The organism is Chitinophaga niastensis, from assembly GCF_003014755.1.
GTDB classification, from domain to species: Bacteria; Bacteroidota; Bacteroidia; order Chitinophagales; family Chitinophagaceae; genus Chitinophaga; species Chitinophaga niastensis.
Window position 1 is genome coordinate 346,029 of the sequence record NZ_PYAW01000003.1, and the last position, 57,671, is coordinate 403,699.

48 protein-coding genes (1 of these 48 only partly in view) are annotated in these 57,671 nt (G+C 41.8%); 16 read left to right on the forward strand and 32 right to left on the reverse strand.

Annotated features, from left to right (window positions below):
* Positions 1 to 173: 173 nt before the first annotated feature.
* Positions 174 to 1,106 carry a class I SAM-dependent methyltransferase gene (locus tag CLV51_RS16080; protein ID WP_106529080.1) on the reverse strand — a complete coding sequence of 311 codons (933 nt, stop codon included), beginning with the start codon at positions 1,104 to 1,106 and terminating at the stop codon, positions 174 to 176.
* 795 nt (positions 1,107 to 1,901) lie between these two features.
* Between CLV51_RS16080 and CLV51_RS16085 the strand changes: the two genes are divergently transcribed.
* Together CLV51_RS16085 and CLV51_RS16090 are read left to right on the forward strand one after the other, a co-directional pair.
* Positions 1,902 to 2,486: a Crp/Fnr family transcriptional regulator gene (locus CLV51_RS16085; RefSeq protein WP_106529613.1), complete on the forward strand. Its 585-nt coding sequence runs from the start codon at positions 1,902 to 1,904 to the stop codon at positions 2,484 to 2,486.
* A gap of 69 nt (positions 2,487 to 2,555) precedes the next feature.
* Entirely contained in the window at positions 2,556 to 3,281 is a 726-nt protein-coding gene (locus tag CLV51_RS16090) for an SDR family oxidoreductase (protein ID WP_106529081.1), read from the forward strand.
* Positions 3,282 to 3,455: 174 nt separating this feature from the next.
* Here the strand turns inward: CLV51_RS16090 and CLV51_RS16095 are convergent, their stop codons facing one another.
* The 5 genes from CLV51_RS16095 to CLV51_RS16115 form a co-directional block, all read right to left on the reverse strand.
* Complete coding sequence (locus CLV51_RS16095; RefSeq protein WP_106529082.1) at positions 3,456 to 3,974, reverse strand: cupin domain-containing protein; 519 nt, start codon at positions 3,972 to 3,974, stop codon at positions 3,456 to 3,458.
* Between the two features lie 77 nt (positions 3,975 to 4,051).
* Positions 4,052 to 4,621 (reverse strand): Crp/Fnr family transcriptional regulator, encoded by a 570-nt coding sequence (locus CLV51_RS16100; RefSeq protein WP_106529083.1) that lies wholly within the window; start codon positions 4,619 to 4,621, stop codon positions 4,052 to 4,054.
* 55 nt (positions 4,622 to 4,676) lie between these two features.
* Complete coding sequence (locus CLV51_RS16105) at positions 4,677 to 5,000, reverse strand: hypothetical protein (RefSeq protein ID WP_106529084.1); 324 nt, start codon at positions 4,998 to 5,000, stop codon at positions 4,677 to 4,679.
* A gap of 63 nt (positions 5,001 to 5,063) precedes the next feature.
* Entirely contained in the window at positions 5,064 to 5,648 is a 585-nt protein-coding gene (locus tag CLV51_RS16110) for a Crp/Fnr family transcriptional regulator (protein ID WP_106529085.1), read from the reverse strand.
* Between the two features lie 130 nt (positions 5,649 to 5,778).
* Complete coding sequence (locus tag CLV51_RS16115; protein ID WP_106529086.1) at positions 5,779 to 6,669, reverse strand: AraC family transcriptional regulator; 891 nt, start codon at positions 6,667 to 6,669, stop codon at positions 5,779 to 5,781.
* A 152-nt stretch (positions 6,670 to 6,821) separates the two neighbouring features.
* Here CLV51_RS16115 and CLV51_RS16120 point away from each other — a divergent pair, with 152 nt between their 5' ends.
* The 5 genes from CLV51_RS16120 to CLV51_RS16140 are packed head-to-tail and all read left to right on the forward strand — an operon-like array spanning position 6,822 to position 12,312.
* The gene (locus CLV51_RS16120) at positions 6,822 to 8,135 is read left to right on the forward strand and encodes an alpha-L-fucosidase (protein ID WP_106529087.1); all 1,314 of its coding nucleotides are present in this window, start codon (positions 6,822 to 6,824) and stop codon (positions 8,133 to 8,135) included.
* A gap of 20 nt (positions 8,136 to 8,155) precedes the next feature.
* Entirely contained in the window at positions 8,156 to 9,385 is a 1,230-nt protein-coding gene (locus CLV51_RS16125; RefSeq protein ID WP_106529088.1) for an enolase C-terminal domain-like protein, read from the forward strand.
* An 18-nt stretch (positions 9,386 to 9,403) separates the two neighbouring features.
* On the forward strand, positions 9,404 to 11,047 hold the full coding sequence (locus CLV51_RS16130; RefSeq protein WP_106529089.1) for a sodium:solute symporter: 1,644 nt from the start codon (positions 9,404 to 9,406) through the stop codon (positions 11,045 to 11,047).
* 47 nt (positions 11,048 to 11,094) lie between these two features.
* Positions 11,095 to 11,511, forward strand: a complete 417-nt coding sequence (locus CLV51_RS16135) for an L-rhamnose mutarotase (protein ID WP_245898793.1) — start codon at positions 11,095 to 11,097, stop codon at positions 11,509 to 11,511.
* A 30-nt stretch (positions 11,512 to 11,541) separates the two neighbouring features.
* A complete protein-coding gene (locus CLV51_RS16140; protein WP_106529090.1) occupies positions 11,542 to 12,312 on the forward strand; it encodes an SDR family NAD(P)-dependent oxidoreductase in 771 nt (256 codons plus the stop codon).
* 40 nt (positions 12,313 to 12,352) lie between these two features.
* Here the strand turns inward: CLV51_RS16140 and CLV51_RS16145 are convergent, their stop codons facing one another.
* Positions 12,353 to 14,830, reverse strand: coding sequence for a bifunctional YncE family protein/alkaline phosphatase family protein (locus CLV51_RS16145; protein ID WP_245898795.1), 2,478 nt, complete (start codon positions 14,828 to 14,830; stop codon positions 12,353 to 12,355).
* A gap of 486 nt (positions 14,831 to 15,316) precedes the next feature.
* On the opposite strand from CLV51_RS16145, the gene CLV51_RS16150 reads away from it, so the two are divergent.
* The 3 genes from CLV51_RS16150 (at position 15,317) to CLV51_RS16160 (ending at position 18,223) form a co-directional block, all read left to right on the forward strand.
* Positions 15,317 to 15,580 carry a hypothetical protein gene (locus CLV51_RS16150; RefSeq protein WP_106529092.1) on the forward strand — a complete coding sequence of 88 codons (264 nt, stop codon included), beginning with the start codon at positions 15,317 to 15,319 and terminating at the stop codon, positions 15,578 to 15,580.
* Positions 15,581 to 15,678: 98 nt separating this feature from the next.
* The gene (locus CLV51_RS16155) at positions 15,679 to 17,040 is read left to right on the forward strand and encodes a radical SAM/SPASM domain-containing protein (protein WP_158267038.1); all 1,362 of its coding nucleotides are present in this window, start codon (positions 15,679 to 15,681) and stop codon (positions 17,038 to 17,040) included.
* Complete coding sequence (locus CLV51_RS16160) at positions 17,030 to 18,223, forward strand: cupin domain-containing protein (RefSeq protein ID WP_106529094.1); 1,194 nt, start codon at positions 17,030 to 17,032, stop codon at positions 18,221 to 18,223. Before CLV51_RS16155 ends, CLV51_RS16160 begins: the two co-directional genes overlap by 11 nt.
* A 66-nt stretch (positions 18,224 to 18,289) precedes the next feature.
* Here CLV51_RS16160 and CLV51_RS16165 read toward each other — a convergent pair whose 3' ends face one another.
* The 3 genes from CLV51_RS16165 to CLV51_RS16175 form a co-directional block, all read right to left on the reverse strand.
* Entirely contained in the window at positions 18,290 to 18,745 is a 456-nt protein-coding gene (locus CLV51_RS16165) for an anthrone oxygenase family protein (RefSeq protein ID WP_106529095.1), read from the reverse strand.
* A 184-nt stretch (positions 18,746 to 18,929) separates the two neighbouring features.
* Complete coding sequence (locus CLV51_RS16170; protein ID WP_106529096.1) at positions 18,930 to 19,748, reverse strand: alpha/beta fold hydrolase; 819 nt, start codon at positions 19,746 to 19,748, stop codon at positions 18,930 to 18,932.
* Between the two features lie 209 nt (positions 19,749 to 19,957).
* Positions 19,958 to 20,542, reverse strand: coding sequence for a PhnA domain-containing protein (locus tag CLV51_RS16175; protein ID WP_106529097.1), 585 nt, complete (start codon positions 20,540 to 20,542; stop codon positions 19,958 to 19,960).
* A 187-nt stretch (positions 20,543 to 20,729) separates the two neighbouring features.
* On the opposite strand from CLV51_RS16175, the gene CLV51_RS16180 reads away from it, so the two are divergent.
* The 3 genes from CLV51_RS16180 to CLV51_RS16190 all read left to right on the forward strand — a co-directional run bounded on the left by CLV51_RS16180 (position 20,730) and on the right by CLV51_RS16190 (position 22,307).
* Entirely contained in the window at positions 20,730 to 21,581 is an 852-nt protein-coding gene (locus CLV51_RS16180; RefSeq protein ID WP_106529098.1) for an NAD(P)-dependent oxidoreductase, read from the forward strand.
* Between the two features lie 70 nt (positions 21,582 to 21,651).
* On the forward strand, positions 21,652 to 22,095 hold the full coding sequence (locus tag CLV51_RS16185) for a hypothetical protein (RefSeq protein WP_146151298.1): 444 nt from the start codon (positions 21,652 to 21,654) through the stop codon (positions 22,093 to 22,095).
* Positions 22,092 to 22,307, forward strand: coding sequence for a helix-turn-helix transcriptional regulator (locus CLV51_RS16190; RefSeq protein WP_106529100.1), 216 nt, complete (start codon positions 22,092 to 22,094; stop codon positions 22,305 to 22,307). The genes CLV51_RS16185 and CLV51_RS16190 overlap by 4 nt, the downstream gene beginning before the upstream one ends.
* Before the next feature lie 33 nt (positions 22,308 to 22,340).
* Here CLV51_RS16190 and CLV51_RS16195 read toward each other — a convergent pair whose 3' ends face one another.
* The 5 genes from CLV51_RS16195 to CLV51_RS16215 form a co-directional block, all read right to left on the reverse strand.
* Positions 22,341 to 23,474, reverse strand: a complete 1,134-nt coding sequence (locus CLV51_RS16195) for an efflux RND transporter periplasmic adaptor subunit (RefSeq protein ID WP_106529101.1) — start codon at positions 23,472 to 23,474, stop codon at positions 22,341 to 22,343.
* A gap of 61 nt (positions 23,475 to 23,535) precedes the next feature.
* A complete protein-coding gene (locus CLV51_RS16200; RefSeq protein ID WP_106529102.1) occupies positions 23,536 to 26,808 on the reverse strand; it encodes an efflux RND transporter permease subunit in 3,273 nt (1,090 codons plus the stop codon).
* A 108-nt stretch (positions 26,809 to 26,916) separates the two neighbouring features.
* Positions 26,917 to 28,311: a TolC family protein gene (locus tag CLV51_RS16205; protein WP_106529103.1), complete on the reverse strand. Its 1,395-nt coding sequence runs from the start codon at positions 28,309 to 28,311 to the stop codon at positions 26,917 to 26,919.
* A 105-nt stretch (positions 28,312 to 28,416) separates the two neighbouring features.
* Positions 28,417 to 29,727 carry a sensor histidine kinase gene (porY, locus tag CLV51_RS16210; protein ID WP_106529104.1) on the reverse strand — a complete coding sequence of 437 codons (1,311 nt, stop codon included), beginning with the start codon at positions 29,725 to 29,727 and terminating at the stop codon, positions 28,417 to 28,419.
* Entirely contained in the window at positions 29,724 to 30,407 is a 684-nt protein-coding gene (locus tag CLV51_RS16215) for a response regulator transcription factor (RefSeq protein ID WP_106529105.1), read from the reverse strand. The genes porY and CLV51_RS16215 overlap by 4 nt, the downstream gene beginning before the upstream one ends.
* A 145-nt stretch (positions 30,408 to 30,552) precedes the next feature.
* Here CLV51_RS16215 and CLV51_RS16220 point away from each other — a divergent pair, with 145 nt between their 5' ends.
* Positions 30,553 to 30,921 (forward strand): VOC family protein, encoded by a 369-nt coding sequence (locus CLV51_RS16220; RefSeq protein WP_211302028.1) that lies wholly within the window; start codon positions 30,553 to 30,555, stop codon positions 30,919 to 30,921.
* Here the strand turns inward: CLV51_RS16220 and CLV51_RS16225 are convergent.
* The gene (locus tag CLV51_RS16225; protein ID WP_106529106.1) at positions 30,913 to 31,347 is read right to left on the reverse strand and encodes an SRPBCC domain-containing protein; all 435 of its coding nucleotides are present in this window, start codon (positions 31,345 to 31,347) and stop codon (positions 30,913 to 30,915) included. The two genes, CLV51_RS16220 and CLV51_RS16225, sit on opposite strands and share 9 nt — an antisense overlap.
* Positions 31,348 to 31,439: 92 nt before the next feature.
* Positions 31,440 to 32,459: an endo alpha-1,4 polygalactosaminidase gene (locus tag CLV51_RS16230; protein WP_106529107.1), complete on the reverse strand. Its 1,020-nt coding sequence runs from the start codon at positions 32,457 to 32,459 to the stop codon at positions 31,440 to 31,442.
* Between the two features lie 113 nt (positions 32,460 to 32,572).
* Here CLV51_RS16230 and CLV51_RS16235 point away from each other — a divergent pair, with 113 nt between their 5' ends.
* Positions 32,573 to 34,462 carry a hypothetical protein gene (locus CLV51_RS16235; RefSeq protein WP_106529108.1) on the forward strand — a complete coding sequence of 630 codons (1,890 nt, stop codon included), beginning with the start codon at positions 32,573 to 32,575 and terminating at the stop codon, positions 34,460 to 34,462.
* A gap of 17 nt (positions 34,463 to 34,479) precedes the next feature.
* On the opposite strand, the gene CLV51_RS16240 is transcribed toward CLV51_RS16235, so the two are convergent.
* The gene (locus CLV51_RS16240) at positions 34,480 to 37,014 is read right to left on the reverse strand and encodes a bifunctional glycoside hydrolase family 9 protein/polysaccharide deacetylase (protein ID WP_245898798.1); all 2,535 of its coding nucleotides are present in this window, start codon (positions 37,012 to 37,014) and stop codon (positions 34,480 to 34,482) included.
* Positions 37,015 to 37,255: 241 nt separating this feature from the next.
* Here CLV51_RS16240 and msrB point away from each other — a divergent pair, with 241 nt between their 5' ends.
* Complete coding sequence (gene msrB / locus CLV51_RS16245; RefSeq protein WP_106529617.1) at positions 37,256 to 37,771, forward strand: peptide-methionine (R)-S-oxide reductase MsrB; 516 nt, start codon at positions 37,256 to 37,258, stop codon at positions 37,769 to 37,771.
* A gap of 16 nt (positions 37,772 to 37,787) precedes the next feature.
* Here the strand turns inward: msrB and CLV51_RS16250 are convergent, their stop codons facing one another.
* From CLV51_RS16250 to CLV51_RS16315, 14 genes are all read right to left on the reverse strand, one after another.
* Entirely contained in the window at positions 37,788 to 39,563 is a 1,776-nt protein-coding gene (locus CLV51_RS16250) for an SGNH/GDSL hydrolase family protein (RefSeq protein WP_106529109.1), read from the reverse strand.
* Between the two features lie 26 nt (positions 39,564 to 39,589).
* The gene (locus tag CLV51_RS16255) at positions 39,590 to 40,507 is read right to left on the reverse strand and encodes a sugar phosphate isomerase/epimerase family protein (RefSeq protein ID WP_106529110.1); all 918 of its coding nucleotides are present in this window, start codon (positions 40,505 to 40,507) and stop codon (positions 39,590 to 39,592) included.
* Between the two features lie 106 nt (positions 40,508 to 40,613).
* A complete protein-coding gene (locus CLV51_RS16260) occupies positions 40,614 to 42,107 on the reverse strand; it encodes a WG repeat-containing protein (protein ID WP_158267039.1) in 1,494 nt (497 codons plus the stop codon).
* Between the two features lie 329 nt (positions 42,108 to 42,436).
* The gene (locus CLV51_RS16265; RefSeq protein WP_106529112.1) at positions 42,437 to 42,967 is read right to left on the reverse strand and encodes a hypothetical protein; all 531 of its coding nucleotides are present in this window, start codon (positions 42,965 to 42,967) and stop codon (positions 42,437 to 42,439) included.
* A 248-nt stretch (positions 42,968 to 43,215) separates the two neighbouring features.
* Positions 43,216 to 43,737, reverse strand: a complete 522-nt coding sequence (locus tag CLV51_RS16270; protein WP_106529113.1) for a hypothetical protein — start codon at positions 43,735 to 43,737, stop codon at positions 43,216 to 43,218.
* Positions 43,715 to 44,995 (reverse strand): hypothetical protein, encoded by a 1,281-nt coding sequence (locus CLV51_RS16275; protein WP_106529114.1) that lies wholly within the window; start codon positions 44,993 to 44,995, stop codon positions 43,715 to 43,717. The genes CLV51_RS16270 and CLV51_RS16275 overlap by 23 nt, the downstream gene beginning before the upstream one ends.
* 667 nt (positions 44,996 to 45,662) lie before the next feature.
* Entirely contained in the window at positions 45,663 to 46,085 is a 423-nt protein-coding gene (locus tag CLV51_RS16280; protein ID WP_106529115.1) for a secondary thiamine-phosphate synthase enzyme YjbQ, read from the reverse strand.
* A gap of 41 nt (positions 46,086 to 46,126) precedes the next feature.
* A complete protein-coding gene (locus CLV51_RS16285) occupies positions 46,127 to 47,662 on the reverse strand; it encodes a TlpA disulfide reductase family protein (RefSeq protein WP_106529116.1) in 1,536 nt (511 codons plus the stop codon).
* Between the two features lie 41 nt (positions 47,663 to 47,703).
* The gene (locus CLV51_RS16290; protein ID WP_106529117.1) at positions 47,704 to 49,278 is read right to left on the reverse strand and encodes a RagB/SusD family nutrient uptake outer membrane protein; all 1,575 of its coding nucleotides are present in this window, start codon (positions 49,276 to 49,278) and stop codon (positions 47,704 to 47,706) included.
* Positions 49,279 to 49,316: 38 nt separating this feature from the next.
* Positions 49,317 to 52,643 (reverse strand): SusC/RagA family TonB-linked outer membrane protein, encoded by a 3,327-nt coding sequence (locus CLV51_RS16295; protein WP_158267040.1) that lies wholly within the window; start codon positions 52,641 to 52,643, stop codon positions 49,317 to 49,319.
* Positions 52,644 to 52,907: 264 nt separating this feature from the next.
* Positions 52,908 to 54,092 (reverse strand): FecR family protein, encoded by a 1,185-nt coding sequence (locus CLV51_RS16300; RefSeq protein ID WP_106529119.1) that lies wholly within the window; start codon positions 54,090 to 54,092, stop codon positions 52,908 to 52,910.
* Positions 54,093 to 54,281: 189 nt separating this feature from the next.
* Complete coding sequence (locus CLV51_RS16305; protein ID WP_146151299.1) at positions 54,282 to 54,842, reverse strand: RNA polymerase sigma factor; 561 nt, start codon at positions 54,840 to 54,842, stop codon at positions 54,282 to 54,284.
* A gap of 108 nt (positions 54,843 to 54,950) precedes the next feature.
* Positions 54,951 to 56,222 carry an ATP-binding protein gene (locus CLV51_RS16310; protein WP_106529121.1) on the reverse strand — a complete coding sequence of 424 codons (1,272 nt, stop codon included), beginning with the start codon at positions 56,220 to 56,222 and terminating at the stop codon, positions 54,951 to 54,953.
* Between the two features lie 455 nt (positions 56,223 to 56,677).
* Positions 56,678 to 57,671 carry the 3' end of a DUF5686 and carboxypeptidase-like regulatory domain-containing protein gene (locus CLV51_RS16315; protein WP_158267041.1) on the reverse strand. Its footprint extends 1,475 nt past the window's final position, so 994 of the gene's 2,469 nt are visible here — the last part of the coding sequence; the start codon falls outside the window, past its right edge; it ends in the stop codon at positions 56,678 to 56,680.

Below are 57,671 nucleotides of genomic sequence, written 5' to 3' on the forward strand. Positions count from 1 at the left end.
TTAAGACATGTTTAAAGCTAATCGTTTTTGTTCGAGTCAATTTTATTGTTTCGACCTTTAAGATAATTCCAATTGTTATCCAGTTTGACAGGCCCAACCTACATTGTTTTATAGATTTGAATTAAGTTCCCCCATATAAATCTTCGATTAAAAAGCCCGATAACCTTTCAAACTTAAAAACTGCTAAAAACAGCAAGCTTATATACATTATCATCCGCCGGGGTTGCGCAATCCAGCCAACTTTGTAAAGCGACTTGGGCAGTACAAGGTCCATAAGTAATAATTTTAATTTTCCTCAGTAGTGATTCTTTCCTCAACATCGCTAAAACTTCTTGCAGGATTTCGCCCTTGAAGGGTGTAAACATAAAAAATATAGTTCCATCGGAATAGTCTGCTTTCCGTGCGTCAACATTTATAAATGTCACATTGGATAAATTAAGCTCCGCAGCGCAATCCCTTGCATAATCGCAAAAAGCCGGCTCAAACTCTACACCTTTGGCTGTGATTCCAGCGAGAAGATTTACCAGGATGGCTACCTGACCCAAGCCGGCGCCCAAATCAAAAAAAACGTCTTCTTTCTTAAAATGAGATTTCTCAACAAGTTCGAAAACGATTCTGGCTGGTGTTTTTTGATAATACACCATTTCCGGTTCTAAATCTTTAGTCTGCTCCGGCATAGTCTGAAAGGGGGATAATCCATTGATAAAGATATCAAGGTTATCATAACCTGTTTCTTCCTGGTGTTCGTTATAGTCTAAATTAAAATCGACGTATTCATTAATCAGGCTTTTGAATTTTTTTCCTGTATATCTCTCCATTCGGATATTCGCCTGAAGCCTTTGAAATAGGTTAATATCAATTTCTTCCAGTTCAGCCTTTACTTTTTCAGCACGATATTTAAGCGAAATCAGTTTATCTGGTTGCGCTGTTTTTCGCAGGAGTTCCTCCATCTGATCTATCACCTGAAACCCGATGAAGTCTATCACCTCAATACGTTTATCAAAGTTTTTCTCTTCATAGAGTGAAACATTTTTCTCTATTGTCCCGATATATGATTGTATTTCAAAAATTGTCCCGATATATGATTGTATTTCAAAAATGGCCATCTTTGCTGGGAGATCACAATTAATAATGTCTGATTTTTTTTAGTCAATTTAGTATTTTGATTTTAAATATGCAAGGCGGCTATTACAAATCAGTTCCGTTCATTGCCGCTTGCGTCAATTACGACTACTGGTGGTAGCCTGTCAGTCATTCCGGGTTTGCGAACAGGGCAGGATTCGAACCTACATATACTATACAATCATTGCCAGTGTGCTCGTCAGGCCAGCTGCCTGTGCGGGTAGAAATGCAGGAAAATCGCCGCACCACTGGTAAATTGAATCTGCATTAACTATATAGTGCGTTGCCATTCGCCACCTGTTCATGTTATTGAAAACAGCGGATAGATAGAAACTGTAATAATTGGTACATCGTAATTAAAGCAACACTGCTTTGTGCGAACAGTATACTACGATGTTCTCTATAGTAAGCGGGGGCTATGAACTTCTATAAAGCATATTATTTATTTTTGTTCATGTGTAGTAGTTGCATTTATGTAACCGGCTTATATAAATACAAAACAATCTAATACCGATGCATACAGCACCAGTATACCTGCAGATAAGTATCAGGTCTATTTTGTCAACCAGTTGCGGGAAGGGTTTCCATCAACTTCATTTTTCATATCGGGGGTTTGTATTATTCCATCGGCTATTTATAATTATTGTACACGAAAGTATATTCCAGGTTATTTTGTTGAGATGCCTCTGATTTTTAACAAATCTGCCATGAAAAAGTTCGGGATATATCCATCCATTATCGGACTATGCAGATTTTTTTTTAATTTTGTTCCATACATTATGTCAAACAGCTCAACACCGCTCATAAACTTTCTCCGCCTATTTCGATTGATCCCTCCCCGGGATGCGGAGATCATCACTGCCGCAACCGAGCTACGACAGTTTCATCAGGGGGATGAACTCCTGAGAGAGGGAAAGGTTTGCAGGGAAATTTTCTTTATCTGCAAAGGAGTATTACGCATTGTAAACCAAAATGAAAAAGGAGACGGTATCACGCATTTTTTCCTCAAAGAGAACCAGTTCTGCTCTATTCAGGATAGCTTCAACAACGGCACTCCTGCCAAAGAAAGCATCCTGGCTTCGTGTGATGCAGAAGTGATTACGCTGGAACGTAATAAATTAAAGGCGCTATACACACAACTCCCCTACCTGGAAAACCTGATCGATAATATCCTCCAACAGGCCCTGCTGGAAAGGATAGCAATTGTAAGCGTCTGTTTAAAGAAAGATGCGACCACCCGTTACCGCAACTTCCTGTCAAATCAGCCCGATGTAGCCCTGCGTGTCCCGCTTTCAGACGTGGCTTCTTATCTTGGTATTACACAACAATCGCTTAGCAGAATCAGAAAAAATATCCGTTCCTGATATTATTTACCTTTGGGTAAATGAACGTTCATCAATGTCTGATACCTTTATTCCATTAAAAAAAAGGGTATGAACGATCAACTAAAAGGGAAAAAAGTAATCGTACTTGGCGGTAGCGCCGGTATTGGTTTTGCAACGGCTAATGCTGCTGCAGAAGAAGGAGCAGATGTAATTATTGCTTCCAGTAACCAGGAAAGAATTGATCTGGCACTTTCAGCTTTGCCTGCAGGAGCGAAAGGATTTGTTGTTGATCTCAGCAATGAAGCGGAAATTGAATCATTCTTCCATCGCGAAGGCCGGTTTGATCACCTGGTATATACAGCAGGAGAACAATTACTACTGGGCGAACTTGCAGCCACAGCTGTCAATGATATCAAAAAGGCCTTTACATTACGGTATTATGGGGCCCTTTGCGCTGTAAAATACGGGAGCCCCAACATAAACAGGAATGGTACAATTACACTAACCACTGGCATTGCCAGCCGCAGACCGAATAAGGGCTGGACAACAGCCGCCGGCATCTGCGGAGCTATGGAAGGACTTACCCGTGCGCTGGCGGTGGAATTGGCGCCAATACGTGTAAATGCAGTTTCCCCTGGCCTTGTAAGAACGAGTCTTTGGGCAAATATGACGGCAACGGACAGGGAAGCCCTTTATGAAACTGTCGGAAATGCAATACCTGTGGGCAGAGTTGGCGAACCGGAAGATATTTCAGCGGCATACCTTTACCTGATGAAACAAGAGTATGGTACCGGCCAGGTTATCATAGCAGATGGAGGTAATATATTGGTCTAAGAAAATACTTACCCTGTTTGATAACTGTCCGGTCATCCCAACAAAAATAAGAAAGGCTTTAGGTGGTCGAACTTAAAGCCTTTCTTATTTTTGTCGGGATGAATCGATTTATCCGGATGTTGAAGCCCCCACTATTCAGATGGAATGAAAATGGATATCAAAGGATTTCACAGATTATTTTCTTATAGGTAACATGTCTGACTTGTCAACAGGAAAACTATCGTATTTATTATACAATTTTAAATATTTTTCAGGGTCAACCGGCTGCTCACTAAGTGTCTCAAATAATCCATAAAAGAAACCTTCTCTATTCATAGATGGATTAAAAATTAATGTTAATGTCACTTCTTCATTTGAATCATTGCGAAACCCATGAGGTGTAAACCTTGGGATATAAGCAACTCCTCCTTCTTTAACCTCCACCTGACGGTCTGCAACCGATATCGTTAATGTCCCTTTATTAACAATAAAAGTTTCATCCATAAACCGGTGATAATGGAGGTTAGCTCCGATAGTTAAAGGGGGTAATGTAATTTCGTATAGCCCTAACTGGTTGTTTGAAAGCTCGCTTGTTACCTTAAATGTACAGGCGAATCCACCCATTCTTATAGCTTCTCCTTCTCCGGGTTGAAATACAACCGCTTTATCTATCAATTCATCATTAAAATAGTCGGCTTTAATTTGTTTTTCCATTTTGTGTATTTTTAATGACACAAAATTCGAACCTTCCGAAATAAAAAACATTTACAAATGTTGATAACCCGAAAAAATCAGCTTCCGGCACGTATCCGGCTTAGTTGTGTGGGCGTAATACCAAGATAAGAGGCTATTTCATGCTGTTTCAAACGAGACTCCAATGTTGGAAACTGCGCTAAAAAATCGGTATATCTCTTTTTAGCAGTGTCATGTCTAAAGGAGATCTCCAGCGGCTCCTTTTCTATAATCCAATGTATCTCCATGTACCTGATATAAAAGGCTGCAATATCAAGATACTTTTCAGTCAATTGCTTAAACTCATGAAAATTGTACTCCAGGATAGTAGCGGGCTCTAATACTTTAATGCTAAATTCGCTCGGAGACTTCTTTAATAATGCAGCGGTTGATGCCACAAAGTGGTTTTCCGGAAAGAATTTCTTTATAATAATATCGCCGTTTTCAGCAGTATAGTACTGAGATAACAACCCCTCTGATACAAAACCAACTGTTTGGGGTATTTGACCTTCCGTTAAAAAGAAATCATTCCTGTCATAGCTTTTCTTTTTGATAATTTTTGCTAAAGCCAGTTTGCTTTCTTCTGAGAGTTGACCATATTCAGCAATTTTTATCCAAATGTTTTCCATGTACATATGCTTTTAAAATCCCGTAAACACAATGCTTACGGGATCTTTTGTTGTCTTAATTGTAATGAGGCGAATGCATATCTCTGCTTGCTTCTTCAGCAACATCCCCGTCAAATAGCTTGACAGTCAAACTTGCATTGACATATGCAGCCTGTTCTGCATAAAGCCCCGTTGCAAAGGCCCTGGCATTTTCTACCGAATCAAATTCATAAAACCCACCTACTGTATGCGTGCCAATTCCTACCAGCCAGGTTTTTCTGATTAACCCTTTAACATTTTTTAATTGCGCATTAACAACTTCCCATATTTCTTTTGTAAAAGGATGTACAGCTGTCTGAAATTCCCCATAGAGAAACACTTTGTTAATTGATTGACTCATTGTTTTAAATTTAATTGTTTAACAATAAGGCAAAGTTGACCATTCGGGGAATCATAAAAGTTGTCAAATGACAACCATTTTGAGCTTGGCCCGCAACTTACTCAGTGTAGAATTAGTCATTCCCAGGTAGGAAGCAACTGCTTTACTGGATACACGGGTCAATAACTTAGGTTCATGTTCTATGACCCATTTCAGCTTATCAATACCTTCCATACCTAAAAAACTATAAATCCTCATTTGTGAGTGGATAAAGGCAAACTCCACGAATTGATTATACATCAGTCGAAATGCAGGAAACTGTTCTACCGCAGAAAAAAACTGATCACGGCTAATAACTAATAACTCACAAGGTTCAAGCGCAACTAAAAAATCTCTTGACGGCTTTTGAGTGATCAGACTAGGTAAGGCAGTCATGATGCTATCTTCCAAAGCAAAATAGCCGGTAATATCATTCCCTTTTTTATCTACCTCATATAATCTCAAACAGCCTGATTTAATAAAGTACATTTTTTTACAAACCTTTCCTGCCGCTTCCAATACCTGATTCCGCTTAGCTTTTATACTTTTAAAATGAATGGCAATTTGCGCTATGGATTCATCTGAAAGCGCTGTTTTTTCTTTTAAAAAGAGATAAAGTTGATTGTCCATAATGTAGAAAACTATTGACTATAATTTAATAAGGTAGAATGGTACCTGATCCTCATCCTTTCAAATTTTTATTAATGGATTATCCGATTGAATATGCAAGTACCGTAAAAGCTATATCCACCTTTAGTTATTAAAAGCGATGTTTGATGGCCCTATACTGTTCGGGGGACATCCCCATGAGCTTTTTAAACAAACGGGAAAAATAATAAGGATCATCATAGCCCAGGCTTGCTGCGACCTCCTTAATTTTAATATTTGAACCATAGAGCAACTGACAGGACTTCTGAATCTTGAGCTGAATAAAATACTCCATAGGTGAAGTGCCTGTAGTATGACGAAATAAACTGGAAAAATGTGACGCTGAAAGTTTATAGCGCACTGAAAAATCATCTACCGTAAATCTGCTTTCCAGTTTTTCACGCATAAAAACAATTGTTTCCCTGATCATATCTTTCCCGGCTGTACCGGGGAAATGTTTCTCCGGATAAAGGAATGTCGATAAAAAATGATACAAACACATGTTGGCATTGTTTAAATTATCCTTACTATATCCCATTTCCAGGCAGCTATACATTTCATTCCAAATCTGCAGCCCCTTCTCATTATAGGGAATATCCCTGGGTCCGTCATTGAGAGAGATGTTCAACAGTTGATTGAAGGTATTCATATCTTTCCCGCTAAAATGCACCCAGAATATTGTCCATGGCTGCTCCTGATCAGCACCATATTTAATATATGTTGCAGTGGCAGGGATTTGGAAAAACTGGCCAGGGTTAACCTCATATCTTTTTTTATCGATCATATACCAGCCTTTCCCCTGCACACAGTAAATAAATATATTGTCTTCACAGCCTTTTCTGCGCTCCCGAAAATGAGAAAAAGCTTTAGGGAAATAACCAATATGCGTGATGAAAATCTGATTTAAGATCGTATTTGAGGCACTTGTATTTTTATAGATCACATTGGGTAAGCTTATCAGCTTTTGTCCCTCAAATCCATCCCTGACCTTAATCTTTCCCATATTAACCGTTATTACTGATACCTTTTACGTAGATTAATCAGCTAAACTTAACACTTTAATAGAATAATCCATTAAAATAGCCGCATAATTCATTGTAACCAGGCCGACAAGGCTTTAATTTTGGAATTCCAGTAAATCCAAACATCACCATCATGAAATCATTCGTAAGCCTACTAATCTTTTTATCTTTCTTTTGCCAGTCAAAAGCACAGTCTACACTTATAGACCCTGCTATACAAACGCCGAAAGCTGTATTAGATGACTTTATGGACCAGCGCTTTGGCATGTTCATACATTGGGGACCTGTAACCTTACGGGGCACGGAAATAGGCTGGAGCAGGGGCACAAATGTGCCAACGGAGGAGTATGATAATTTATACAAAGAATTTAATCCGGTACTATTTAATGCAGACCAATGGGCGCAAACGGCCAAAAATGCCGGCATGAAATACCTGACCATCACTGCTAAACATCACGATGGCTTTTGTTTATGGCCTACTGCATTTTCAGATTACAACATCATGAACTCCCAATATAAAGTGGATATTGTAGGAGAGCTTGCCAGGGCCTGTAAAAAATATGATATTAAGTTTTGTGTATATTTTACAGTGCTTGACTGGCACGACCAGAACTACCCTGTTCATATTTCGGGAGATAAAAATCCTGATCCTAATGCTGATATGAATAAGTTTGTTACCACCATGAAAAATGAACTGCAGGAGATCGTAACCCGCTACCATCCCTTTATGCTTTGGTTTGATGGCAACTGGGAAAGCCCATGGAAAAATGAATATGCAGCAGATGTTTATACCTTCTTAAAAAAGCTGGACCCGAATGTAATTATAAACAACCGCCTGGGAGCAAATAATCAACATCCAAAGTTAGGGCCTAACACTATTGGTGATTATGCTACTCCGGAACAGGAAATTGGTGAACTGAACATGAAAGACCCGTGGGAAACCTGCATGACCATTTGCAACCAATGGTCATGGAAGCCAAACGATCAAATGAAAACACTACATCAGTGTATCCAGACTTTAGCTAAAGTAGCCGGAGGAAACGGAAACCTTTTATTCAATGTTGGACCGATGCCCGATGGAAGAATGGAAAACCGCCAGATTACCAGGCTGAAAGAAATGGGGGATTGGCTAAAACTATACGGCGAAAGCATTTATGGTACTAAAGGTGGCCCTTTTAAACCAAATGAGGTTTATGCCGCCACCCGTAAAGGCAATAAACTATATATCCATGTTTTTGAGAGAAAATCAGCCAGCATAACATTGCCTGTCTTACCCAACACAAAGATTAAAAAAGCCTTTTGGCTGAATGGTGGCAAAATAAATTATAACCGCAATGCCGCAGGAAATATAACACTTCAACTACCTGATCAGCTTCCGGATAGTAACGACTCCGTAATTGTGCTGGAACTGGACATCAATGCAGAAAATATACCTGTCGTTTCTTAACTATAAATCAGTGCCTGAATATGATTCAAAAAATCCAGATAAACGACACAAGATTTCCATTAGGTAAAGGAGCCGGAAGCGATGCCATTCACCGAGACCCGATATACTCTTACGCTGTTACCCAGCTCATAGATGACAGCGGCATTACCGGAACAGGCTTTGCCTTTACATTGGGTGAAGGTAACGACATGGTATGCAGGGCGGCTCAGTTTTATGCAGAACAACTGAAAGGCAGGGATATTGAAGAACTGATGTCTGATTTTGGAGCGGTATTCAACCGGCTTTCCAACGAACAGCAATTCCGCTGGCTGGGGCCACATAAAGGGGTTATTCATCTGGCACTTGCTTCGGTGACTAATGCCTGTTATGACCTATGGGCAAAGAAAAGAGGTGTGCCGTTATGGAAATTATTAACCGATCTCTCACCGGAAGCAATCATTAATACCCTTGATTTATCTTATTTGGAAGATGAACTGAGCCGGGACCAGGCATTACAATTATTTAAAGATAATTATCCGGGAAAAGAGACCCGTAAGGGAATTATAAGTGCAGGTTATCCCGGATACGACACTTCTATTGGCTGGTTCAATTATTCCGATGAAAAAGTACGCGAAAACAGCCGGAGAGCAGTTGCAGAAGGTTTCACTGCTATGAAACTAAAGGTAGGAAGTCCGGATCCGGAAAGAGATATTCGCCGTTCACATATTGTACGTGAGGAAGCAGGAAATGACATAAAAGTAATGCTGGATGCTAACCAGCAATGGAGCCTTCCCCAGGCACTTAAAATATGCAAAGCGTTGCAAAGCATGCGGCCCTATTGGATCGAAGAACCCACTCATCCGGACGATATATTGGCGCATAAAACGCTGGCCGATGCTATCGCCCCCACGAAACTGGCATTAGGTGAACATGTGCCTAATCGTATCATCTTTAAAAACTATCTGCAAACAGGATCAGCAGGTTTTATACAAGTAGATGCGGTAAGGGTTGGCGGGGTAAGTGAGTTCATTACTGTCAGCTTACTTTGCCGCAAATACAATATACCTGTAGTGCCTCATGTGGGAGATATGGGTCAGTTGCACCAACATCTTGTGCTGTTCAATCATATCTCTATGGGGCACGAAGCTTTGTTTTTAGAGCATATCCCCCATTTGCAAAAACATTTTGTACATCCTGCTAAAATAGAAAGCGGGGTTTATAAAACACCCATGGAGCCAGGAAGCAGCTGTGATTTAAAACCATTAAAATAACCTGCTAAGAAAACATACATGTTAAAACCATTCGACTTAACCATTACGATTGTATATATCCTATGCATTTTGGCTATAGGCTTGTGGGCAGGCATCAATCATCGTCGGAAAAGCAAAGCCAATGCTGCAGGCGAATATTTCCTGGCTGGTAAAACTTTAAAATGGCCTGCTATTGGGCTGGCACTTTTTGCGACCAATATTTCTACAGTACACCTGGTAAGTCTTGCTCAAAGCGGTTTTGACAGTGGGTTGCTGAATGGCAACTTTGAATGGATGGCTGCCTTTACGCTTATTTTACTGGCGTTGTTTTTTGTGCCATTCTATATCAAATCCGGCGTGACCACTTTACCGGATTTTCTGGAAAAACGTTATGACCGTTCAAGCCGCGATTGGCTGGCCATCATCTCTGTAGTTTCTGCCATCATTATCCACATCGCTTTCTCTATGTTGGCAGGAGGTATTGTATTAAAAACCTTGTTTGGACTGAACATGTACCTGAGTGTGATCGTGATTTGTTTTATAACGGCCATATATACCATCATAGGTGGATTAAAAGCAGTGGTCGTAACGGAGTCTATTCAAACCGTTGTGTTGCTGACAGGCGCATTCATTATCAGCTATGCTGCCTTTAACCGGATGGGCGGATGGAGCCCTATGACGGATGTACTAAAAAGCCACGGTGAAATGAATAAGCTCTCCATGCTGCGCCCGCATGGCGATAGCAGCGGAATGCCCTGGTATACTGTATTTCTGGGATACCCAATTTTGGGAATCTGGTATTGGTGCGCCGACCAAACTATTGTACAACGTGTACTGGGGGCTAAAAATGAAAACCATGCAAGAATAGGGTCTTTGTTTTGTGGCTTCATTAAAATTTTACCCGTATTTATTTTTGTGTTGCCAGGTTTGTTTGCTTACACCCTGGCACAATCAGGACATTTGGATATCAGTAGTTTGGGACTGGATGATAAAGGTCATGTAAACTCAAAAGGCATTTATACGCTGATGATTACGCAGCTTTTGCCTTCCGGTTTGGTGGGTGTATTGGTAGCAGCGCTTTTGTCGGGGCTTATGAGCCAGGTCTCTGGCGCATTAAACTCCATTTCCACTATGGTCAGTTACGATATGTACCAGCGTTATCGCCCAGCCGCTTCAGACAAACAATTGATATGGGCAGGAAAAATATCGGCGGGTATTGCGCTGGTATTTTCGCTTGCTTTACTCCCTTTATTAAACAGATATGAAAGTATATTTAGTGGGATTAACGACATCATTGCCCACATTGCCCCCCCAATTACCTGTGTGTTTTTGCTTGGCGTATTCTGGAAAGGTGCTTCCGCCCCTTCGGCAAAACTAACTTTATGGATTGGATCTGCTTTGGGTGTAGTGGTTTTTGCTATTAATAAATTGTTCCCGGAAACAATTATCGGACATACCCCTTTTATGATGATGGCCTTTTACCTGTTTTGTGTTTGTGTGGTTATACAAGTAGTGTTTTCTTATATCTACCCGGTACAACACAATTCGGAAAGTTCGCAGCTGTATTGGAAGACACCCCTGGAACCACTAAGAGGTCCGGCATGGAAAGGTATTGGGAATTACAAGGTGCTGTCGGTCATCTTACTGCTGATCACTGGAATCTTGTATTATATATTCCGATAATCAAATTTTGAGCAGATTGCATACTCTTCAAACACATTTATATGCAAATGAAAAAAAATATAATTACCATATTTCTTATCGGCTTTCTTTTGGTAGCCTGTAAAGAGCATATTAAGCCGGCACATATAAAACGATTTGGTTCGGTAACAGGGTTGAAAGCGGAGAAACTGAATTATTACAAACAGTTGCATGCAAAAGCCTGGCCTTCTGTACTGAAAAAAATAAAGGAATGTAACATCCGCAACTACTCTATCTATTTACAAAAGATAGGGAATGATTATTACCTGTTTAGCTATTTTGAATATACAGGAACAGATTTCGATGGTGATATGAAAAAGATGGCCGCCGATCCAAATACGCAACAGTGGTGGAAAGAAACAGACCCTTGTCAGCAGCCACTTCCTGAAACTGCTGCGAAAAAACAGATATGGACAGCGATGGAAGAAGTCTTTCATGCTGATTAGGGTATTTATTATTAAATAAAAAAAGCAGACATGGCTTTATTATACCAAAAAACTATTTTTCTCACAGGAGGCTCAACGGGCATAGGTTGGGAATGTGCAAAAGCTTATGCAGCAGCCGGGGCAAATGTGGTGATAGCAGCGTCCTCCAGGGAGCAGGTGGAAGATGCGATAAAACAATTGGGGCCGCAACATCTTGGTGTGGAATGTGATGTATCCAATGCTTCCGATGTGGAGGCAGCGATCCTCCAAACCATAACAAAATACGGGCGGCTTGATGCTATACATAATAACGCTGGTATTGCAACGCCCTCAAAACCGCTGCATGAAACCAGCGATCAGGAATGGAATCGTTTGATGGATGTAAATTTAAAAAGTGTGTTGTTTACCACTCGTTTTGGATTTGAAGCACTAAAGCAAACAAAGGGTTGCATTTTAAATACCAGCAGTCTTGTAGGGGAAATAGGTCAGGAAAACCATGCTGCTTATACGGCTACAAAGGGTGCTATGAACGCACTCACCAAATCAATGGCACTTGATTATGCTCCTTACAACATACGGGTAAATGCAGTGTCACCTGCCGGCGTGTGGACCCCGATGCTGAGAGAATGGAGCAAAGAACAACCCAATCCGGCTTCTATCGAAAAATATTTAGATAAGATACATCCTTTAGGATATTGCCCCGAAGGAGATGTGATTGCTGATGCTTGTGTTTTTCTGCTTTCGGACAAAGCCAGATTTATTACCGGAACCATTTTACCGGTTAGCGGCGGGGCAGAATTAGGGTATAGAAGAACGTACTAAACCTCTCTTTCTGCCTTGCCGCTATAATAGTCTATATTGATCAATCATCGTCCTTATCCAACGTTAACCGTACAAAGGCACTGCGTCGCGGAGCCGGCATCATACTGGACTCACCTTTTACGGATTTCCATATTACTTCGTTCAGCGGCAGATCAGGTATGGCATCTGCTTTGGAAAAATCAAATTGTGCAGACTGTATGGCGCTCTGATTCCACACGATGTTACGGGCATTGATATCTATATATGCCGGGCGTGCCTGGTAGCCGGCATTATCTGCTGTTGGCTGAAAGCAACCCCACATAGGTGTTGCAGCTGCATCGTACTGGCTCATAGGCGGAAGGCCCAACACCAGCTCCATAGTACGCAGCATGGATGCTGTAGAATACATCGTGTGGTTTACACTGTGCCTTTTGATGTAAGGACTGATCACATAAGCAACAGACCTGTGGGCATCTACATGATCAGGTCCATCCTGTGCATCATCTTCCAACACAAAAATAGCTGCCTCTTTCCAGATAGGGCTATGAGAAATATGTTCCACCAATCTGCCCAAAGCCAGGTCATTGTCTGCCACATGCGCCAATGGCGTGTGACTACCTTTAGACATACCACTGGTATGGTCGTTAGGCAGATAGACGGTATTGAAATGAGGAACCGCTTTGGCCTGTACGAGCGAATCAAAATCGTGTTCAAATACCTGCTCGCGGTAAATATCCTGTATATCCAGGTTCCAGCCGGGATAATTTTTACAGTAATGAGTGGTATCTTTTAACACGGAGATCGTAGGATATCCGTTATCCATAAATTCTCCGTAATTCCTGAAAGAAATACCTGCCCGCTGACAATAGTTCCAGATAAAACCTTTAGTAGGGTTAGCCACTGCCCTGCTCCCATCAAAATCATAAGTACCCCCGCGGCCACTGTAATTGGAAGGCCAGTTCTTTTCCACGAAATCTGTAGCATAACCTGCCATAGACCAGTTATGTCCGTCGGCACTCACTTCCGCATCTACATAAAAATTATCCAGTAATACATATTCTTCCGACAACGCATGCGCATTGGGCGTTACGTGCCGGCCAAAAATACAGCGACTACTATCACCATTTCCTTCGGGCATATCTCCCAGCACCTGGTCATAGGTACGATTCTCCTTCAGCACATAAAACACGTATTTGATAGGCGATACATCCCCTTGTTTGGTAGGAATAGGATTACCGGGTTCTCCGGAAGCTACCAGTTCTTTTTCTTTTGTGTATGGTGTATTGAGGTATACCTGGCGGGCATACTTGTTCAGCATACTTTCTGTAGGAACGGGAATTACAGAAAGCGTACCATGGAACATGCTACCAATATATTGAAAGGGTTTTGATCTGGTAGTATCGCTTTTTTTATAGAGCGTATTGTATTTTCCTCCCAGTGGATCACTTCCGTTCGGGTTGGGCATGGAAGACATTCCTTTACCGTTGGTAACGAGGAGATGTTTGCCCCAAACCCTTACACAGGTGGGATACCAACCGGTTGGAATAAAACCTTTGGAACTGCTATGCCCCGGCTTCGACACATCAAAAACAGCGAGACAGTTATTATCCGCATTAGCGATGTACAAGGTTTTATCATCTGCTGATAAGGCCACGCTATTGGTGGTAGAACCAATGGGAGCATCAGGATACAAAGCTGCATTTACCGTTTCAACTACTTTTTTGCTGCTGCTGTTAACAACAGAAACCGTGTTGGAATTAGCATTGGCTACGTATAACCACTTCCCGTTACAACTGATGGCCATATCATTGGGATGGTCTTCAACAGTTACGGAGTCAACAAGCTTGTCCAGATGCGTGTTATATACCCATATCTTCCGGCCCCCCCAGGCAGAGATGTAAAGCTCCGGCAGTACAGGGTTTAATACACAAGTGTATGCTTCCGCTGAAAGGGATATCATCCGGATCGGCTTCATGGTTTGCAAATCGCAGGCGTAAAGCGCATTGTTCTCTTTTGTAACTACATACAGCCGCTTATTTTTTTCATCCAGGGTTAATCCTGTAGGACTGATCTTATCTTTGGGCCAGGGAAGCCCCAGTGTCAGTGTATCTTTATTTATCAGCCGGTTTTTATCGAGGATATAACGTACAATGATATTGTTATTGCCACCGGAGGCATAGAGATACGGATACTTTTTCCCGAAGGTCAGCCCGAGCCAGGCAGTACCTACCGGTACCTCCTGTACACGTTTTTTTTCTTTCAGGTTGATAAGGTCTATATTTTGTTTACCATTACCGTTATTAGTGACCGCTACATAATTTCCATCCGGAGAAAGGGCCATGTTTAGTGGTAAGTCGCTGCTCAAAGGAACCGATTCACCCGCCGGCGTAAGCGACCAGCCATTGGGAAGTTCAATCCTTGCATTAACAGCAGGAGATGAATTTTCCGCATGATGCAGATTGGTTTTATTTTGTGCAAAAGCAGCAGCAGTCAGGAACAAATTGAATCCTAATAACAAAGACATTGACAGATATCGCATACACGAAATTACTTAATCTTCCGGAACAGATACCTTACGTTTTTTTGATAATATTGGAAATCTGAAAATCTTTTCATAGCTTAGTAACCACTTCAAAGTCATTGTTCGAGTTTTTAACAAACGGATGAATCTTACTCCTGAAGCATGGAGCCCTTTTATAATTTCCAATCACTATCCTAAATTAATATCTTAAACAAAGGTAAAACCATCGGTCCTGTCTATCCTGAAATCCATGAATTTATAACCATGGATGTAGCTTTTAAAGCACCCTCTTATAATCATCAAAGAGCAAACTTAATTCTATTCACTTCCATACTTCCTTTTTTATTGTCTTCAGGGAAACATATCTCCTGACGTAAGTTAATGTTTACATACAACCTGGTATTTGATGAGATTTTTTTCATTAAACAGGCCTGTATTAATGCTATGCGTTACCTATCATTCACGTAATATTTTCTTCATTTCTTCACAATTAAATTTAAAAAAATGCCTAGCAAACAAGAAATCGAGACTTATCGTAACCATGTAAAAGAAGGACTAAAACTGGCACAGGCCGAAATCGGTACCCATATCAATAATGTAGACAAAATGGGGGATTTCGAACTGGTGGAGCTGGCAGGGTTTACCGGCAATGTCATGGCCTTCCTTGACAAGAATCCTGAAAGTAGCAGCAAAGAAAAAAGGGCAGCGATAAAAGAAGGCCTCCACTCTCCCTGTGCTATTTTTGACAGGAATTGCAGCTGCGTGTAATTTCATAAGGATGTAAGGGTAATCAGATGATTATCTCTGTTTACCCTTTGCCTCCTCTTTCTTCTGCCTTAATCCATTTTAAACGATCATTTTACCCCATGAAAGATGCAGCGCAACACGTTTGGAAACTGTCTGATTACATCGTATATACTAACCCGTTAGACGGCGTAGCAGAAGCTAAAAAGTATCGCCTGTTGTATGGTACAAGACTAAATGCCTTCTTTATTGCCAATGAGGCCGTATGGGACGCGCTGATAACGGATAAAATCCATATCCTGCCGGTGGAATTTATTGAACAACTTAGCTCCAAAAAAATTATTGTTGACAGAGAAGAAGATGAGACAGGTAGTATTATCAAAGAAAATGAAACTGCTATTGAGCACCACCAGGAATTGTATGAAGTGATACAACCAACAGCTTTTTGCCAGATGGGCTGCCACTACTGCGGACAACAACACACTACTAAGTTGCTTGATGAAGCAGATCAGTTGCTGCTGCTGGAAAGAATCCGCACAAAACTTCAAAAAGGAAACTATTCAAAACTGAAAGTAGGATGGTTTGGTGCAGAACCTTTGGCGGGTTTAGCCGTAATAAGAACGATGAGCCCGCGCTTACAACAGCTGGCAAAGGACTATGGCTGCGATTTTTCAGCCAAAATGGTAACAAACGGTTTAGCATTAACAGAAAAAGTGGCAAAAGAATTAGAAGAGGTGCATAAGATCAGTTTCGTTGAAATTACATTAGATGGCACTTCTTCATTTCATGACATGCGGCGGGCATTAAAAAATGGACATGCAACTTTCGATCAGATATTCAGGAACCTCGTTACAATTGCTGCTAATAAAGCCATTACATTCAAGATCTCCATCCGCTGCAATGTAGACCAGCAGAACATAGAGGGCGTATCTCCCCTGCTAAGGCTCCTTGCGGAAGCGCAATTACAAACAAGGATTTCATTTTATACCGCGTCCGTTTATTCATGGGGAAATGATGCGCACCTGAAAGCTGTACAACGCGAAGAATTTGCTGAAAGGGAATTGGTTTGGTTCCGGGAAATGATGGACCTGGGTTTCGAAACAGGATTGATTCCCCAGAGAAAACCTATTGTATGCATGGCAGTACATAAAGACGCTGAGCTATCAGATGCCTATGGAAATATTTTTAATTGTACAGAAGTATCCTATGTGCCGGCCTATGGTACTCCCAATATTTATCAGATAGATAAGCTGGGAGAAGAGGATGGTAAGATGCCGTTACGCCATTTCAGTACATTCAATGCGCAGATACAGGCAGCAACATTACCTTGTTACCAATGCGCTATGCTGCCGGTTTGCGGAGGTAGTTGCCCCAAGCAGTGGGCCGACGGGCATGCACCTTGTCCTACTGCAAAATTCAATATGAAAGGCAGGTTAGAAATGTTATATTATTCCACTCATCAAGCATTGGTCCATGCAAAATAAACACCTGACAAATGAAGGGTTGTTACCCTGGCTGATTGGTCCTACTTCTGCTGATGAATTCTGGTCGGAATACTGGGATAAAAAATTGTTGCTGAGAAAAAGAAACGATCCTGCCTATTTCAACAATTTTATTACGGTAGCAGATTTCGACAAACTGTTGTCTTTTATTCATGTACCACACACCAATTTCGATATGGCGAAAGCAGCTGCGCCGATTTCGAAAGATAAATTCTGTACAGGCTCCCGGGTGGACATGAACAAAGTACTGAAATTACATAAGGATGGCGCCACCATTATTTTAAGAGCCATTCATTTATGGTCTGAGCCCCTGGAGAAGCTACGTCTGAGCTTCGAATCCATATTCAAATTTCCGGCCCAGATCAATGTTTATCTTACCCCACCGGAAAATCAAAGCACGCCTCCTCATTGGGATACACACGACCTGTTCATCTTACAGCTGGAAGGAAGCAAAAATTGGAAAATTTTTGATGCTGCATACGAGGCACCATTAAAGGACCAGGACTTTGTACCAGGCATCCATCCTGTTGGTCCGCTGCAAGGGGAATATATGCTCGAAGCCGGCGATGTGATGTATATCCCCCGCGGAACAATACATGAACCACAATCAACCACTTATTCCATTCATGCGGCCATCGGAATAAAAGTACTCAGATGGGCAGATGTATTTAACAAGTATATTGATCTTTATAGTAAAACGCATGTAGACCTCCGCAAAACATTGCCCATTCATGCAATGAAACATCCGGGAGATATGACTGATCTAATCAGTGCCTTCAAGGATATGTTTATAAAAACAGATGAAAATTTGATGCAGGAGTCGGTTGCTGAAATAATTGATGAGCTGATGGTATCTAAAAAGACGAATGCAGCAGGCGGTTTGTTAGCTGTAGCAAAACCTGACATCCTCACCAGGGATACCATCGTTCAACACAACAATGGTGTAGTATGGAGAATTAATGCAGATCATCAAAAAGTTTACCTGGAATGGAATGCGCAAAGTATTTCGTTGCCAGTGCGATATAAACCTGTAGCCGATTTTATTGTAGAGAATCCCGTATTCAAAATTGAAGACATCCCTCATCAAATGTCTGACCATGAAAAAATAGCCATTGTAGATACTTTGGTAGTTGAAGGATTTCTGAGACTGATGGAAAAGCAGTAAGCATCATAAAAATATAAGAGGCCCGTAAATCCAGGATTTACCGGCCTTTTCTTAAAACATCCGTTACTACACTTTTCGCATGCCTGTCCATACAATAAGACAGAAAGCAACAAATACGGTCACAGTTCGTATTGTATGCAACATCCACCATTTGTCCCTTAATGCAGCCCAGTTGCCTGGCACATCTCCTTTATTCCAGGTCATTACAATACTATTAATAGGTTGATTCCCAAACCTGGTTACAAGTCCGCCGATTATTAAAAAAAATGCGGCTATCAGCAATGTTATAAAAATAGTTTTGTTGTCTTTTTGTAGAAATGCTGATATTAATGTCAGGATAGTTGTAATCAATCCAAGTATCGGCATTAATGTATTCATTGCTCTGATAACACTTTGTTGCTGTTCCACATAAGTTGTCACTGATAAAGTTCTGGGGTTATAGCCAATCCAAATTCCAAATAGCGTTCCTGCAATCATTCCGGCCATAATAATGTTAAGGAACCGGATAATTAATGTAGTCATATTTAGTGTTTTAGCATGTCACGATAATATTATCAATAACAGAGAAAAGCCAGGCAAAGTAGCAATGAATGGGGTATTGGAGCTTCATAAAGTTAACTAAATATAATTCTTCCGACTATATTTATCAACCCTATGTTACCGGCGATCTTTCTTACTTCTTTCAACAGTTAATAAGTTATCACATTCAGACAATGAAATGAATGATATCCTTACTAAGCAATTTTGCTTTGCTGATGTACATGCCATGCGTTTGTCCTTCAATAAATTTCAGCTCACTGTTTTTCAGCAGATCATGTGTTGCTGTCGCTGTGATTTGAATTGGAGCACTTATATCTTTATCACCATGCAACAGCAATACCGGCATGCTGATCTTTTTTAATTCCTCGCGCTGATCGGTGATAAAATTAGCATTCATCATCTCAACTGCGGCTCTGGATGAAGCCTGTAAGGTTATTGAAACAGCCCAATCCGCCATGTCTGTGGATACATCATTCCCTTCCAGTGATAAGCCAAAATAACCATCAACAAGACTGCGTACAAAAGCGGGCCGGTCTTTTTTCACCACATCTAATCCCTGATCCAGGTACATCAGATCAATCCCGTCCGGGTTATTTTCGCTTTTAGCAACGTACGGTGTGCTGGTACTGATAAATACTGCTTTTTTAACCTTCGTCTCTCCATGTTCCGCAAGGTAACGGGTCACAACACCACAGCCCATAGAGTGGCCAATCAGGGTTACATTATTAAGACCAAGGGTATCTATCAACATAGATAAATCATTTGCCAGGGTTCCGTAATCATATCCTGTCCAGGGTTGGTCTGATCTTCCGCATCCACGTTGATCATAGGCAATACATCTAAAACCATTATCCACCAGCTCATTGATAAGGTATTCCCATGAATCGCAATTAATACACCATCCATGGACCAAAACTACGGGGTTACCGGTTCCACATTCTTTGTAAAATAAGCTCGTTCCGTCTGCTGTTTTAATAAATGACATATGCGTTGTTTTATAGTCCAAAGGTCAGTTATACAGCGGATACAACGATTACCATTACACGACATTCATTTACCATAGTACGACATAACATTTAAAAAAACAACACGCGGGAAGCAACGCCTGTATGGAAAAGGCCTTACAGTAAAAACTGTAAGGCCTTTGATTTGTTCAAATCTTAACTGATAAATTTTATATACTTGAAATCAGCATTAACTATTCTGTTTTCTTACGTATTTGGTAAGAATTACGATTACCTGCCCCTCTATTTTACCTTCAATTTGTTCGGTATTTTCTTCTACTAACCGGATGTTCTTTACTACTGTTCCCATTTTTGCATTTAATGTAGAACCCTTAACATCTAAAGATTTTATTAAAGTTACTGAGTCGCCGGTTTGCAATACAGTGCCATTGCAATCTTTATGCAGGTCAACGGCGCTGTCATTATCATGATCGCCGGTGGCTTTAGCCCATGCCAATGTTTCATCACTGAGGTACATCATGTCCAGGTTATCTGCTGCCCAGCTTTCATTCTTTAAGCGGTTCAGCATACGCCAGGAAACTACCTGTACGCCTGGCACTTCGCTCCACATAGCTTCAGACAAACACTTCCAGTGGCTGCCGTCTAACTCCTCTTTTTTGTCGATTTGTGCCCGGCATTTATCACAGATGAGGATGGTATCATCTTCATTGCCGTTAGCTGCAGGAGGTACTTCATATATTTTTAAAGCATCGCCAGATTGGCATAATTCACACTTATTCTCACTTCTTTTCAGTAATTGTTCATCCAGTTTCATAATACTCTTTATAAAAAAATGTGCGTGAAGATAAGATTTTTTTGTCGACCGCTTAGGTTAAAACTATAGCTGGTACATTTCCATTGTATGCTCCGAACGTACAATATTCGCTATCGATGAAATCAACGCTCCAGCTCCTTCTCTCCGTGCATAAACATTTTCTTATCTTTATAAAAATAAAAACGTCATGGTAGCATTCTTAGGTATGGGCCTTTTAGGTTCAAATTTTGTCAGGGCAATGATAACGAAAGGAACGCAGGTGCAGGTATGGAATCGTACCGCATCAAAAGCCACTGCCCTGGAAACTTATGGAGCAATAGCATTCAGCAATGTTACGGATGCAGTAAAAGGAGCAGCACGTATTCATCTTACCTTAAAAGATGATGGTACTGTAAATGAAGTGCTGGAAATGGCCAGTGCAGGTTTTAAACCAGGCGCAATTATTATAGATCATACCACTACATCTGCCGAAGGCGCTATCCAAAGAACCAGGGAATGGAAAGAACGCGGATTTACCTACCTGCATGCCCCTGTGTTTATGGGCCCGCAGAATGCATTGGAAAGTACCGGTTCCATGATGGTATCCGGAGATCAGGACCTTATCAGTCAACTGGAACCGGAGCTATCAGAAATGACTGGTCAGGTGATTAATTTTGGAGCGGAAACGGGCAAAGCAGCAGGCATGAAACTTATCGGCAACCTTTTCCTCGTCACCTTTACGGCTGGCCTGGCAGATACCTTGTCGCTCGCTAAAGCACTAAATATTCCTATCGGCGATGTTTCCGCATTGTTTGACTCCTGGAACCCCGGCGCCATGCTTCCCGCCAGGATAAAAAGAATGGCCGGCGGTCATTACAACAGCCCATCCTGGGAATTAAATATGGCCAGAAAAGATACACAGCTGTTCATAGCAGCTGCCAAACAGGGAGGAACAACGCTGGCAGTAATACCCGCAATAGCCGCTGAAATGGATCGCTGGATAGCCAAAGGTCATGGCACAGATGACTGGACGGTGATAGGGAAAGATGCCGTTTCCTGAAAATCATGAAAATGTAAAGTTTATTTGTCTATTTGTTAAGTTTACTTTACATTAGAGTAAACTTAACAATATGCAATCCTCTCTTCTCTTCCCACAAAAATGTAAGAAAATAGGGCTTGTCCTATTTATCCCCTTTCTTGTTTTAGGCATAATGAACCTCTTCTACGAGTTCCAATTCAGATGGTTGGATTTACCGGTACACCTGCCGCTGAAAGACATTACAACAGATTACAACCTCACAAATGAACTGGCAGGAATCGGAATATTACTAAGCTTGCTGATGATCGCCTTCTCAAAGGAGACAAAAGAAGATGAATTCATAGTGCAGGTACGATTGGAATCATTGCAATGGGCAGTGTATGTCAATTATGCATTGCTGGCAATATGTATACTGTTTGTAAATGGCACCATGTTCTTCCAGGTAATCATATACAACATGTACACTGTGCTGATCTTCTTTATCCTTCGTTTCAACTTTATTCTCTACAAAACCAGCAGGTCTGCATCGTCATGAAAAACACCATAAAAATTCAACGTGCCATTAATAATATTACGCAGGAAGAGTTGGCAAAATTAGTGGGTGTATCCCGGCAAACCATTAATACAATAGAATCCGGTAAATATCTCCCTTCAACACTGCTCGCGCTTAAATTGGCCACCGTATTACATATCACAGTTGAAGCATTATTTATGCTGGAAAAACAAGACTGGGAAGGTATCAATTGATTAAAATAAAAAAAGAGGCAAATGCCTCTTTTTTTATTTTAATCCTACCATCGTCAAATGTTTTATCTCCGAGCTATCTCTTATTTCCTCATTGGCCGTTTTAATAATTACATCATCCAATTTTAAGTTCCCAAATACTTCTGTTTTATCATCTACCTTACGGCCGGTTTTAACTGGCTGCCATATTGCTTTATTGTCTACTACTTTTATTACGTAAACGCCCCGGGTAGAATTTAATATCGCTTTGGAAGGCACCACAAAAGCGGTGGTATTACCACTTGTTAAAGGAATGGATACTTCCGCTACCATACCAGGCAATAATTTCTTATCGTTATTAAATACATCCATCTCTATGCTCTGAGAGCGCAACCGCTCGTCCAGTGCACCTGACAGCCGGGATACACTTGCCTTAAAGATTTGATCCGGCAAGGATTTAGTGGTAAAATTCACTTCGCTTTTATTGCTCAGATAACTGTTATACGCCTCTGGCACACTTACTACAAGACGCAATTTTTTTTGTTCCTGTAAAGTGAATATCGGTAAATCAGAACCTTTACCTGCTGGTCCTACATAAGCACCAGGGCTCACATTCCTTCTGCTGATCACACCACTGAACGGTGCACGTATTTCAAGATAATTGCGGGTATCGCCCACTTCCCGGTAAGACGCTTTGGCGGCATCCAGCTGTGCGTAATCAGATTTTTGTTTGGCAAACGCTACATCCAGATCGTTCTGCGACACGGTACCAGGTGTTTTGCTGGTTTCATACAAACGGTCATAGGTGGCTTTACTGGAAAGATAGATCGCTTCCTGTGATTTTAACCTGGACTCTGCACCAGATAACTGAGCATTCACCTCAGGTGCTTCCATCGTCACCAATAACTGGCCTGCAGTTACTTCGCTGCCCACATCTACATATAACTTTTTTACAAAGCTGCTTACCTTGGCATATAAATCAACCCGCTGGAAAGCAATTAACTCTCCCGGGATTTGTATAGATGAGGTCATCTCCCCTTTTTGTAAAGTAAAGGCTTCCAATGCAGGAGCAGGAGCTGCTGCTGTCTTCTCCTTATCATCCTTTGCGGCGGAAGATCCACAGCTCTGAAGGATAACAGCCGATACAATAACTGATAAAAATATAACGACAAGTTTCGATACTGGTTTCATAAAATGCTTTTTATTTTCTATTATTTTCTCAGCGTCTTTTAATGTTGACAACGTTTTTCATTTAACCTTTCAAAGGAATATAATGTATGCTTTCTTCATCTTCCGGATCAAGTGAAACACTCTGTGTAGTTGTTTTACCCTGTCCCCATGCAAATGCCAGCGGTAAAATAAACAAGGCCGCAAAAGTAGAAGCTACGAGTCCGCCAATTACTGCGCGTCCCAGCGGCGACGACTGATCTCCCGCTTCTCCCAGTCCACTTGCCATTGGTATCATACCTACTACCATGGCCAGCGCGGTCATAGCAATCGGGCGCATACGCAAGGCGGAAGCTTCTCTTGCAGAAAGCATGGCATTTCCGTTATGTTTGCGTATCTGCTCTGCATTGGTAATTAAGAGCACTGCGTTGGAAATGGATACCCCTACCGACATGATCATCCCCATGTATGACTGCAAATTGAGTGTAGAGCCACACATCAGCAGCAAAGACAAAGAGCCGAATAATACTGCAGGTACAGTAGCCAACACAATCGCAGATACCTTGAACGACTGGAAGTTTGCTGCCAGCATCAGGAATATTACAACAATAGCTATTAACAGCCCGCTTTGTAAACTGTCTAATGTATCAATTAATGTACTGCTTAACCCTATCAGATCTACATTTAATCCACGTGGTAAATCACCCAGTGAAGCAATTGCTTTTTTAACATCTCCTGATGCAGTGCCCAGGTCCTTGTTATTCAGATTGGCGGTAACAGTTAATATAGGCAATGATCCCAGATCATCATTTTCACCATAAGTGATATCCGGTGTGATGCTAGCCACGTCACTCAAAATTGGCCGGGCGGCATTTTTCAGCAAAGGAATTTCGCCTATATCATTCTGGCTCGTAATCTTGTTTTCCGGTACCTGTACCTGTACGTTATAGCTCAATCCTGCTTTTTCATCTACCCAGATGTTTTTCTCTGTTAAACGGGAAGAAGAAGTACTGGCAATCAGGGAGCGGGATATATCGCCCACATCTACTCCCAGCTGCGCTGCACGTACCCTGTCGATGTTAATATTGAGGGAAGGATAACTGATAGACTGTCCCAGCTGCACGTCGCGCAGATAAGGTATCTGTTTCAATCTATCCACCATCTTCAACGCATACTGTTCATTCAGTTTCTTATTTCTTCCGGAAAACCTTACCTCTATTGGTGTGGGCGATCCCTGGCTCAATATCTTATCTGTTAATTCAATCGGCTCAAAAGAAAGCAGCATACTCGTGTCTATTTGTCTGGCACGTGCCCTGATTTTATCTTTTAACTCATCCAGGTTTGTTTTGTATCCTTCCTTCAACGCCACCTGCAGCACAGCTTCATGCGGACCTGCCATCCATAAAAATATAGGGGCAGTGGAAAACAATTGCGGGTGCAAACCAACAAATGCCGAAGTGATAGACACATTTTCCTTACCCACCATATTATTCACCGCATCAATCAACTGAATGGTCTTTTTCTCTGTTTCTTCTATGCGTGTACCATCCGGCTGACGCAGACGTACCTGGAACTGGCTACCGTTTACCTTCGGTAATACATCACGACCAATGCTGTTGAGCTGCCAGTAAACCAACAGGCAAACTATTACCAGGTATGCGGTTACAATAACTTTCCGGTAAGGCATCATTCTGCCGATGAAGCGTAAATAGCGTGCACGTATTTTTTCAAAACGACTCACCTTGCCATCGCGGTTACTATTCGCTCTTTCCAACAATGCTGTTTTCTGTTCCCAGGTATCGCCCTCTCCTCCAGCATCCAGACCAGCAGCGGCAAACTCCTCACTGTCGGTCATATTTTTACCATCCTTCCCTTTATGATGTTTGCCTTTCATCAACCAGTTAGCCATCACCGGTACAAATGTTTGCGCCAGGAAATAGGAAACAATCATACTAAAACCAATGGCCAATGCCAGCGGCAGGAACAAAGAGCCGGGTATACCTCCCATCGTGAATGCAGGCGCAAACACCGCCAGGATACAAAACAGGATCAGCAATTTCGGGAAAGCAATTTCCTTACAGGCATCCCAGATCGCCAGCGACTTAGGTTTGCCGAGGTCTAAATGCTGGTGAATATTTTCTATGGTAACTGTACTTTCATCTACCAGGATACCAATTGCCAGCGCCAGACCACTAAGGGTCATGATATTAATCGTTTGCCCGAACAAACTTAAAAACAACACGCCGGATATAATAGCAATAGGAATGGTTAAAATAACAATCAGTGCACCCCGTGGATCTCCCAGGAAAAGCAGTACCATCAGGCCTGTCAGGATAGCACCGATAGCACCTTCTGTGAGCAGGCTTTTCACAGAATTAATTACATAGGTAGACTGATCAAACTCATAACTTAATTTTACATCTTCCGGTAATTGCGTTTGTATCTTAGGCATTGCCTTCTTTAAATGCTGTACTACTTCCCAGGTAGAGGCATCGGCAGCTTTGGCAATATCAATATATACCGACCGCTTGCCATTTATTAATGCGTAACTGGTACTCACATCCGCCCCATCTTCTACCACCGCTACATCGCGCAGGTAAAGGTTTTGCACACCATTTTTAAAGAGCGGAATATTTTCAAAATCCTTTATTTGTTTAATCGTAGTATTGGCCGGTGTAATATAATTTTTAGTACCAATGCGCACGTTACCGGATGGTGCGGTTTGGTTATTCAGTCGTAATGCTTCTACCAGCTGATCCGGTGTCATGTTATGAGAACGCAGCAGCTCAGGGTCTGCTTTGATCACCACCGTACGCATGTTTCCTCCAAATGGTGTAGAACCCACCAGCCCCGGAATAGAAGTAAAAGAGGAACGCACATAAACGTTGGCCAGATCCAGCAGTTCATTGTTACTGCGCTTATCACTGCTTAATACCAATTGTCCTACAGGCAATGTAGACGCATCAAAACGGATAATGAACGGCGGATTGGAACCCGGCGGAAATATAGCCTGGATACGGTTAGAGAAAGCACTTACCTCTGCCGCCGCCTGGGCCATGTTAGTACCCGGATAAAAATTTATTTTAATCAGCGTTAAGCCTTGTATATTCTTTGTTTCTATATTTTTTACACCATTTACAAATAATAATATATTGATGTATTGTTTACCGAAAAAAGATTCCATCTGGGTAGAAGTATAACCACCAAATGGATGTGAAAGATATATAACCGGCATATCCAGCTTTGGAAAGATGTCAATCTTAATAGTAGTGACAGCTTTAATACCAAAGAAGAATAATCCGGCAACAAGCACCAAAATAGTGATGGGTTTACGAAGTGCAAAACGAATAAGGTTCATACTATCTATTTGTGAATTATCAATTGAAAAGCTGTTAGCAGTTAGCTTTTAGCCCTTAGCGGTTAGTTAAAAGCTAATTGCTAAAAGCTAACCGCTAAAAGCTTTCCTTCACAGCTGGTTCTCAAATAACTTGAAATCCCCGGCTGCTGAAGCTTTTAACAAGAGTGCCTGCCATACATTACTATACGCGATATCCCTGTCTGTTTCTGCCCGTATTAAAGTATATAATGCCTGTGTAACATCCACCAGGTTGGTTAACCCATTATTATATAAGACGGATTTTTGCAGATAAGCATCTGATGCGGCTTTCACCTGCACGGGCACCTCGTTATAATTACTTAGAGCATTAGTAATTTTAGTATCGGAAAGCTGTAGCTGGGCCAGCAATTGCTGGTTCACGAGGTCGTATTCGTCCTGTAGTCCCTTGCTGATCATCCTTTGCGATTTTACCTGTTGTGATATACGCAGTGGTTGTGTTAAGTTCCAGGTAACACCTATGCCAACCAGGTAATTGGTACGGGTGGGTTTAGTACCATCCCAATAGTTATGCGTATAGGCGTTCAGGTTTTGTGCATTGTAAGTTGGCTCAAAGCCCGATCCGCGTGTTTGCAGCACACTTATCAGGGAAAATGCAGGGTAGCTCAGCGTCCTGTAATACTTCATTTGCTCATTGCTGAGTGCAATGCGGCTTTTATACCATTGCAGTAAAGGATGATTATTTAAAGCCGATGTATCACCGGGGAAAGCCGGCACACGGGAAACAAAAACAGTATCCAGTGTAAAAGTCTGTACCGGTACACCCATTAGTTGGGCCAGCTGACTGGATTCCGTTTGCTCAAAATCTATGGCCCTGGTCAACGCTATTTTAGCGCCGGATACTTCTGCATTGGCTTGTGCAGAGTCTACGCCGGCACTCAATCCGTTCTTTACCCGCGTAACTACCACCCGGCGAAAGGTGTCAGCCCGGTTCAGGTTTTTCTGATAGGATTGTGTGAGCTTTTGTGCGGCTAACAGATTAAGATAAGCGGCTGCTACTTTTACTTCCTGCTGAAATATTTCTTGTTGCCAGTCTTTGTTATCCCGAGTAGCAACCGCTTGAGCAGTTTTAATTTTTTCTTTGGCCCTGCCGAAAGCAAAAAAATCCCAGTTTACGTTTGCCAGGTATAATCCGCCAAATGCGGCATTCCAATTTTGATTAGGTAAAGGCACACCTGATGAAGCAACACCGAGTCCTCCAAATCCGTATAGAGGCCCGTTTTGTCCGTTTATAGTACCGTAGTCCTGTTGGGCAGATACATTCAGGTTAGGCAGATAATCGCGTTTAGCCTGTACCACGCTTACTTTAGAAGCTTCAGCATATTGCGCCTTAGCTTTGATAGTCCCATAATTATTTACAGCTGTCTGAATAGCGTTTTTAAGTGTAAGTGTTTGTTGCGCGCTTACAGTAAGGGTATTGGCACAAATAAAGAAAAGAAGGCCAGCCAGATATTTTTTTCCAATCATGAAAGAACGATTTTGCAGCATGATTACTAAAGTTGTAATTCCATCTGCAAAATGACTTCAACAATTTGAAGTAATCTTGAAGTAAAGCACTTATCTAAAAAATAATCAGTAAATCGCGGGCGCTAAATTATCAAGTGCAATTGTCTGCACTTCTTCCTGGGATTTCGATTGAAAATCGATTTGTAACACATGTAGTTGATTGCTATAATGATAGGAAATAAAGAAGCCGCTTACCTCGCATATCTGCTTTACAATGGATAAACCCAGGCCTACACTTTCGCTGCATTGATTGCCTTTCTTAAAACGCTGGAATAGTTCTTCCACGGGCATTTCGGGGGGTAGTCCTGTATTTTTAACCACTAATTTTTTTTGTGTGAGCACCAGCTCTATACTTCCATCCTGTACATTATGCCGGATGGCGTTACCCACCAGATTATTCATCAGCATATCTGCTAAAGTGGGGTGTATTTTCAACAAAATATTTTTAGCAAAATCTGTTTTTACGGAGAGATTTTTCATCTCTATCCTGTCTTCATACGCTGCTAAAACATCTTTTGCAACTCTACAGAATTTGATATTTTCTGACACTGCATACTCATTATTCTCCAGTTTTGCCAGTAAGGTGAGCGACCGGTTTATTTTTGATAATTTTTCAATGGCATTCTGCATGTCGCTAATCAATGCCGCCTGGTTTTCTTCAATATTTGTTTCGCTGAGTAACTCTAATTTGTTGCGCAGCACAGCCAGCGGCGTTTGTAATTCATGGGAAGCATTTTCGCTGAACTCCTTTACAGACGCATATTCATCAACAGCTTTATCCGTCATCTTTTGCAGAAAAGAATTCAGCTCTTTAAACTCCTGGGTACCGGTTTGCGGAAACTGCACTTTTTGCTTTACGTTAAAGCCCTGAATTTTTTTCATTGTTTGCCGCAGTGTATGTAAAATACGCTGGGACACCAGGCGGGCAGTGATACCCACACAAAGTATGATCAATAATAGTTTCCAGATAACGGTGCCTAATATGGCATCCAATATTTGCCTGGAACCCGGAATATAATTGTAGGATGAAATCTCGTAGTTTGTATTTTTAATAGAAAAAAAAGAATTCACAACAAGGCGGCTCTCTTGGTGTTTGAGGTTGGTATCATGTGTAGAGATCTTTTGTATCTCCACGCTTTCCTTTGGTAATGCGGAAGCAAGCACAGTAACCGTTGTGGGTGATTCATGCATGGATGTAACCGGCGAAATACCATCGCGCAGCTGATTGGCCGTAATTTCGTTTATCTCCTTTAATCTGGCTATTTCTGCTTCATCTATCCTCTTTTCAATATTATAATAACAGAAATAAGTGGTGATCGGCGTTAACAGTAATGTTACACCGATAAACCACAAAGTAAATTTATCAACCAGTTTCATACTTTAGAGGAATTAAATTTATAACCCAGGCCATAAACAGTATCAATATAATCCGCTCCGTTGGCAGCACTGATCTTTTTACGCAGGTTCTTTATATGCTGATATACAAAGTCAAAATTAGCCAAATTATCGGTATAGTCTCCCCACAAATGTGTAGCAATAGATTGACGGGAAAGCACCCGGTTCTTGTTCACTACCAGGTATAATAATAAATCAAACTCTTTGCGGGTAATATCAAGTGCGGCGCTGTTAACGGTTGCCTCTAACGTATCTGTGTTTAAAGTAATTTCATTGAAGGAGATAATATTACTGCCGGCCAGCTTCTTGCGGCGGTAAATAGCACGCAGCCTGGCATGCAGTTCAGGCAGGTGAAATGGTTTGGTGATGTAATCATCTGCACCGCCTTCGAGGCCGCTTATTTTCTCATCGAGGGCATCTTTTGCAGAAATGATCAGCACCCCGCTCTGGATTTTCTGCGTTTTAATAAACTTCAGCAACTCCAGCCCATTGCCATCGGGCAGCATCAGATCGAGTAATATACAATCATATGAAAAAAGTAATAATCTTTCCTGCGCTTCATCAAAGCTATAAGCCAATTCGCAGATGTATCCCTCCCGCGCCAGGAAATCGTGTATACTGCTGGCGATTTCTTTGTTATCTTCTACTGCTAGTACCTTCATATAAAGAGCAAAATATGGCTGAATTTTGAAACAATTTTGAAGTTGAGGTCCGGAAACCAGATTTAGGCCAGTGGTACGGCCCGGATTGGTTGGTACACTGACCCGATAAAATATTAGTCCTTAACTTTACTAAAATAATTCATATATGCTGGCTGACAAAAAAATCAAAGCATTCGTTCCAACTGTAATGCCGGACAAAGCAAGATTATTTTACAGAGATATTTTAGGATTGAAATTATTATCTGAAGATGATTATGCTTTGGAGTTTGCTGCAAACGGCATCTTACTGAGGGTAATTATTGTACCGGAATTAACACCACAAGCATTTACGGTGTTAGGATGGGATGTTGATGACATTTCTTCTGTCATAAAATCACTCAACAAAAAAGGGATCTTTTGTGAGCAGTACAACTTCCTCCCGCAGGATAGTTTAGGTATCTGGACAGCCCCAGGCGGGGCAAAAGTAGCGTGGTTCAAGGATCCTGATGGAAATGTACTGTCGTTATCAACATGACCCCGATGCCTGATGACTTACAACTGCATCCACAATACGCGCTAAAATATCCGACCAATATTTCAGCATCTCTTCGCGTTGCTTACTATCCAGCAGTTTTTCCTGGTGAAAGCTAATGGTAGCCCGGCCTTTATTATTGATGACCCTTACCTGTACAGTGGAATGATCCGCCCATCCCTTTTTCTTCCAGCTCAATCGTATATGTGACAAGGGCTTCAGCACTTTTACTACCCCCTCAATACCATTTACCGTTTGATAGGGCTTATTGGTACTCAGTTCACCAGATACTAATGGTCCCAGCCATATCGCCATCCCTTTATCCGAGAACAAAAAATCCCATGCTGTTTCAACGGACACAGGTAAAGTTTTCCTTACACCCAGCTGAAATCCAACATCTTTTGTCTGGCCGGTTCTCTTTATTTCCATTTTGTAAGCTTAATTAAATACTTTTCCCAGATGCTTATATTCTCTGTTTTACGTTCACCTTTGTTTGCTATTATCATTTAGATGAAAGTAATCTATTTTACTTTTTCTTCCCAATACTGTGAGCAATCAACCGGATCAAGATAGGCCCCATCAAATCCTGCATTGAGTAGCTTCTGCGTATAGGCATCGGGGTTACCATATATCAGGGCTTTCCATTCCGGCATCCAGTAACGCACGTAATAATTACCATCCCAAAATGGGTCCAGCTTCTCCAACCAGGCCGGTGGATTGGTTTTCCATTCTGTTTTCCAATACCAGCGGTACTGTTCTGCCTGTCCCATGCTCATGTAAGCCAGCACCAGGCGTTTGCCGCCATTCTTTTTAATTTTCAGCGAAGCAATAATACTGCTGGGCCATGGCTGAGAACTGTTTTCCGGAAATGCATCGATCACCAATACATCATAATTAGTAGCCTTAAGTGCACTCAGATATTGATCATTGGTGGCAAACTGTTTGGTATTAATGAGGTACAGGAAATTCTGCGCATCGCTCAGTGTATTAATATTGTTCGCATTTTCATGATAGGGTGCTCCGACCGGAATATTATCCAGCTGCCGGTGAGTAGCCGCAAAAGATATAAAGCCATAACCTCCGTTGGTTTGATAAGAATTGGTGATTTTTGCGGGTGTAAAACAATAGTCGGTGGTGAGTATTTTTAAATGATTATTACTACCCAGTTTGCATAAGTTCAACCATTCATTCTTTACATCATCAGGTGTTGGTACATCGTCATGATTATCATAACCATATAACAATTCTTCACGGCCCATGCCGTCAATAGCCTGTATATAGGCACTTACAGGTGAATCCTGCGAACTTCCGCTAATGGTCAGTAATTCGGAACTATTTTGTGGCACTATCAAAAAACCGTTTTTTTGTTGCCGCGCCCAGGCACTGATTTCCTGTATAAAACTGCGCATTTCCTGACGATAATTAACCGGGCCAGGCTTTTTTATTGCTTCGTTGATGGTCTCCATTTTTTTCTGACAGGAAATAGAGCTGAATATTAATATGCCGGCAATAACAGGTAAACAACAACGCCATGTGTTCATAGGATAACAGTTTTCAAATATAAAACGGTGTCCAAACAATCTCCCCCTATTCTTATTCTCATTAAATTTTCGTAAGTTAACAGAAGAACTATCCTGGAACCTTTATCTTTCTTATGCAGCAAGGATACGATCCAACCCCGGCCAATAAAGTATCAAGCAGGGCAGTTGCCAATGATTCCCCTTCAGCAGGTATTGCTTTACCGGCGGTAACACCGTTTCAGAGAAGGAAGGATAAAGTATCCAAACAAGAGGAAGCCCATTCTCAAAACGATCAATTAACAGCACAACCTATAGCAGGCACGCCCATCATCCAACGGGTGCTTGAAGATAAAGAGATAGAGGAGCACTTAGCGATCATTGACAGTGGAAAATTTGATATTGGCTGGTTTTTAAACTGGCAAAGACAAATAGCAGTTGTGAAGCCGACTTATAGAACAATGGGCCCTGAATTTGAATTTGCCAAATTAAATGCGGAAGGTGTGCCTATTCATGTGGATCTGGCAAGATCAACTGAAACCATCAATGGATTGCCGTTTGTAATTGAAACCGATGCCGGTAATGTGATCGAATTGGCCTGTCCTCCTTTTGTATTGGGCACCAACATGAACGACTGGGAGAAAGCAAAAAGCAGGAGCATGCTTGTTGCACATGTATTTGAGCAAACATTAAAACAGATGGCGGAACGTGGCGCCGGTTCCGGTGGCAACCTGGGATGGCTCCTGGAAAATGTGGCCGGCTTATTCAGCACTACGCTTCAATATACTGAAGTAAAAGCCAGTTACAACGATACGCCATTAACCACCTTTTCAAAGGGAGTAGCTGCTTTTACCAATGAGTTTTTTGATAAAAACGCTATGACCAACTCCCAGATCAACCTGAAAATGACTACCAATGAAGTTGGCATGGCGCTACGCAAAGGAACAAAAGGCTCCTCACCTAATATAATTATTAAGAATATACTAACCGCCCAACTGTTTGAAGGGCTGAAGGCATTTATAGAAGAAGGTAACGTTGAACAATATAGAAACAGGGTGGCTATCATATCTTATTATCTTTCCCAGATCCCGACAATGGCCCTGCAGTTTATCATGAACGATGTAAGAAGCCAGCACATGGAACAACATCCGGAAACCAGGGAACAAAACAGGGATACTTTCAAGGCCATTCCTGCCAATCAGAAATTGCTCATCCGTCTGTCAAGTATCAAAGATTACATGGGCTTTTGGATAAAGGCCAGTCTCAATGATATGATGAAAGATGATCCCGTTATTAAAGGCATGGTACTGGCAATAAAGCCGGAAACACTGGCTGGTTTTATGCTGGATCGTAGCGGCAAAACCTGGGAAGCGCATAAGGAAGGATTAGAAGCTTATAGCAATACTGATTTATCGGAGGCATACAAAAATGCGCTTAGTATCATTATTAATAACCTGGTTGCTTTAGCAAGTACAAAGGATATTCCTACACCACAAAAGATGAAAATTCCGCGGTACAAGGATGAAGGCGGTACTAAGGATTTAGTCAACTACGCTGCAGGTGCACCCTTTATGGCCCGGCCGGATACTTATGTGCCGCTGGAAGGCGGCCACCTTGTTGAAGCACGGGGATTAAACAAGAAAATATATGACAATCAATTTATGAGAGGATTTCAAATGCCCTATTATCGGGCATCTCAAGGCCAATTGGCAAATGAAGAAACCCCCGACTATTATAAAATAGCTAGTGACAAGAAGAAAAACACATTAGCCGATTGGCCTGAGCAGATTGCTAACCAGGTATTGATAAAGGCTATTAATTCCCATGACGATCTGAATGTGGCTGCCCAACAATTGGTTGACGTCATTAAAGAAGCCATCACGATGGATGAGCGCCTCAAACAATATACCTATGTTTTGATATCAAAATCTGTGGGTGCCTATGCAAAAAGCAAAGGGTTACAAAAAGAGGTTATTGCGCTGTTTAGTCCGCTGGTAACCAAATTATTCCAGGGCCAGGCCAAGTAGAAGCAGGGAATATTCCACTATTGCAGCAATTCATTGATACGCACAAAATGATACCCCTGACTTTTTAATGCAGTGATCAATGCATCCAGCCGGTTATAAAACTTATCTGTGCGCCGCGGATCAGTACCGATATGCATCAGCAATAAAAAACCATTTAATCCTTCCGGATGATGAGATGCATCATCTGTTACAGATTGATAAATCTCATCTGAAGAACGATAACTTTTCATATCGGGCGTTGTGTAATCCGCATTGGAACGGGTGCCAGGTGTGTAATTCACAAGCATCAACCCTTCTTCTTTTGTCCATTGTGCAATGGTACTGTTATACCACTCATAGGGAGGTAAAAAATAAGGTGCTGCTGCTTTTTTTATGCCCAGCGCCGCCATCTTCTGATAGTTAGCGGCGAGGTCGTTATGAAATTGTTCCCGGGTGATCAGCAGGCTATCACGCTTATTCCAGTCGCAATACAAAGGATGCTGATCTGAATGCGGTCCCAGGTAATGTCCATCTGCTTTTAGTTGCCGGATGAGCGGTTGAAAAGAAGGGTTAGCATAAAATTTTCCGGTGAGAAAAAATGCAGCAGGTACTTTTTGTTGTTTCAGTATACGACGAATCACTGCGCCACCATCCGCAAATTCATCGCCGGTAAAAACAAGTGTCAGTTCTTTGCGGGTAGTATCGCCACGGATCACAGCCCCTGCTGCATAAGTACGTATTTTTCCGGGAGCACGATCAAGGCCTTCATTCGCGGCTGCCGCCAGCAGATACACCAGTGAAGTAGTACCATCCATGGTGGGCTCATTGGTACTGTAATCACCAAAGTCATCGTGATATACGGCCAGGTCACTCTGAAAATCTGCGTATTCATCCGGCTTTGATAAACGGATACCCAGGAGCTTATTGTAAATATTTGTATATACGGGGCCATCCACCAAACCGCCATCAATAGGATAATGTCCCAGGTGGGAGAAAGCTGAGTGCGGATCTGTCGGTGTGTCGCCGTGAGCAGGTAAGCCATAAACCATGCTGGTGCCCCATGGATTACAACCAAACAGCCAATCCACATTAGCCTGTTCCAGTGCGGCGTACGTCGCACTGCCGCTTAACTGACGATACCAGTAACATTGAATGGCAAAAGAAGTAGTCAGGTTATTACTGCACCAGATAAACGGTATATAGCGGTAAAACGCATTCGTTTTCGCTTTTTCCCAAACCCTGTCGATACCTGTTTTATAATAGTTGATGACCATTTGTTTTTTAGCACCGCTCAACTGTTTCGCCAGCTCATAATGTCCCAGGTTGATGAAGGGATACCATTGGTAATGGCTGGCTGTATCAGCGCCCAGCCAGGGAGTTACTTTTTCCTGTGCCGCATAACCCAGGGCCTGCTGCCGGTATTTTTCAATATGGTTGCCATTATACAATGCTGCTGCTCCCAGCTCCATATCATCTACCCAGTTATCTTCCGCATAAATGTATGGCGACAGTACAGATGCTGTCTGACATACACCAGGTTGTTTTATGCCCATTACATAGGCCGATACTGCCCTTTCCTGCAGCGTACGTGCATAGGCAGGATCCTGCTCTTTCAGCAAAGTATATCCCAATGCAAAAGCACTGGCAAATTTACCGGCGGTAGAGGCCACTCCGGTGGCTTTGTTCTTATATTTCCCTAATCCCTGCGGCTGCCCGGTACAGAAATATACCGGTCGCTCAAAACCTTTACCGTAAAAATCATCTTCTTTAGGCAGGCGCATACCGTGATGATCCCTGTCGTCTGCTATCTGGTTGAATAACCAGTTTTCCCGCGGATGCATTTTCAGGAGCCAGTCGAGCCCCCAACGAGCCTCATCCAGCACATCTGCCACCCCGTTACTGCCCTCCAATCCATTTGCTGCATAGTGATCCGCAAATACACGCGGAAAATCGCGATATGCCGCCAGCAGATGATAAGTGGCATTGGCGGAAGTAGTGGAGTACTGCAGGTAATCGCTGGCATCATGCCAGCCACCTGCTACATCTATGTGCGTGCTGTCGGGCATCGGGCCGTACATCGTATAGCCGTCGTGCGTATGACAGGAATCTTTCAGAAAAGGATTAAAAAAACTACGTTGCTGTCGCATATACCGCAAAACAAAATCAGCAGCGCCCGCGTATACGTCATTGGCTATACGAAAAACAGATGATACCGTTGCTCCGACCCGCAGATAGTACACACCTGGTTGCTTACATGCGCTGAAATCGAGGCGCATAGTTTGATTAAAAGGACCATAATGCCCAAATGCCTTACCTGTGGAGCCGGTAAATATCACCTTTGACGTAATCGAATCTATCAACTGAAAGGTAGCAGGATAAGCCGTTTCCTTGCTTCCCCACACCGCCACTTTTATGCCGTCGGGTAAATATCCCAGCTGATTGATCCTGATCCAGGAAACAGGTCCGGCAAGGGTTTCAGAAGAGCATATCCCAACAAATAACAACACAAGGAAAATATATCTTAACAGGTGTTTCATCATAATTTTATAATCATTATCCGTTTTGTGCAGCATACTCCGTTGATGGTGGTATGTTGATGTAATGCGAGAAAACAGTACCACCCCCGGCCCCTCCTTGTCAGCTAATCTTGTAGGCGTTGGGGGTGGTAATCAGAAACGATAAAATAAGATTAACTTTATAAATGAGATCTCTTTCTAAAATATTAATGAACTGAATATGACATTCTATATACAGTTAAAATATACAGGAAAAAACTTCATCAGATTCATCATTGATTCAAATACCTTTATCAAAATGAAATCAATACTTATTTTGTTACTTATACTGGCAACCGGAACCGGTTGTCATAGCCAGATAAAAAATCAGCATAATATGCAGCAACCCGCATCTCAGAACCCGTATTACTCCAGAACGGATACCAGCAAACTACATGTAAGCAATGCAGAATGGAAAAAAATATTGCCCCACGACCTGTATGCAGTAGCAAGAGAACAGGCTACAGAACGGCCTTTTACCGGCAAATATTGGGATAGCGATGTGAGAGGAACTTATTATTGCGCTGTTTGTGGCAATGCATTATTTATATCCGATGCCAAGTTCGCGAGTTCCTGTGGCTGGCCGAGCTTTTTTGAGCCCATCCGGACAAATAGTGTAATTTATAAAACAGACAATTCTTTGGGAATGGAAAGAACAGAGGTTATCTGTGGCCGCTGTGACTCACATCTCGGCCATATTTTCGATGACGGCCCTGCACCTACGCATAAACGTTTTTGTATGAACTCGGTGTCACTGGATTTTGATCCTAAGTAAAACCGGTATAATATGATCAGTGAAACGCCTGTTGTAACTGCTGTCCCAATTTTTCGTACCCTGCTGCTACCGGATGAAGACCATCGCTGAACAGCGACTCATCTATCTTTCCGTCTTTTTTCAGCAGTACTTTACCTGGGTTGATATATTGCAGTTTCAGTTGTTTGGCCAACAGGCTGATACGCTTATTGAGCGTTTCCACCCGTTGCTCCATATTCCCGCGGGGAAGAATGCCCGATAAGATGATCTGCGTTTGGGGTTGCCGTACATTAACAGCAGCCACCAACGCCTGCAGGCCCATTATAATTTCCTCATCATTACAATCGCCTAAATTATTGGTACCAATCATGAATAGTACATGTTTGGCCTGATAACCATCCAGTTCATCATGATAAATACGCCAAAGCACATTTTCTATTCTATCCCATCCAAAGGCAAGATTACGCATACCAATGGGTGCCAGGTATTTATTCCATGACTCCTCACCACGGGCAATTGGTGCTTTGGGATCTCCACCCCAAAAGTGAATGATAGAATTGGCCAGTATAATATTCTGTGGAGGTGTTTTTTTATTCAATGCCAAAATTTCCTGATGACGATCCCGCCAGTCGTAAGACCGGATATCCCGACTTTGCGTAACAGGGATGGTAGTCCTGATATTTCCGGATGGTTCGTGTAATATACGCCTGATAATTTTTTCATAGGCAGCCGCATACTTCATCATGCCCACATCATTGGGATGCACACCATCTACTGTTGCATTGATATCCCAGTCCATGTCTTTATTGGAGAGCAGATAGAGATGTTGTTTTCCTTCTGCTATCAGTTTTGCAAATACACTCCGCAGCACCTTATTGGCATTTTCAAAACCATTAAGGGTTGTTGTATCCATGATACTACCTTTCACGCCACCACTATGCTCTACCAGTAATATAGGCACCTCCGGTCTTTTTCCCTGCAATGTATTTACTGCATCTTTAATCAGCTGTTCCAGTGCGGCGGAGCTATACCCCGTGAGGTTGGGCAAACAGTCCAATACATAGATCTTAGCATCCTTTTCCACCATCTGGTCCAGTACTGATTTTTCGAGCAAACCAGTGCCAGAGAAGCCCAGGTTAATAAGCGGACGGTCGAGAGAACGATTGAGGATGGCTGTCCAGGCCAAACCAGGCCTGCTGGCACACCCGCCTTGCATAATAGAAGTGCCGTAAGCTACTACCGGCTTTTCAAGGCTCAGGGGCATCGGGGCAAAATGTTTTTCGGATGCCACCCCTATCTGCAACCAGTTAACGGTATTGTATAAAGGCAGATAGAGTCTGTATTCTGTATCCCCGCCAGTGAACGCATGATCTGCCTGCAGGTGTGAAAACCGGTATTCAACGGTATCACCGAAAGCATAGTGTCCGGGCGCCCATTGCCAGCCGCCACTGCGATCTATTGCATAAAGATCAATACCACTTACACCTGTAGCCGGCATATGCGGCATCGCAAAGTTGCCTTTATTCTGCACAACATATCGTACTACTATTTCATTGGCATCCGACTTAAACTTCAGGTACAATCCTGCACTGTTGTGCGAAAGGCCCCATACTTTTGGATTCAGCGTGTTTTTTGCACCGGCTGAAAAACGATCATAATAACTTTCGGTTGCTCCCTGCAAACACTGCCCTTCCAACACAGGAAAATCGTTGCCGGCAGGATTCCACCATTTGACAGGATTTTGTTGCTGAGCAAAGATGTGTGTGGCTGCAACACATTGCAGTAAAAGAAAAAATGTGATACTACGTTTCATTACTCAAACTAAATTATTACACCCGATTAGTAACCCCATTGTTTCATCACTTTTAAATCTTCTTTAGCACAAGCCAGCGGTGTTTTATCCTGGTAAGATTCCTGCTCGATGATGAAATGTGTGGTACCGCCTGATTTTTTGCCCAGGTCTATTATTTCTTTTACAGGAATAATGCCTTTGCCAAGCACCGTGCTTTCATAGGCGCTTCCCATCTCTCCTTTTCCGGCAGCTTTAATTTCGTCTTTTACATGCATCAGTTCAAAACGGCCGGGATATTGTTTTATAATATCCAGCGCCCTGCCACCCGCGTGGTACATATTACCGATATCCAATTGCTGCACTACCAATAATGGATCTGTGTGCTGCAGGATAAGGTCAAAGAGCTTATGACCATTCAACTGCTGACTAAATTCAAAATCGTGGTTATGATACCCGAATTTCATACCCGACTTTTTGCATAACTCCCCGCTTTTATTAAAAACGTCCATATAAGCTTTGAAGTCGTCGTAGGTTTTACGCAAACTTTCATCCAGCCAGGGGCTGATCACGTAATGCTGGCCAACGGTAGCTGCATCTTCCACGGTATATTTCCATTCATCTGTAAAATCATTTTTTGCCGCATCCCAATGCTGTTTGCCCATCACAGTGTGACCACTAGGCATGAATAATCCGAAATCATTCAGCAATTTTTTAAATTCTTTGGCAGTATAGCCATAAAATTTGCGGTTAACATAATTAGCATGCTCTACATTTTTATATCCCATCCCCGCCAGTTGCTTTAAAGTGCCGGACGGATCTTTTTTCATATCCTCACGAATGGAATACAATTGTATGCCTAATAACTCTTTTGCCTTTCCTGCAGCGAACAGCTCGTGCGACAAAAGTGTTGTACCAGCAAAGGCTAACGTGCCTGTTTTTAAAAAGTTCCTTCTTGAAATGTTCATGGCAGTAATTATTTAGTACATGTTAACGTGGAATGACAGGATAAAAAATATTTCTCTAAAATATAATTTTAAAACTATTCTTTTTCAAAAATTTATTTATGGAGCGCTATTCTCTATATTCTTTCCCATTCACCCGGTTAATATAAAAAGAAATCTCTTTGCCATTCTCTGTTTTTCTTACCAAACCATCTCCATCAATATGATGATACAAAGGAGGTGTAATCACTTTATTGTGCTGTATATCCAGCAATCCGTACATTTCTTTCTGATGACCGTTTTCAACAATTTTAGCTGTATAAACAATGATGCCCGGCACTATTTCATTGCCTATATAATCATATACCGGCATTACCTGCCATGTTTGTTTTTGAACATCATAAATGCCATATTTCCCGGTTGCTGCATCTTTGCCGCTGTAAAGGTCCACAGAAAGATAGCAGGGAGCTGCATTCTCAGAAAAAGGCAACGATTTAAACAACAGATCCCTGCCCATCATTCCTTTTTTAGCTCCCCGGGTAAATAACAGATCTCCATTACTAAGCATCATATCTAATCCTGCATAAGCCGGGATTTTCGTATACCAATGCCCGTTAGTATCCAGTAACAAACACCTGCTCTCCTTACTTTTACCAAATATGGACAACACCAAAAAATATTCGCTATCGGGGATGGAGGAAATAATGATGGCCTGCCCCATAATCTCCGCAGCAGTGGCTGTATCGTCTTCTTTTTTGTAATCCTGAATATCGGCTGGCAATGGTTTGTATAGATCAGGAAAAAGATAGTATTTCCCTTCATTACTTTTAAAAACAGCAGTAGAGATAGTAGTATATGGATACATATCCTGCCGTTGCTTTTTAACGACAATAGTTTTGCCCGAAGTGCGATTGAACAGCAGGCTGCCTGCTTCCGTGTAAGTTATCTGATCCGTTGATTTGCCATTTATACCTGATTTATAATATTGCCCGTTTTTAAAAACAAGCGCCGTTGTATCATTGATAAAATCAAAAAAATGACCGTTTACCTGCTTTAGTTTATTACCGGCACCAAGCTGGAATGAGCGGTGCTGCACCTGCAAGTTGCGTCCGGATGAAGATATAAGGATATCACGCGGAACACTGCGATAAGGCTCCCAGTCTTTTTTCCAGTAACTGCCATAAGCGTTCTCCAGATCCATCCGCCGCTGCCGGAACAGTACTTTTCCACCCTGTAAAGAACGTATCTTCCATTTTGCTCTGGGCACTTTGGTAACCAGGAAGGGGCCTTTATTACCTGTGCTCAGCACATTAAATTCAGGCAATATCTTCCATTGCCAACAACGCCACCAGGCATTATATTCCTTTTTGGTGATCGCCACCGCAAATAATCCATCAGAAAAAAGATCCGCATAAGGATACTTAAATGGAACGATTGTTTTCCCTTTAAGATCTATTACACCATACTGCTGGTTTACACTGGCCACCGCGTAGCCGTTCTTAAATGGTTGTGCCTCATCAAACCGGGCCGGGATGATACTATTGCCGGTACTGTCGCAATAACCGAACTTTCCGGTTTGGGCTAACAAAGGGTATAACGGTACTACTGTTGTTTCCTGCGCCATTATTGTATTGAAAAAAAATAAAGTTGTTATTGTAAGGTAAATCGGTCTCAATGTTATCATGAATAGGATTATAGGCTTTTAGGCTAACAAAATAGTTATGCGCCGGTGCATAACTATTTTGTTCAAAGATACAATCCTGGCGCTACCAACCATAAAATTACTTCAAAGCAGCAGCGGCCTGCAGGTATTCATAGTTCACGAAGCATTTGGGATTGTCCGCTTTTAGTACAAGCCATGTACGGTTATATTACACTGCCAACAAATCATACAACATATTATTCCTCATTTCTATGAGTGTTTTTCTATTTTAATCCCCACTAGTTTTTGTTTTATTTTCTGCTGACTGGTGCACTCGACCATAGTTTCATAGGATCAAATAAGTAAGTAGGAATTTTTTTGTTTTTTCTACTCTTTATATCTGCATCCAACATTTCTTTTATCTGATTTGAAGATAAGGGGTCTGGACAATTAGCGATAGTATCCGGATAGTAGTGAAAATTAAAAGGCTGCAAAATATCGAAATCAGCAGGTGATTTAGGAATTATCTTTCCCCAATTGGCCTTTTTATAAACTGAGAGCGAACGGAAAAAAGCTATTTTTATTATTTTCGGATTCCTGCTAAAATCAACACTATCCTGCACTTTTTTATTGCGAACATGAATTGTTATGGTAGAGTATTCATTACAAATGCCTGCATCTATATCATCTCGTAACATATAGGCCTCACTTGCCTCTTCATAGAGTTTTCTGGTTTCATTATTAGAAATTTTAATTTGCGCAGATACTGCTTGGCTGATAACAATAAATAGGCAAATTTGAATTGCCTTTTTTAGTGCCTGCTTATTTGCATTTGGTTTCATTGATTCCCATTTTATTGTAGGTGTTATAAGAATCGATACTGTCTTTTGCCCCTCTGCTTAAAGCAATATATGTTGAAGTTTTCTCTAATCCTCCCCACGCTAAACCGATAAATGTTAATGGAACTTCATTAACATATTTCAAAATATGCTCAGCGGCTTTTAAAAATTGAGATTTTGTATGAGTACTTTATTTTTTCCGGGCTTATTTCCATGAGTGGTTTTTGTTTTAATTCCCACTAGATTTTGTATTATTTTTTAGAGACTGGTGCGTACAATCTTACGTTTAGGAGTTCTAATAAATAAGTAGGGATTTTTTTGCTTTTTCTACTCCGAATATCTGCATCCATCATTTCCTTTATTTGGTTTGCAGGTAAGGGATCTGGACAATTAGCGATAATGTTTGGGTAGTAATGATAAGAAAAAGGTTGCAGGATATCAAAATTTGCACCTGAGTTACGAATTATTTTTTTCCAATTGGCTTTTTTATAAAGTGGTAAGGCACGAATAAATGCAATCTTAATAGCTTTTGGATTCCCTGTAAAATCAACTGAATCGAGTATTTTATTATTGCGAACGTGAATTGTTATGGTTGAATATTCATTGCAAACTGAATCCGCATTCTCATCTAACAACATTGTGTGATGTACCTCAAAGAAGAATTTTCGGCTTTCAATATTATCAACTGATTTTATTTGCGCAGATGTCGCTAACCCAGTCAAAATAAATAAGCAAATTGAGAGTGGCTTTTTAATTACAGTTAGTAGTTCCATTTACTCCAGATTTATAGAAAATGTTAATAGATTCAATTTTATCCTTATCAGCCTTGGCCATATTTATATAAGTGTCGGTTTCGTCAAGTCCTCCCCAGGCCAGGGCAAGAGCATCCTCCCACAGTAGATTCGGAAATATTTCACTTAATGCATCAGCAATTATATTTATGTAATCTTTTACCATTTGATTATGATCGCGCCCATTCTTGTCAGCGACAGTTGGGTCAGGTGGATGTCCAAGCATATAAGCATGTAATGTTTCGTGCATTAGGGTTGCAGTAATAAATTCCTGAGATGCATTTTTTAACTGATTTGTATTAAGTACTGTTCGCCCAGTACCATATATTCCACTAGCATACCCAGTGGTAACAGCACAATCATTACCAGCTAACGGCGCTTCACTAAATGAGAGATCAGAGTTTGATTTATTACCGTAAAATTCATACAGTATCGCGCTGTAACGGCTATCAAAAATTTGTCCCCTTAAATTTTTTAAGGCTTTTTTAAAACAAGGGTTTTTTAAACTATCTCTTATTTGTTTTATCTGATACAATTGCGTTACTGAAACAGGAGGAGGTGCGCCAACACTTCCGCCACCACCCCCTCCTCCGGAAGGAGGGGTATTATCTACACAAACAGAAGTTGTCTGTAGGTAATTACAGTACCAGGTCGCACCGTCATCTGTAGTGTGGCAATCATACCAATCCGTAACGGTGCAAGTCTGTGCCGGACCTGTTGTTTCCGTTCTTGGAGGTCTATAGAGTGTTGTGAAAGTAGCTGGTTGTGACTTATTACCATCATTAAGGTATGCACTTAATAAATTACCTTTCCAGTCCTCTATTTTCGTAGCGCCAAGAAAAGGTACTTGCCCCATTATATAATTTGGCGCTGGTATTTTTGTTACTACCTCTGCATGTTTCTTGTTTTTTTCATCTTTGTAAACATAAAGATATGTAAGTTCAGTAGCCGAAACATGATTACCATCGTTCATCGTTATGTATTTGGCCTTTATAACAAATACAGGTACAACCACAACCGGTCCTACTTCCAGCTGGTATACTTTGGCAGCTCCCCATAAAGCTATTTTATTTGGTCGGGTATTGCTTTCTACTACTGGATTTACATCCGTGATAAAATAATTATAGGCATCCTTTATTAATTCTGTCTCAGATTTGGAGTTCGTAATTAAATCCTTTTTGTTACATGCATATATCACAGCTACAAGGATAATTACAAATAGAAATACAATTTTTTTCATAAGATAATATTTGGGGAATATTTTTTGTCTTATAAAAAGCTAAGCATTGGGGTTCAGCAAATTTTGATGAAACTAATCAATATTACATTTTAAAATCCATAGCAAATGTTAACGGAACTTCATTAACATACTTCAAAGTGTGTTCGGCAGATATACCACAAAGCAGATCCCGTTCTGGCATGCTAAAAGGTTGTTGTGGTTTATTTCCTTTAAGAATAAAATATCATTTATAAAAACGATGGACTGCATTAGAGCTATTCACTTTTAGTTCATTGAAACAACAGGTGTCATTCTTGTATAGTTCTTCTGCTGTTCTTGTATAGTTCTTGTATCATTCTTGTGTTGACATTGTGTTATCCGTTTGTTATCCTTGTGTTGTCCATATACCGCCCTTTCTCCCCTTTTTGAAGATTATCTCTTTCTGCACATTTTTTCTCTTTTCCTGCAAATTAAAAGTGATAGTAATGCATCAACTTTGGGCTGTTAACGACACCCATCGCAGTTATTTATTCACTTTAAATCTTTTAATCATGGTACACAAAAGAAAATACCAGGCCGCAGCAAAAAATGGTCAGTCAGCTGATAATAAAAAATATTGGTAAAACACAAAAGAGGTCATCTCCTGGTTTTTACAACCGCAGGAGATGGCCTCTTTTAATTTATAAAATCATTCCCCCCACGCCGTCACCACAAGTCCTCTCCCTCCACCATGATTACGGTGCTCGCATAAATAAATACCTTGCCAGGTACCCAATACCAGTCTTCCATTACGAATGGGTATCGTCACAGAACTACCTAGCAGCGCAGCTTTCAAATGCGCAGGCATATCGTCTGAGCCCTCGTCATCATGCAGGTAATCCGGATCATTTTCAGGGACCGTTTTATTAAAATACATTTCAAAATCCTTCCTTACAGTTGGATCTGCATTTTCGTTGATGGTCAGTGAAGCCGAAGTATGCTGAATAAACACCTGGCAGATACCGGTCTTTAATTCGCTGATCTGAGGCAATGCCTGTATTACTTCAGTCGTAATCAAATGAAAGCCTCTTCTTCTTTCGTTCAGGAGCAGTGATTGCTGATATATTTTCATCCTTCATTTCTTTGCTATAAAATTACAACAAAAGATAGCTATCAGGACGCCGGATGCTTCAGCAATAAACTGATCATCTCCTGTAACATCAATTCTTCCTCCCGATTTTGTATCATAAAAGAGTGGAAAATGATGCGTCCTTCCTGATCTATCAGGTAGTTGGAAGGGGCTCCGCGCACTTCCAGGTTATTGCGCTTTGCCTCATTATCTTTTAATGCTGTAAAGCTGTAACCACTTGATTTCATGAAAGGCACCACATATGCATCCTGATCGCGTGCCACATTAACACCTACGTAGGAAACCGGTGTGCCATTGAACTGTTTTAATACCCGTTCAAAGTGTGGAAACTCCCCCCGGCAAGGGCCGCAGCCGGGAAACCAGAAAGTCAGCAGCACAACTTTTCCTTTATAATCTTTGAGAGAAATATTGTTGCCAGACATATAACTGTCAAAGGTAAACGAGGCCTGTTTGGCATCAGTGGATAGTTTCTTCCATATTTCCGCATCTACCGCATCCTTATTTTTCCCCAGTTTATCCGCATAGGTCAAGAGTGCTTCTTTTACCGGAGTAACAGGTGTTTTTACATAGCATACCAGCAAAGAATCGTACGCCTGTTGCGTATGACCGCTGTTACTGCTGGCTGTCGCTTTTAGCAAGGCCACTGTTTGCGACTGGCTACTCCACTTTCTACTCTTTACCTCCGCAAGGATTTTGCTGGCTTCTTCCGGCTTGTTGGCTGCCAGCAATTGCTGTACAGATCTCAATTGTGTAGCAATTTTCATTGCTCTTTCCAGTTCCTTTTTATTTTCCCCATCCAAGCCTGGTAACTTCATCAATTCATTGGATAATTGTAGCGCCCTGGCAGGATCAGTGGATAACAACAGATCAAAATATTCCGTCATCGCATAAACAGACCAGCTGAACTTTGTAAGCGGAAAATCGGTACGCAGCTTTTCATACAAAGCTGTTTTCTTTTCCACGTCTGTTTCTTTGAAAGCAAGCCAGTAAATTGCCTGTGCACTTCGCTGGCTCTTCGGAAATTGCTTTACCATCTCCATATTTAACCGGTAATATTTTTCCGGGTCACTGTTTTCAAATGAGTTATTGTAGTAATAAATATAATCCGGATTATTGGGTGCTGCTGCTACCGCTTTGGCCAGGTATTCATTAGCCGCTTTAAAATCGCCCCAGCGTTCTGCGTCCGTTGAAAGTTCTTCCCAGGCTGCTGCCAGTTTGGGATTGAGACCCACTGCTTTTAACAGAAACGGCCGGGCAGCCGGGCTTTCCTGGTTAGTATAAAACTCACCAAATGCAAATGGTACCGCTGCTGCCGCCGGAAATTGTTGCATCCATTTTTCATATTGTTTCACCAGGCCGGCACTATCTTTTCTCATCGCGTTTACAAATGCCCGGTGTACTTTAATATCCCCGGGATGTGCTTCTACAGCTATTTTCAGCTTGGGTATATCTGCTGGTTTTTCTTTTGATTGTGCCATCAGTCCCCCTGAAAATAGCAGCAAAACATTCATTGTTAAAACAAAGGCTTTTATCTTATTATATTGGATTATATACTTCATAATTAGAATTATTAGTGATCAATATTTTTGTTTTGCTGTTATTACCAACCTGGGTTTTGTTCCGGTACTTTACCGGCAGGATATTTCTGTAACTCATCCTGGGGAATCGGGAAATAATACATTTTAGGATCAAAAAAACGGTTCTCCAACGGTACGGTGGTGTAAGTTCTCGCCCCGTTTTGTTCATTAATCTTAACCGCATTGATAGTAATTCCGATCATACTGGCACCGGTCCCCCATCGCCTGATATCATTCCATCGTTGTCCTTCAAAAGCCAGTTCCACCGTGCGTTCCCGCACATATGCGTCCCAGGTCATTTGTCCGGCCGGGATGTCGGGCATGTTCACTCTTTCCCTGAGTAAATTAATGTAGGGGCGGGCTCCTTCCGCATTGCCCAGTTTCAGCTCACATTCGGCATAATTAAGGTAGATCTCTGCCAAACGCAGCATGATGCAGTTTTGGTAATTGGTGTTATTACCGTAAAAAATATAGTTGGGGTTTAAAAATTTCCGGAGCATATAACCCGTATAGGTGGTACCGCTGGTAGTAGGATTAATAGCAGAACCCAGTTTCATATCCATGAGTGTTTTCATCCAGGTAGTGCCATCATACATAATGCTGGCCTGAAAACGCGGATCACGGTTGGCGTAGGGATGTGCCGGGTCAAACAAACCGGATTTATCCCAGGGTTTTCCATCTGTCATCAGGTACTGATCTACCAGGTTTTGCGTAGGGCATTCTACCACGCTGCTGAAGCCGGTGAAATAACTGGAGTTATCATAAACATCAAGACTATGCACCTGGTTACTCTGATCCCCTGCATATTCTTTATTAAAGATCACTTCTTTGTTATCATCGTTTTCCGGGTAAAACATGCCGCCATAATCAGGAAACAAACTGTATGGCCCTTTATCAATGATCTCTTTTGCTACTGCTGCGGCGCCGCTGTAGTCTTTATGATTTAATAACAAGCGGCATTTAATACCCAGTGCGGCATACTTTGTAGCCCTCCCCAAACTGGCTGCAGGATAGCTTTCCGGCAACAAAGCAGCAGCAGCGTTCAGGTCATTCAGCATAAAAGCCACGCAGGAATCGTCCGAAGCACGGCCTGCTGTTAGTTCATCGCTCAGTGAAAGCACTTTATCAACAATCGGAAAACGACCAAAAGTAAAATAGAGATCTGTATAATTCAATGCCCGAAGAAAAAGCACCTCTCCTTTGATCTGATCTTTTCCGCTGCTACTCAGTGGCATATCATTCAGGTGAGAGAGTATGGTATTACATCCACGTACATTGGTATAGGTGCCGGTCCAGGTACCATCGTAAATACCGCTGGAGGCTGTGTACTGTCCGGCATTCACCAGGTTACACTTCAGGAAGGAACGTGCGGTTTTGGCCTCATCCGTAATATCGCAGGGCATCCAGTCGCCGGCATCATCGTAAATACAATGAATACCGCTATACGCCTGTAGTACAACGCGACTGATCAATGCACTGTCTTTCCACACATTATTATCACTATAAAGATTTAACGGTCCCTTATTCAGTGCATCTTTGTTGCATGCTCCCATTACCATAGTAAAAGAGAGCGATATATAGCATATTAATCGTTTCATTTTGCAGCGTTATTTGATTCAAAAATTCGTTTTCCTCATTAGAATTGCAGTGTAAGTCCGCCGCTGTAAGATTTCATCAGCGGGTCCCGCACCTGGCCGGCACTTTCAGGATCGAATAATTTGAATTTTGTAAAAGTGAAGAGATTATTTGCGCTCAATGTAAACCGCAAACTCCTGGCGCTTATATGACGTAATACCGAAGCAGGAAGACTGTATGCCAGCTCCATATTTTTCATGCGCAGATAGGCGGTACTGCGTATCCAGTAATCGGAATACTCCGTATTATTCTGGTAGTTATACCATAAGCGCGGATAAGCAGCATTTGTATGTTGTGGTGTCCAGCGATCGAGTTGGTCTACAGTGGCAGGCAGGCCATTATATGCATATCCCTGTACATTGCCTGCACCCTGGAATAAAACATTCAGCTCAATGCCATGGTAACTAAGTCCGCAACGGATACCATACTGAATTTCAGGAAAGAAACCGGCGCCCACCGGTACCCGGTCGTTAGCTGTCAATTTACCATCTCCATCCACATCTTTATACCGGATATCTCCCGGCGCTACCGTAGGATACAATGGCGTTGGTCCTTTTGTAACTTCGTCCTTGCTCTGGTACAAACCATCTGACTGGTAACCGAGGTATTTTGAGCCAACTGTATTGTAAAAAAAGCCGATTGATTTACCGCTCAGTCTTTGCCACGTCGGAATGCTCTGTGATTCGGGATAGTTCACTATTTTGTTTTTGCTGAAACTGATGTTCGGCGAAATATAATAAGTGAATTTGCCCAGGTGATTTGTATGTCCGAGTGCTATTTCAAGTCCTTTCGTATCTACAATCCCGTTATTAACATCCGGCAGGTCTATGCCGATAACACTGGGCACCTGTTGGGATGGCGGAGCGAGAATATCTTTAGTGCGTTTGTAAAAATAATCTGCCTCTATGGTGAACAGGTCATTTTTAATATGTGCTTCCAGTCCTGCATTCGCAATCACCGCACGTTCCCAGGTGAAAGCCGGATTGGGTAATACTTTAGGCGTGAGTGTCTGATAATACTGTGGTACCGGGCCTCCCAGTGAATAACCTGGTGAAGCGCCCAGCGCATAGGTAGTCAGGAACTGATAAGGGTCTACCCGGTCGTTTCCCAGCTGCCCCCATGAAGCTCTTATCTTTAAGAAATCCAGGCTGCTGATCTTATCTTTCATAAATGGTTCTTCAGACAATACCCATCCTGCAGATAAGGAAGGGAAAAATCCATACCGGTGGTCTGGCGGAAAAATATCTGATCCGTCATAGCGGAAATTAAACTGAAACAGGTATCGTTGCGCATAGTTGTAAGCTACGCGTCCTACTAACCCACGCCTGGCGTTCTGTGAACCTGAACCTGCGTTAGTAGCCCTGGTAGGATCTCCCAGGCTCAACTCCGATAAACTGGAAGAAACAAAGCCGGAACGCTGTGTATTAAAATTATCTGTCGTAGCATTTGTTTGGGTATACAACAATGTACCTGACAAGGTATGTTTGTTAAAGGCAGCATCATATTGCAGTCCTCCTTCCAGCGTCAGCCTTTGTGTTTGTCCGAAATACTCTTTGAGAAAAGGTTCCGTAGGATAGGCAGGTACCTTAGCATATGTGCCTGCATCATCAATACTGAACATATCATAAGGCACGGCAAAACGTTTTCCAAAGGAGTACGTTTTATCATAGGCGCCGTTACCTTTTAAAGACAGTCCTTTTATCCAGGGCAGATCATACTGTAGCGTAAGTCCCGTGTTAACAATATTATTATTCGTTGTCCAGTAGCCGGAATTTCCGCGTGATTGCAGGTAACTGTTACCGCGTTGTTCCGGAACACTGGCATAGGTGCCATTGCTGAACTGATTTACCCGTATAGGTGGTGTGGAATAAATATTATTGATCACGTACTCCGAACCATACACTGCCTCTGCATTACGCTTACTGAAGGAACCACTTATATTCATGGTTACTTTCAGGTTGTGGGTGATATTAGCTTCTATATTGCTGCGCAGGTTATACCGGTTATAATTTTCAACCGGTATGAGTCCATTGTTTTTAGCATAGCCACCAGACAGGTAAAAACGAATATTTTCATTGCCACCGGAAGCAGACAGATTATAATTGTTTTGCCAGATAGAAGTAGCCAATACTTCTTTCATCCAGTCTGTATTAGGATAATGATCAGGATCGGATCCATCCTTGAACTTTTGTACTATTTCAGGGGTAAACCCCATTCCTAAAGTGGGCTGATATAAATCTTCGTTCTGCAGCGATTCGTTGTACAGCTGTGCATACTGATAAGCATTCACTTGTTTATAATACTGGGTAGGGCGCTGGTTGATCATGTTGGCGCCAAAGGTGATAGATGTTTTTCCTGCGCTCCCTTTTTTGGTAGTTACCAGGATAACGCCGTTGGCTGCGCGGGCACCATACACAGAAATTGCCGAAGCATCTTTTAAAACGGAAACTGCCTGAATGTCGTTATAATTGAGGTCATCCAGACTTCTGTCCGGAATACCATCAATCACGATCAGCGGGGAAGAATTATTAAAAGTACTTAGCCCGCGTACAAACAGGTCTGAGCCTGCTCCCGGAGCGCCGCCTGTTTTCATAGCAAACAATCCTGGCAATCTGCCTGCAAGCATATCAGATACCGCTATACTGGAATGGTCTTCCGTGATCTCTTTTGCGTTGATGGTAGCAATGGCTTCTGTTTTATAGCGTTTGGTGGTGGTGCCATAACCTATTACCACAGAAGCATCCAGTTCCATTACAGCAGGCTTCATTAAAAGCGCCAGCTGTAATGCGCGCTCATCTACTTTGATATGCTTTTCAATTTTTTCATATCCCACAAAACTTACTGTAAGAATATAATTTCCGGGCGAGACCCCGTTAATGGTAAACTCCCCTTTTTCATTGGTGACGGCACCTTTGTTAAACGGTTTCAGTGATACAGTTGCTCCCGGCACCGGCTGGCCTTTTTCATCCCGGACAATACCGTAAACAGCAGATAATTCCACCGGCGCCAGTACGGCAGGTAGTGCTGGTGTCTTTTTTCCAATGACCACCAGTTTATTTGCGGCATCAATGTACCAGGAGAAAGGCTGGCCTTCCATACACCGTTCCAGCGCCTGTTGCAGCGTGGCATCTTTTATTTGTATGTCTACAGGAATGGCATCTCTAAGTAGTTGCGCATTATAAAAGAAGTGGTAGGTACTTTGTTTTTTTATGTCTGTCAGTACATTTTCCAGCGCAGCTTTCTTAAAGGATAACGTTATCTTTTGAGAGACCACTTTTGCACTTACATGCAAACAAAAAACAACCATTAAAAAGAAATTCAATCTCATGATAAGCATTGCTTTTCTAAGTAGGGAACGAGCAAAGAAACCCCTATAGCAATCAGTTAATTGCATATATTTGTGATGTTTGGGTGAATTGATTAAGCTGTCTTTAGTCGGATAGTTCTCGGTAAACCCGGATTACAACAGAAGTGCTTGCAACACTTCTGTTTTTTTGTTTCAGGAAGTATTTTTTTTCATGTTTGGTTGATTGATTGGTTGGTTGGTTTTTGATTGATAATATTTTGGTTGTTATTAAAAAACGCCTGATGGCTAATCAATAATTTTTATTGTTTTTCCTTCTGCAACAAAGTGTATATCACTCAGGCGGAGGATATCCAGGGCCTTTGACAGGCTTACGTTGCGTGGTATCTCTCCTACAAATGCCTGTTGTGTTGTTTTGGTATCGTACACCACTTCTACATCATACCATCGCGCCAGTTGCCTCATCACAGTTTTAATATCTGCCCTGTTAAAAGAGAAGAGCCCGTTTTTCCACGCCACTGTCATATCAGCATCCACGCCTTTAATAATGCGCCAGTCGTTGTTACTTTTAAGCTGCAGTTGTTCACGGGGCTGCAATATGCCGGAGAAGTGATCTCCGCTTACTTTTACTTTACCTTCCAGTAAGGTAGTGGTATACGCAGGTTCATCATCATAAGCATTGATGTTAAAATGCGTACCCAGCACCAGTACATCCAGACCCTTTACTTTTACACGAAACGGCTGATCTGCTTTATCAGCGATTTCAAAATAACCCTCCCCAGTTAATTCAACCGTGCGCCCGCCTTTAGCAAACGCCGTTGGATATTTTAAGGCACTGGCGGCATTCAGCCATACCTGCGACCCATCCGGTAGTATTACCCTGAACTGCCCGCCGCGCGGTGTTGTAAGGGTATTGTACTGTATAACAGTGGTAGCTGTTGCAGTTACCTGCTCCGGCTGATACGCGAGTAAGCCACTATTCATTTTTATCACCCTCACTCCTCCCTGCTGCCCGATGATACCATTTTGGGTATCATTCAATACCACGCTGCTGCCATTGGCCAATTTCAGTATGGCTTTGTTGCCTCCAGGCGCCATATCGGCCGTAGTAGCCAGTTTCACCGGCCCACTGCTTTTATGTACACCCTGTTGCCAATATAAAGTACCCGAAAGCCCGATTATAAATACAACGGCCGCTGCATAATACCACCATCTCTGATGGGATACTTTCAGATGACCGGATGTTTGCCCGATTCCCTTATCGGCGCTCAAAATGGCTGTCAGCACAGGTTCCCAGTTACCATGTTCCGTTTCTCCTGTTTCAGCTTCTTCCTGCATTAAGCCACCGGCAACCGCAACAAACAGTTCCCGGTTCTTTTCATCAATAAAAAAGGATGCAAGCTCCTGTCGCTCTTCTTCAGATAACATGTCATCCTTGCATCTTTGTAATAAATATGCAATTCTTGGTTCCATAAAAACTTTCAAAACGTGTGGTAAACAATTAATGGGTGACACGATATCCTGCTATCCACTCTACCCTTATACCGCAGCAAAACATGGCTGCAATTACAGTGTTACTGATAAAGAATGCAAAAAGAACATTTGGTACTCATCGGTGTACGTCTTTTTTGAAAAAAACTTTGGAGTTATTTCCTAACTCATTTATTTTAAACGATTTAGGATCAGAAAAATTAATAGCGGAATTATTTTACCCGCTGCCATAAGAGATTGGCGAATATAGCTGAGCGCTGTGGTGAGGGTATTTTTAACGTAACTATGTGAACAGTTAAGCCGGTCGGCTATTTCATGGGTTTTCAGTCCTTCTTCACGGCTCATCTGGTAAATTTTTCTGCGCCGGGGAGGCAGATCGGCAACTGCTTTACGCACCAGTTGCAGGGTTTCCAGCATCTCCAGGTTGTCTTCTGCTACGTTGTCTGTCACGCTGTTAGTACCTTCCAGGATGGCGATGATTTTTTGTTGCGAAGCTATTTTATGAAAGTACGTAAAACACTCATTGGAGGCCACCTTTGTAATCCACGCCCGTGGCTCATGCAGGGCAGGTAACTTATCACGGCTCACCCAGATACGAATGAATGTTTCCTGTACCACCTCCTTGGTAGCCTCTTCTGTTTTAACGATCCGCCTGATGAACGGAGTTAGCCACGGAAGTGTACTGTGAAAAAGATCACGAAATGCACTTTCATCTCCCGTTGCGATCCGCATCAATGTTTCTTTTCCTATATAAAAGTTGGCCCCCTTCAATATCACATACGATTTTGATAGACGGCAATTTAATCATTCCTGAAATTTTATTTAAAAATGCTTTCCGCTTCACCTGTTTTCAAATTTCCAGGTCCTTAGTTTTGCATATACTTTAAATACCGGGTCTGTAAATCTGAAATATTTCTCCCTGATCTTTGTTAATACATTTAAGGTCTGCCCCTGGGGCGTGATCAGTTCTTTCATCAACTGCGACGGGTTTTTCACGCCAAAATCCTTCGCACTGGCATATACGGGTTCGGAAAAAATCACATCTTCCTTTTCTTCTGCAAATAACTTCAGCAACAACTCTCTTTGCGGAGACTCTTTAACGGCCGAATGATATATCTCTTCATATATGGTCCGTAATCTTCCTTTTGAAATGGATTGTTCAATATGCATAATATCTTTTTGGGAGATGATCATTTTTCCCGTTTCAAAAGCATCTAAAAGTGCCTGCTTCCCTAAAAGATGTACAAAATAAGGAAACCCTTCTGCTGATTTCACCATCTCATACTTAGCATCTTCCGCAAAATATATTTTGTTGGCAATATGATGTTCTGCCCTGCTGATAATACCGTATAGCTCATCTTCCGGCATCAGGTTTACATGAATATTGTGCAGTTGCCTGCCTATGGAAGTATGGTCCTCAATTATTTCCGTGATGTTTCCGGCAATACCGGAGATAGCGAATTTGACATGGTTATTGGAACAGGATTTAACAATAGAAGCAAATCCTTTTTTATCTTTTAACACATCAAATTCATCAATAATGATCAGGATGCCGGATTTAGATTGATTATCTTTTTGTACTGCACCCAAAATTTGTTTAAACTGCTGAATTAAATCATCCGTCAATATTGTTTTGTAGGTAATCTCATCTCCACTGCCGGCATCTACTTTTAAACCAAATAATCCAACGGAGCCTTCTGTCTTAAATGATTCTTTAATACTTTCTATCCTTCTGTCCCCGGTAGATGTAAAGGCCAGTAATCCGGCACTTTCGTTATCACCAAATACAATACGCTTCACAATATCATAAGTGCTCCTGGTAAACAGATCGCAGGTGGTGGTGATGGTGAGATAATTAAAACCTTTGCGGGGGATATATTTCTCCAGGTTCAGTATCCTCGACAAATAAGTATTTCCTTCTGCGATGAGTTTAATTTGTTTGGCAATGGAGGTTTTACCAACACCACGCAATCCATGAATGGCAATAAAAGAACCTTCTTCACTTAATGCAACCATTGAATCTTTAATTTCATCATGTCTGCCTACAAAAAAATCGGGGTCTGTAATTTCCCTTGAAGGAAAAAAGGCAGTTTGTATTTTAGTAATGTCCATTATATCGAATTTAACAGGCCAATAAGGTATACTGATATATTGTTGTCTATAACGACAGCTATTGGGTGGCTATACAATAATAAAGTAGCGGTGAATCATGAAAAGTAATATAGTACTTCATTCATAGGATGCTTAACAGGGCGCTATTACAAACGGAATAGGATATTACGGAAAAATGAGGCCACTTCTATGATTCATTTTAATGCAATAAAATTATTATCGGCATAGATTTAAAGAGATGATATGGGCTATATAATTTTATAAGGTTATCCGGTTTTACTTGCTTATGCTAATTTACGATTTTAGATTGAAAATAAATGATGCATACACGTATTCCTTGACAGGAATTATATTATAATACAACGTCTGCAACGGTAATGCAGCGAAGTTTTAAAAAAGCACCTAAACCCGGAGAATATACGAAATACCTGTTGTGTGATGGTGCTAACATTTATTTAGAATTGCAGCCGGAAGCTGCCAAACAAACCGAAGTTACCTGAATGGGAGGCAGATCCGCTTTGCGGATAAAACCGCCATACTGCATCTACCCGGAAAAATTTAAAAATATTATCTACACCTGTACCTACTTCAGTATATACATTTCCTTTCAACGACCGCATGCCATACCCACCAAACTCCATGTGGTTAAAGGCCTTGTTGGCATACGACAGATCGCCTGCTACCGTCTTCGCATTCCAGAACTGTCTTAAACCTGTTCTGCGCATAAAAGGTAAAACATTCAGCAGCTTACTACCGAAGTTATGTTCGATATTAATACCTGCATACCGGTCACTGAAAAATTCGTACTTGTTCATCAGGCTGAAAGCCTCTTTATTGTAGTAATAAGTTTCGTTGCCCGGATGTATCTGCAGCAACATAAACGGTACTTTTTCTGCAAAGATCTTTCCTGCATATACCATATAGTTCACTTGTCCCCAACGTGGAATACGGAATTGCTGACTAACGCTAACGCTTATCTTCTGATAATTGTATTTGCTATCAAGTATGCCGGAAGGTGCAAGTGCATAGGTGAGTTCTGTTACCGGCAGGTTGCTGCGCAGCCGGCGTGTTTTGCGGAAAGTACGGATCTCTCTTTCTCCCGGTGCATAGCGCAGTTTCAGCTGAAATTCCGTGTTCACCACATTGCTGTTATCATCTCCCGGACGCAGGAACAGTTTATGCGATGGCAACGGTGCAAAGGTGGTAAATATACTGCGGGAAACAGCTCCCTGCATAGAAAAACATTGCGGAAACTTTTTAGTTAACGCCAGTTTAAATTCGCTTTCACGGATGAATTTCTGCGGGATACCATGACGACGTACTGCCTGGCCAAAGATATTATCGAGTGAAACCTCTTCTCCGTTAAATCCACGCTGCAGATTATCCAGGTCATCTTTATAAGAAGACAACATACTCCATCCTTTATTTCCCGGCAGCTCGTATGCCACT

Coding starts and splice junctions, on each gene's coding strand:
- CLV51_RS16080 (WP_106529080.1), bottom strand. CDS start 1,106: ATGGCCATTTTTGAAATACAATCATATATCGGGACAATTTTTGAAATA.
- CLV51_RS16085 (WP_106529613.1), top strand. CDS start 1,902: ATGTCAAACAGCTCAACACCGCTCATAAACTTTCTCCGCCTATTTCGA.
- CLV51_RS16090 (WP_106529081.1), top strand. CDS start 2,556: ATGAACGATCAACTAAAAGGGAAAAAAGTAATCGTACTTGGCGGTAGC.
- CLV51_RS16095 (WP_106529082.1), bottom strand. CDS start 3,974: ATGGAAAAACAAATTAAAGCCGACTATTTTAATGATGAATTGATAGAT.
- CLV51_RS16100 (WP_106529083.1), bottom strand. CDS start 4,621: ATGGAAAACATTTGGATAAAAATTGCTGAATATGGTCAACTCTCAGAA.
- CLV51_RS16105 (WP_106529084.1), bottom strand. CDS start 5,000: ATGAGTCAATCAATTAACAAAGTGTTTCTCTATGGGGAATTTCAGACA.
- CLV51_RS16110 (WP_106529085.1), bottom strand. CDS start 5,648: ATGGACAATCAACTTTATCTCTTTTTAAAAGAAAAAACAGCGCTTTCA.
- CLV51_RS16115 (WP_106529086.1), bottom strand. CDS start 6,669: ATGGGAAAGATTAAGGTCAGGGATGGATTTGAGGGACAAAAGCTGATA.
- CLV51_RS16120 (WP_106529087.1), top strand. CDS start 6,822: ATGAAATCATTCGTAAGCCTACTAATCTTTTTATCTTTCTTTTGCCAG.
- CLV51_RS16125 (WP_106529088.1), top strand. CDS start 8,156: ATGATTCAAAAAATCCAGATAAACGACACAAGATTTCCATTAGGTAAA.
- CLV51_RS16130 (WP_106529089.1), top strand. CDS start 9,404: ATGTTAAAACCATTCGACTTAACCATTACGATTGTATATATCCTATGC.
- CLV51_RS16135 (WP_245898793.1), top strand. CDS start 11,095: ATGAAAAAAAATATAATTACCATATTTCTTATCGGCTTTCTTTTGGTA.
- CLV51_RS16140 (WP_106529090.1), top strand. CDS start 11,542: ATGGCTTTATTATACCAAAAAACTATTTTTCTCACAGGAGGCTCAACG.
- CLV51_RS16145 (WP_245898795.1), bottom strand. CDS start 14,830: ATGCGATATCTGTCAATGTCTTTGTTATTAGGATTCAATTTGTTCCTG.
- CLV51_RS16150 (WP_106529092.1), top strand. CDS start 15,317: ATGCCTAGCAAACAAGAAATCGAGACTTATCGTAACCATGTAAAAGAA.
- CLV51_RS16155 (WP_158267038.1), top strand. CDS start 15,679: ATGAAAGATGCAGCGCAACACGTTTGGAAACTGTCTGATTACATCGTA.
- CLV51_RS16160 (WP_106529094.1), top strand. CDS start 17,030: ATGCAAAATAAACACCTGACAAATGAAGGGTTGTTACCCTGGCTGATT.
- CLV51_RS16165 (WP_106529095.1), bottom strand. CDS start 18,745: ATGACTACATTAATTATCCGGTTCCTTAACATTATTATGGCCGGAATG.
- CLV51_RS16170 (WP_106529096.1), bottom strand. CDS start 19,748: ATGTCATTTATTAAAACAGCAGACGGAACGAGCTTATTTTACAAAGAA.
- CLV51_RS16175 (WP_106529097.1), bottom strand. CDS start 20,542: ATGAAACTGGATGAACAATTACTGAAAAGAAGTGAGAATAAGTGTGAA.
- CLV51_RS16180 (WP_106529098.1), top strand. CDS start 20,730: ATGGTAGCATTCTTAGGTATGGGCCTTTTAGGTTCAAATTTTGTCAGG.
- CLV51_RS16185 (WP_146151298.1), top strand. CDS start 21,652: ATGCAATCCTCTCTTCTCTTCCCACAAAAATGTAAGAAAATAGGGCTT.
- CLV51_RS16190 (WP_106529100.1), top strand. CDS start 22,092: ATGAAAAACACCATAAAAATTCAACGTGCCATTAATAATATTACGCAG.
- CLV51_RS16195 (WP_106529101.1), bottom strand. CDS start 23,474: ATGAAACCAGTATCGAAACTTGTCGTTATATTTTTATCAGTTATTGTA.
- CLV51_RS16200 (WP_106529102.1), bottom strand. CDS start 26,808: ATGAACCTTATTCGTTTTGCACTTCGTAAACCCATCACTATTTTGGTG.
- CLV51_RS16205 (WP_106529103.1), bottom strand. CDS start 28,311: ATGATTGGAAAAAAATATCTGGCTGGCCTTCTTTTCTTTATTTGTGCC.
- porY (WP_106529104.1), bottom strand. CDS start 29,727: ATGAAACTGGTTGATAAATTTACTTTGTGGTTTATCGGTGTAACATTA.
- CLV51_RS16215 (WP_106529105.1), bottom strand. CDS start 30,407: ATGAAGGTACTAGCAGTAGAAGATAACAAAGAAATCGCCAGCAGTATA.
- CLV51_RS16220 (WP_211302028.1), top strand. CDS start 30,553: ATGCTGGCTGACAAAAAAATCAAAGCATTCGTTCCAACTGTAATGCCG.
- CLV51_RS16225 (WP_106529106.1), bottom strand. CDS start 31,347: ATGGAAATAAAGAGAACCGGCCAGACAAAAGATGTTGGATTTCAGCTG.
- CLV51_RS16230 (WP_106529107.1), bottom strand. CDS start 32,459: ATGAACACATGGCGTTGTTGTTTACCTGTTATTGCCGGCATATTAATA.
- CLV51_RS16235 (WP_106529108.1), top strand. CDS start 32,573: ATGCAGCAAGGATACGATCCAACCCCGGCCAATAAAGTATCAAGCAGG.
- CLV51_RS16240 (WP_245898798.1), bottom strand. CDS start 37,014: ATGCTGCACAAAACGGATAATGATTATAAAATTATGATGAAACACCTG.
- msrB (WP_106529617.1), top strand. CDS start 37,256: ATGAAATCAATACTTATTTTGTTACTTATACTGGCAACCGGAACCGGT.
- CLV51_RS16250 (WP_106529109.1), bottom strand. CDS start 39,563: ATGAAACGTAGTATCACATTTTTTCTTTTACTGCAATGTGTTGCAGCC.
- CLV51_RS16255 (WP_106529110.1), bottom strand. CDS start 40,507: ATGAACATTTCAAGAAGGAACTTTTTAAAAACAGGCACGTTAGCCTTT.
- CLV51_RS16260 (WP_158267039.1), bottom strand. CDS start 42,107: ATGGCGCAGGAAACAACAGTAGTACCGTTATACCCTTTGTTAGCCCAA.
- CLV51_RS16265 (WP_106529112.1), bottom strand. CDS start 42,967: ATGAAACCAAATGCAAATAAGCAGGCACTAAAAAAGGCAATTCAAATT.
- CLV51_RS16270 (WP_106529113.1), bottom strand. CDS start 43,737: ATGGAACTACTAACTGTAATTAAAAAGCCACTCTCAATTTGCTTATTT.
- CLV51_RS16275 (WP_106529114.1), bottom strand. CDS start 44,995: ATGAAAAAAATTGTATTTCTATTTGTAATTATCCTTGTAGCTGTGATA.
- CLV51_RS16280 (WP_106529115.1), bottom strand. CDS start 46,085: ATGAAAATATATCAGCAATCACTGCTCCTGAACGAAAGAAGAAGAGGC.
- CLV51_RS16285 (WP_106529116.1), bottom strand. CDS start 47,662: ATGAAGTATATAATCCAATATAATAAGATAAAAGCCTTTGTTTTAACA.
- CLV51_RS16290 (WP_106529117.1), bottom strand. CDS start 49,278: ATGAAACGATTAATATGCTATATATCGCTCTCTTTTACTATGGTAATG.
- CLV51_RS16295 (WP_158267040.1), bottom strand. CDS start 52,643: ATGAGATTGAATTTCTTTTTAATGGTTGTTTTTTGTTTGCATGTAAGT.
- CLV51_RS16300 (WP_106529119.1), bottom strand. CDS start 54,092: ATGGAACCAAGAATTGCATATTTATTACAAAGATGCAAGGATGACATG.
- CLV51_RS16305 (WP_146151299.1), bottom strand. CDS start 54,842: ATGCGGATCGCAACGGGAGATGAAAGTGCATTTCGTGATCTTTTTCAC.
- CLV51_RS16310 (WP_106529121.1), bottom strand. CDS start 56,222: ATGGACATTACTAAAATACAAACTGCCTTTTTTCCTTCAAGGGAAATT.